This window comes from Achromobacter sp. Marseille-Q0513 (genome assembly GCF_018195695.1).
In the GTDB taxonomy this organism is placed as follows: Bacteria; Pseudomonadota; Gammaproteobacteria; order Burkholderiales; family Burkholderiaceae_B; genus Achromobacter.
Genome location: NZ_JAGTJY010000031.1, coordinates 1 through 44,605, shown reverse-complemented (window position 1 = coordinate 44,605; position 44,605 = coordinate 1). Strand labels below are relative to the sequence as shown.

Here is a 44,605-nt window from a genome sequence, read left to right as displayed (position 1 = left end):
AGTAGCGTCAAGACGTCTGGGTTCCAGGGCTGGCGTTCGCGGATCTCGCGCAGCTGGTCGGCGGTCAGGGCAGGGCGGAAGGGCATGGCAAATACACTGTATGAATAAACAGTATATTTCGGGCAAGTCCTAGCGCAATTTGGCCCCGTTTTTTGATTGGCTGTCGAGGTCGTCACGCAGCGACATCAGATCAAGCGCCTTGCACGCCAGCTCAAGCAGCCGCGGCAGCTCTTCGCCCCTCGCAAGGTATCCCGCATATGTCCGCCGACTGACGCCCAGGGCGACGGCAGCGGTGTCGTATGTATAGCCATGGCGCGCTTGCCACTCTCGTAGATCATTTGCTGTCATTGCGTTTTGCTCGCTGCATCCATTCGTTCGCCCGCTCCCCCCAGCCAGCCGGCTTGGGCGCTTTCGCAGCGGCGAACAGCGCGGCCGCAGTTGTGGGGTGCATAGGCTTGCCGCGCTTTTTCTCAGCAATCTTCGCGCGGCTTTCGGCAGATGCCGCGCGTTCCCGGCCTCGCGCAGCAGCTTCGGGCGGGACGCCGGTGCGCTCTTGCTTGAGCTTGCGCGTTCCCGGCGTGGTCTGGCCGACGCCCAAGGCTCGCCGCCACATCCATACTTTTGTCGCTCCGACGCCCCAATGATGCCGAATGGCCGCGACGCTTTCCGTTCGCACCGCGCGCGCCAGCTCCCCGGTCAAGATCAGGGCCGCGCGGCCGGTTTTTTTTCGGCGAGGCCAGGGAATCGGCGCGTCGGTCCAGCCGCCGACCTCAAGCCGCCCGTCAATTTCGTCGTCGATCCAGTCGCCGGGGCGGCACCGGGGCGCGACGTAGGGACCGCCGATCAGTTCAGGCGCTTGCATGCTTGGCAGCCTCAAGCGCCGCCTGGACCTTGCGCTGATCAAGCACGGACGCTGCGCCAGCGCGCATCATGACGAGTACGCCCGTCTGCCTGTTGCGCGCCAGAGCGCCTATTTCGTCCCCTCGCTGCACTGTCCCAAGCATGTCCCAGCCGGGGAGTGCTGCGTGCTGATAGAGACGCCAGGCGCCGCCCGGCGTCACCAAAAGGCGTGCCCTATTGCTCATTGCTAGCCTTGTACAGCCTCATCGCGTAGTCGGCTGCTGAGTTCTCGTCGAAATTCGCGCCAACCGAAGCGATGAATTCCAATTGCCCAATGATATTGTCGCGGTCGCCTGCGTGTTCCTCAGCGGCGAAGTATGCATATTGTCCGGCCAGCATTTCGGGGGTGAATTCATGCCCCCCCGGAACATCCACGCCTTCGCACGTTCCTGCATTGATGAGTTCCACGACTCGTTCAACTGTGTGAGCATCTTGCAGGGCGCGGCTGATGGTGATGTTTTCCATGATCGACTCCAAAAAGGGATGCTGCCTGTTCGGCAGAAAGGCCCGCCGGAGCGGGCTGTCCTCGGTTAAGCGAGACGGTCGGAAAGGTCGTGGTCAGTCAGATGGCCGAACAGGAACCAGCCTTCGATGTTGGTGTTCGGCATGGTGCCGTAGACATGGATATCTCCGTTGGAGACGATGCGGTACTTGCGGGCACCGAACTTGGCGATTAGAGCGCTGCGGATTTGCGTGGTCGTCATTTTCTGTCCTTGCCCCTCATCGCGGGAGGCGCCGCTGGCTGCGTGTGCTGCCATGACTCAAATATAGTGCAGAATTTGCACTGTCGCAAGGACTATTTTGTAACGCTGTGGCAATGAGCTGATCGGCAGAGGCGGGGCGATATTCCCCCCACCATCAGAAAAGCAAAAGGCCCCTTTCGGGGCCTCTGCAAAGCACGTAAGTGCTTGAAATACTGGCGGAGAGGGTGGGATTCGAACCCACGGTACGGGGATACCGTACGCCTGATTTCGAGTCAGGTACATTCGACCACTCTGCCACCTCTCCGTGGCTGGGTTCCGTAACGGCGGTTGTCCTGGTTTTTGCTTTTCCCTTTTCCTACCCAAGCTTCGGGTTTGATAAGGGGGTTTGAAACCCCAGGCTTTCCGCGATTAGATCCCTGGTCGGAAGGATCTACGTTGTCGGAGCAGCGAAGCCCGCAATTATACATAGATTTTTTGGTTTGTGTAGCCCCTTGCGATTCCTTGGGGGCAAGTGGGGGCAAACGGCCCTCACGGCGCCAGTGCCATGACTTGCCGCCAAGGCCGCCTGCCCGGTCACGCGGGCTGGCGGCTCAGCTGAGCCTGAAGTACAGAGCGGTGACGCCGCAAATGATCAGGTAGATGTTCAGGGCCTTATAGGCCTTCATGTTGTGCACGTACGGGACGCCAGGGTGCGTCTTCTTGTGCCGCCATATCCGGTACAGGTCGTAGCCTGCATAGGCCAATGCCACCAACAATCCAAGCAGCAGGGCATTGAGAATGATATCTCTCATGGCTCGGGGGCATCCTTGATCGGGTCCAGCTTCAGGCATGGCCGCACCTGCCCGTCGTTGAAAGGGGCAAGCCGCCGAGGCGGCGGCGGATGCGGTCTCGGTTCCTACCTACGCAAACGGAATGACAGGCTGCGTGGAAAAGTTAACGAGTGATGGATATCCTGTCAACGCAAGCGGCATCCGCGGCGGCCGGATCGCGGGGGCGGCCTGGCGCTACACTTGACGCCTCGCTTCACCGTCCGCCTCTCGCGCCAGATCACAGGAGAATTCCCATGCTCAAAGGAAAAGTCGCAGTCGTCACCGGTTCCACCAGCGGCATCGGCCTCGGCATCGCCAGCGCGCTCGCCCAGCAGGGCGCCGATATCGTCCTGAACGGTTTCGGCGACGCCGCCGAGATCGAGAAGATCCGCGCCGGGCTGGCCAGCCAGCATGGCGTGCGCGTCGTGTACGACGGCGCCGACCTGTCCAAGGGCGAGGCCGTGCGCGGCCTGGTCGACAACGCCGTGCGCCAGCTCGGCCGCATCGACATCCTGGTCAACAACGCCGGCATCCAGCACACCGCGCCGATCGAGGACTTCCCGGTCGAGAAGTGGGACGCCATCATCGCGCTGAACCTGTCGGCCGTGTTCCACGGCACCGCCGCCGCGCTGCCGCACATGAAGAAGCAGGGCTTCGGCCGCATCATCAACATCGCCTCGGCCCACGGGCTGGTGGCCTCGGCCTACAAGTCCGCCTATGTCGCCGCCAAGCACGGCGTGGTCGGCTTCACCAAGGTCACCGCGCTGGAAACCGCCGGCCAGGGCATCACGGCCAACGCCATCTGCCCGGGCTGGGTACGCACCCCGCTGGTCGAGAAGCAGATCACCGCGCTGGCCGAGAAGAACGGTGTGGACCAGGAAGCCGCCGCCCGCGAGCTGCTCAGCGAAAAGCAGCCCTCGCTGCAATTCGTCACGCCGGAACAGCTGGGAGGCACCGCTGTCTTCCTGGCTTCCGACGCCGCCGCGCAGATCACCGGCACCACCATTTCCGTCGACGGCGGCTGGACCGCGCGCTGACATCAGGTAGGAACCCCTCTCATGCTGTTTTTGCTTTCCCCCGCCAAGAAACTGGACTACGACTCGCCGCTGCACGTCGAGACGCATACCCAGCCCCTGTTCGTCGACCAGGCCGCCGGCCTGATCAAGGTGCTCAAGACCAAGTCGGCCGACGACATCTCCGCGCTGATGAGCCTGAGCGCGGCATTGTCCGAGCTCAACGTGCAGCGCTACGCCAGCTGGAAGCGCAGCTTCACCCAGGCCAACTCGCGCCAGGCGGTGCTGGCCTTCAATGGCGATGTGTACGAAGGGCTGGACGCGTCCTCGCTGTCGGCCAAGCAGCTGGACTGGGCGCAGGAACACGTGGCCATCCTCAGTGGCCTGTACGGCGTGCTGCGTCCGCTGGATCTGATGCAGCCCTACCGCCTGGAAATGGGCACGCGCCTGGAAACGCCCAAGGGCAAGACGCTGTACGACTACTGGGGCAGTTCGATCGCGCAGTACCTGAACGAACGCCAGGAAGGCCAGAAGTCGCCCGTCATCGTCAACCTGGCGTCCGAGGAGTACTTCAAGTCCGTGGACCTGAAGGCGCTCAAGGCGCGGGTGGTGCAGTGCGTGTTCCAGGACTGGAAGAATGGCGCCTGGAAGATCATCAGCTTCCACGCCAAGCGGGCGCGCGGCCTGATGGCGCGCTATGCCATCCAGCACAAGGTCGCCAAGCCCGACGGGCTGCAGGGCTTCGATCTTGAAGGCTATGCCTACGACGCGTCGGCCTCGTCTGGCGACAAGCTGGTGTTCCGGCGCAAGCTCTGAGCTTCTGGCTTGCTGCAATGAAAATGGCCGCCCTCAGGGCGGCCATTTTCTTGTGGCGTCGCGATATCGGCGCGTGCGCCGGCTCGTCCAGCGCCAGCAGTTCCTGGCGGATCATGTGGGTGGCCTTGATCATCTGCTTGAGCGGGTAGACGAGCGCCGCCTGCTCGCCGTCGGTGTCGAACTGGGTCGGCAGGACCGGCGCGGGCCCCTGCATCCGGCTTTCGTCCAGCAACCGGGTCATGCCGTCCAGCGCCTCGCGCACCGGCGCGGGCGTCTGCGGCAGCGCCGCCAGGATCGGAATGGTGGCGGTGATCTGCGAGGCCAGCACATGGTTCTGGATCAGCAGGTTGTTCAGCTCGGGCACGTTGACCTGATGCGACTTGGGTTCGCTCATCATGCGGTAGAACGCCTCGGCGAAATTGCTGAAGGCGATGTGCACGTTCTTGCGCGCCAGCCGCCAGGCGAGGTCGGCGTCGGCGATGGCCGGGGCCTGGCCGTCCCTGGCCGCGTCTGGCGCGGGATCGGCCGGCGCCTGCATCGCGTCGGCGTATCGCATGCCCGCCAGCAGGTACTCGCGGTTGGCGCGCGTGGCCGCCGCCGCCAGCGGCTTGAGGTAGCGGGCCTCCCACCAGGGCAGGATGTAGCTGCACACCAGCGCCAGCGCGCAGCCGATCAGCGTGTCGATGGCGCGTTCGCCGATCACCGACATGGACACCGTGCCGGGCGAGACGAAGTGGAACACCAGCACCACGAACAGCGTGTTGAAGATGGCGCTGGCCATGTAGTTCAGCTGTACCAGGCTGTTGCCCATGATGCAGGCGGCCAGCAGCACGGCGAACAGGATCTCGGGGCTGTCGGTCAGGTCGAACAGCAGCAGGGCGCAGACGCAGCCGATGACGGTGCCGGTCAGGCGCCAGCCATTGCGCTGTCGGGTCAGCGCGAAGCCGGGCTTCATGATGATCACGATGGTCAGCATGATCCAGTAGTTGTGCGCCGAGAAGGCCGGCGACAGCCAGCGGCTGGCCAGCGTCATCGCCAGCGCCGCCGCCGCCGTCACGCGCAGCGCGTAGCGGAAGTGCGGCGAATCCAGGCGCAGGTTGCTGGTCAGAAGGCCGAAGCGGAATTCCTGGCGCGAGATGAAGCGCGTGAGCGACTTGCTGATGCGCAGCACGTCGGTGGGCTTGGCATCGGGCGAGGCGGCGGTGTGGTCGGCCAGCCGGTCGACGATGCGGGTGGAATTGCGCAGGCGGCGCAGCACCTGGATGATCAGCGCCAGCATTTCGGGCTCGCGTTCGCCGAAGCCCTGTTGCTTGAGTTGCTCGATTTCGTACTCGATGGCGCGCAGCTCGGCCTTGGCGCTGCTGCGGTACTGCACCTTGCGCCCGCGCGACACGTCCAGCGCGATGCGGTTCAGTTCCAGCGACATCTTCACCAGCGCGTCGCGCATGAAGATCAGGCTGTCGTTGCCGGCCAGCGCGCGCCGCAGCGCGGCGTAGTCGGTGTGCGTGGCCACCAGCGTGTCCAGCAGCTGCAGCATGTCCACGAACATGTTCCAGATCATCACGCGCTGGCGGTCGCCCAGGCCCTTGCCGCGCGGCAGGGCGCGCAGCACCATGTCGCGCGCCGCCTGGTGCTTTTCCGTCATGACGGACTGGCTCTGGATCAGCGCGCGGTAGGCGTCGTCCAGGTCGGCGGTCGCGTCATAGAAGGCCGCGCGCGCGGCCACGTAGTCGGCGGTGGCGAACAGCGCCACCGACATGGCCTGCTGCTCCTCGCGCAGCCAGAACAGGCGCGAGAAGCCCAGGCTGAACGCCACGTAGAACAGCGCGCCGCCCAGCGTCGCGGCGGCATGGGCCAGGACCTGGTCGGGCTCCAGCGGCGAATGCATGGTCAGCGTCATGAGCAGCAGGGCGGCGAAGCCGATCAGGCCGCCGCGCTTGCCGAAGACCGTGAACATGGAAAAGACGAAGCACTGGGCGATGACCGCCAGCCAGATCAGGACCGGATGCGTGGATGCCAGGCCGGTGATGATCACGGTCAGCGTGCCCAGTAGCGCGCCGCCCAGCATTTCGTTGGTGCGGTGGCGCTGCGGGCCGCCGGGCTGGTCGATGATGGCCAGGCACTGCGCGCCGAAGGTGGCGACCAGGCCCGTGGCGTAGTGGCCGAACAGTCCGCCCACCACCAGCACGGGCAGCAGCATGCCTATCGCCTGGCGCACCCCTCCGAAAAAGTAGTGGCTGTAGAGGAAGCGGCGAATGCTGGCAATGCGCAAATCCATGGGCGAGCGGCGTGCGGGCTGATTGATGCGACAAGTATAGAGAGCGGCGGGCTTTTCGGGGCCGGATTACTGCGCCAGATTGTTGCCACGGGGGCGCTTTGGCGGCGCTCGGGCGGCGCTTTGGCGTCGGTTCGGACGCGGGTCCTGGTCCGGGTTCGGGGGGCGAGGCAGGACAGGTCCGAGCCGGATTCCGAAATGATGCGGGACCACAATATGGACCTCAAAGGACCAGCATGTGGACCTGCGGCAGCGGCCCGCCCGCGCCGCAAAATCCGGGGCCGGATCTTCCGCGATACCTGGGCGCAACACCGCGCCACGCATGATTTGCTACGGATGACGCAATGCGGTAGAGTCGTTGCCTTGCGCTGGCCTGCCTATCCGAAGCCGGCGCGTTGAGGCGAATTTTCTGGACCACCTTCCAGGATCTTCCGCAGCAGTTACACCTGCCGTTGGCCGCGCCACAAGCGTGTGTTGCCAAGGCTTCCATTTCGACCTCCAGCGTCCCCAAGGGGCGTTCGCACTGCGTTCTGTCGAACGTATGCCGGGTCGGCAAGGTGTCCGGGTGGCGTGGCTCCGTGAGCCGCAAAGCGCCGGATCATGTTGTCGCAGCCGGTATGGGTTCAGTTGCCGCCGTATCCGGGCGGGCAGCAGTCAGGGTTAGCAGGGCCGGTTTTGAAAGGAATGACAACATGGAACTGAATGGCGCCGATATCGTCGTGCGCTGCCTGGCCGAAGAAGGCGTGGAACACGTTTTCGGCTACCCCGGCGGCGCGGTGCTTTACATCTACGACGCGATTTTCAAGCAAGACAAATTCCAGCATATCCTGGTCCGCCATGAGCAGGCCGCCGTGCATGCCGCCGACGCGTATTCGCGCTCGTCGCAGAAGGTCGGCGTCTGCATCGTGACCAGCGGCCCCGGCGTGACCAACGCGGTCACCGGCATCGCCACTGCCTACATGGACTCGATCCCGATGGTCATCATCAGCGGTCAGGTTCCCACGGCGGCGATCGGCGAGGACGCCTTCCAGGAATGCGACACCGTCGGCATCACGCGTCCCTGCGTCAAGCACAACTTCCTGGTGCGCGACGTCAAGGACCTGGCCGAGACCATGCGCCGCGCGTTCTACATCGCGCGCACCGGCCGTCCCGGCCCGGTGCTGGTCGACATCCCCAAGGACGTCACCGTCGCGCAGTGCAAGTACGCGCCGCCCAAGGGCGAGATCACGATGCGCTCCTACGCGCCCGTCAACAAGGGGCACCAGGGGCAGATCAAGAAGGCCGTGCAGATGCTGCTGGCCGCCGAACGCCCGATGATCTACACCGGCGGCGGCGTGATCCTGTCCAATGCCGCGCCCGAGCTGACAAAGCTCGTGACGCAGCTGGGCGCGCCCTGCACCAGCACGCTGATGGGCCTGGGCGGCTATCCCGCCAGCAGCGGCCAGTTCGTGGGCATGCCCGGCATGCACGGCACGTATGAAGCCAACATGGCGATGCAGCACTGCGACGTGCTGCTGGCCATCGGCGCGCGCTTCGACGACCGCGTGATCGGCAATCCCAAGCACTTCGCCCAGAACGCCCGCAAGATCATCCATATCGACATCGATCCCTCGTCGATCTCCAAGCGCGTGCGCGTGGACGTGCCCATCGTCGGCAACGTCAAGGACGTGCTGGCCGACCTGAGCGCCCAGTACGAGGCGGCCGCCGCCGAGCACAAGCCGGCCTCCATCACGAAGTGGTGGGAGCAGGTCGAGACCTGGCGCGGCAAGGAATGCCTGAAGTACGCGGGCTCGGACGAAGTCATCAAGCCGCAGTACGTGGTGGAAAAGCTCTGGGAAGTGACCGGCGGCGACGCCTTCGTCACCTCCGACGTGGGCCAGCACCAGATGTGGGCCGCGCAGTACTACAAGTTCGACAAGCCGCGCCGCTGGATCAACTCCGGCGGCCTGGGCACCATGGGCGTCGGCCTGCCGTACGCCATGGGCGTGCAGATGGCCAATCCGGGCCAGGAGATCGCCGTCATCACCGGCGAAGCCTCGATCCAGATGAACATCCAGGAACTGTCGACCTGCGCGCAGTACCGCCTGACGCCCAAGATCGTCTGCCTGAACAACCGCTTCCTGGGCATGGTCCGGCAGTGGCAGCAGATCGACTACGGCTCGCGCTACTCCGAGTCGTACATGGATTCGCTGCCCGACTTCGTCAAGGTGGCCGAGGCCTACGGCCACGTGGGCCTGCGCATCGAGCGCCCGGCCGACGTCGAGCCGGCGCTGCGCGAAGCGTTCAAGAAGCACAAGGACCGCCTGGTCTTCCTGGACTTCATCACCGACCGCACCGAGAACGTGTGGCCCATGGTGAAGGCCGGCCGCGGGTTGACCGAAATGCTGCTCGGCTCTGAAGACCTGTAAGGAGGCCACCATGAAGCATGTGATTTCCGTCCTCCTCGAGAACGAACCCGGCGCGCTGTCGCGCGTGGTGGGGCTGTTCTCCGCGCGGGGCTACAACATCGAGACGCTGACCGTCGCGCCGACCGAGGACGCCACGCTGTCGCGCATGACCATCGTCACCACCGGCTCGGATGAAATCATCGAGCAGATCACCAAGCACCTGAACCGCCTGGTGGACGTGGTGAAGGTGGTCGACCTGACCGAAGGCTCGCACATCGAGCGTGAGCTGATGCTGGTCAAGGTGCGCGCGGTGGGCAAGGAACGCGAGGAAATGAAGCGCATGGCCGACATCTTCCGCGGCCGCATCATCGACGTGACCGACAAGTCCTACACCATCGAACTCACCGGGGTGCAGGAAAAGGTGCAGGCCTTCCTCGAGGCCCTGGACCGCAGCGCCATCCTGGAAACCGTGCGCACCGGCGTGTCCGGCATCGGCCGCGGCGAACGGATCTTGAAGATCTGAGGCCGGGATTTCCCGGCCGCACCCTGCAACTGAATCAATCGAATATCCACATACTGGAATCTGGAGCACAACATGAAAGTTTTCTACGACAAAGACTGCGATCTCTCCCTCGTCAAGGGCAAGACCGTCGCCATCATCGGCTATGGCTCGCAAGGCCACGCGCACGCGCAGAACCTGCATGACTCGGGCGTGAAGGTCGTCGTCGGCCTGCGCAAGGGCGGCGCCTCGTGGAACAAGGCCGCCAGCGCCGGCCTGGACGTCAAGGAAGTCGCCGACGCCGTCAAGTCCGCCGACATCGTCATGATGCTGCTGCCCGACGAGAACATCGCCTCGGTCTACAACAAGGAAGTGCACGCCAACATCAAGGCCGGCGCCGCGCTGGCCTTCGCCCACGGCTTCAACGTGCACTACGGCCAGGTCGTGCCGCGTGAAGACATCGACGTCATCATGATCGCGCCGAAGGCCCCGGGCCACACCGTGCGCAACACCTACAAGCAGGGCGGCGGCGTGCCGCACCTGGTGGCTGTGTACCAGGACAAGTCCGGCGCCGCGCGCGACGTGGCCCTGTCCTACGCCAGCGCCAACGGCGGCGGCCGTGCCGGCATCATCGAGACCAACTTCCGCGAAGAAACCGAAACCGACCTGTTCGGCGAACAGGCCGTGCTGTGCGGCGGTACCGTCGAACTGATCAAGGCCGGCTTCGACACGCTGGTGGACGCCGGCTACGCGCCCGAAATGGCCTACTTCGAGTGCCTGCACGAGCTGAAGCTGATCGTCGACCTGATCTATGAAGGCGGCATCGCCAACATGAACTACTCGATCTCGAACAACGCCGAATTCGGCGAATACGAGACCGGTCCGAAGATCGTCACGGACGACACCCGCGCCGCCATGCGCCAGTGCCTGACGGACATCCAGAACGGCGAGTACGCCAAGCGCTTCATCCTGGAAAACGCCGCCGGCGCCCCGACGCTGACCTCGCGCCGCCGCATCAACGCGGAATCGCAGATCGAGCAGGTGGGTGGCAAGCTGCGCGCCATGATGCCCTGGATCGCCGCCAACAAGCTGGTGGACAAGTCCAAGAACTGATGCCCGCCAGGGCGCCGGGCCTGCCCGGCGCCCCACGCAGCGTCACGGCGGCATGCCTGCGAGGGCATGCCGCTTTTCTTTTTCCTTTCGGGCGAAACGCGCCCCACGCCGCGCCGGCGCGTAAGGCCGTCCGGCCCGCAAGCGGGGCCAGATGGGTTAACCTTTCGATCTGTCCGCCGCAAGTTTTCCAGACCATGCCCAATTTCTCCATGCGCGATTCCGAGAACCGCCATCGCAGCATCTACCTGCTGCCCAACGCGTTCACCACCGCGGCCCTGTTCGCGGGGTTCTACGCCGTGGTGCAGGCCATGAACAACCGCTTCGAGGTCGCCGCCATCGCCATTTTCGTGGCCATGGTGCTGGACGGGATGGACGGTCGCGTGGCGCGCCTGACCAATACCCAGTCCGCCTTCGGCGAGCAATACGACTCGCTGTCCGACATGACCTCGTTCGGCGTGGCGCCGGCGCTGGTCATGTACGAATGGATCCTGAACGACCTGGGCCGCTGGGGCTGGCTGGCCGCGTTCGTCTACGTGGCGGGGGCCGCGCTGCGGCTGGCGCGCTTCAACACCAATATCGCCGTGGTCGACAAGCGCTACTTCCAGGGCCTGCCCAGCCCCGCCGCCGCCGCGCTGGTGGCCGGCTTCGTCTGGCTGGCCGTGGACAACAAGCTGCCCATCCATGACAGCGTGATGGCCTGGGTCGCGTTCACGGTGACCATGTACGCCGGCATCTCGATGGTGTCGAACGCGCCGTTCTTCAGCGGCAAGAGCTTCGCCCTGGGCCGCAGCGTGCCGTTCTGGGGCATCCTGCTGGTGGTGGCCGTGTTCGTATTCGTCTCCAGCGATCCTCCGGTGGTGCTGTTCGGCCTGTTCGTGCTGTACGGCCTGTCGGGCTGGATCATCTGGGCGCTGCGCTGGAACCGCGCGCGTCGCTTGCAGCAGGAACGGCGCGGGCAGGGGAACTGAGGTTGCCGCAGGCGGCGTTCCTTTCCTGCGACGCCGCCGCCTATCTTGGCAGCACGACGAAGCGCTGAGGGCGTCCGCGGCGTATCCTGGCCTCCAACGCCCGGTTTTCGGTATTGGAACGAGCGGCCAGGGTCGCCAGCTGTCCCAGCGTACGAATCCGGTGCACGCGGGTGCGGTGTTGAAAGCGTCTGATTTCTTCCGTTGAGCAGGCGCGCCTGGCGCTTTGCAGCAGCCCGTTCACTTGCAGCAAGCGCAGGTTCTCGGGATGTATCAAGGCCAGCAGGCGTTCCGCCGTGGTGATCTTCTCCTGCAAGTGGCGTACGGCATCCGCTTCTGTCAGGACGCCATACCGCTTCCAGGCCGGCTCGTGGTGGAACAGCCGGTTGCGGAAGTCGCGCAGCGTCTTGGCCAGGTCACGAGCTTGTCCGAGAACGGCAGCCGCCTGCGGGACCGGCCAGGTGCCACGCAATACCGTGGACAGGTGCCTGGGCCAGATCAGCCCGCGGCCCATGAACTCGGCATCCAGCAGGAATACCCAGGTCGAGAACTCTGTCTTGCCGATCACGCCGGCGTGGCTGGGCTTGAGATGGCCGCGCAGGCGATGCCGGCTGCGCATTTCGCTTATGTGCTTGCGCGTCGCCTTGATGAAGCTGTCGTGCGCTGCCTGGACCTCATAAGGGGTGATTGCGCCGGTTGCGTAAGACCGGTGCCGCAAGCGATTCCCGGCCCACCAGAATGTCCCCATGCTGGCGCTCAGGGTCTGATCAATCGCGTTGCGCAGGGTGATTTCCACGGCGCCCATCAACGGATACAGCGCCCCGCAGGCGTGCGCGTTCCATAGATAGGCGCCCATCAGTTCCATGTCGTTGGCGGGACTGAAAACCGTCTGATAACTTGCGATGCGCGCGTTGCTGATCAGGGTGTCGATCAGGACCGGGCGGTATTGCAGGGTATACGGCATGACGGCGTGGCTCCGGAGTGTTTTTTTGGGGGGGCGGCTGCGGTTTCTACGGTTGACTGCGTCGCGCCTGATTCCTAGAATCGCGGCAAGGTTGGTGATGGCTTCCAATGGGCGCAAAGCCTACGACCCATCATGTAAGACCTGATCTCACCCCGGCCTTGAGCCGGGGATTTCTTTTTCGGATGCCTGCTCAGGGCATGCGCCAGGCCGGGCGTGTTGTTTGCTTGGTCGCTGGAACCATAGCGCAAGCGCGTTGCCCGCGTGGGCGGCGCGGTGACGATCTTGTCCATGTCAGTCGTGGTTCATGCGAAAAAAAACCGCCGAGAGGCGGTTTTTTCATTGCCGGGTCGCTCCAAGATGAAAAGCGCCCCCTCGGCGGGCAGCAAGCGCGCATAGTGCGCGCGGCGTGGGGGTATCTTTCATGGCCGAGGCATTCAGCGCCACATGAACCTGTCCTCGTCGTACATCGGATCCGGCCCGGGATGGAAATGCGTCACGCCCGAACCGTCGCGGCCCATGTACACGTACATCAGCGAATTCCAGACGCTGTTTTCCTTGTAGCGATAGGACCAGACCACTTCGCGCTTCTCGCCCAGCCCCGCTTCGTCGATCCGGGCCGGCGGGCCGAATTCGCAGCGCACCCGGTCGGGGCTCCAGGTTCCGGTCTCCAGCACCTTGAAGTGCGGGTCGGTCAGCAGCGGCAGCACCCGATCCACCTTGCCGTCGGCGCCGACGTTGGCGCCCCAGGCGTATTGGCCCATGGGCTGCTGGGTCCAGATGACGCGCCGGCCGCCGTTGGCCTGCGGGCATTCGAAGTTGGGCCGGCCGAACCGGGCCTGCACGTCGGCCAGCGGCGTGCCGGGCGCGACCTGGGCCAGGTTGGCGCAGGCCGACAGGGCCAGCAAGGCGCCTGCCGCCAGGGCGATGCGGGCGGCTTTGTAATGAAATGTCATATTTTGCTCCCCTCGAAGGCGGAAGGACGCCCCTGGGGCGCCAGTAGGGCAATTCTATCGAATCAGCTATAATCGTCGGGCTTTATCCAGGCATCCGTTTCGCATGATGCCGAATCGCGCCGGCGGCAGCGGCGGCGGGCCAGGCCAAGAGCCAGGTTCCACCAGCCCCTGCAGGCAGCAGTGAGAAAGCGATTACGCCAATCCGGTCCGCGATTTTTTTTCCCAACCACGTCAGGGCGCCTCGGCCCTGTCGCATGTCCGAAGAGGTCATAAATGTCTGTTGCTGACATCAAGAAAGCCGATATCGTTGCGCAATTCCAACGCGCTCAAGGCGACACCGGTTCCCCCGAAGTTCAGGTGGCTCTGCTCACCGCCCGTATCAACGAACTGACTGGTCACTTCAAGGAACACATGAAGGACCATCACTCGCGCCGCGGTCTGCTGCGTATGGTCAGCCGCCGCCGCAAGCTGCTCGACTACCTCAAGGGCCGCAATCCCGATTCGTACCGCGCTCTGATCGAAAAACTCGGTCTGCGCAAGTGATCGACGGGGCTGGCTCCCCATGACGCAACCGTGGCCGGTGCGACTCTTGTCGCGGCGGCCACGGTTTTTCATTTGTAAGGAATAACCGTCATGTTCAACAAAGTGACTAAATCGTTCCAGTACGGCCAGCACACGGTCGTCCTGGAAACCGGCGAGATCGCTCGCCAGGCCTCCGGCGCCGTCGTGGTGTCGATCGAGGACACCGTGGTCCTGGCGACCGTCGTGGCCTCCAAGAAGGCCAAGCCGGGTCAGACCTTCTTCCCGCTGACCGTCGACTACATCGAGAAAACCTACGCTGCCGGCCGCATCCCCGGCGGCTTCTTCAAGCGCGAAGGCAAGCCGTCCGAAAAGGAAACGCTGACCTCCCGCCTGATCGACCGTCCCCTGCGTCCGCTGTTCCCCGAAGACTTCTACAACGAAGTCCAGGTGGTCATCCACACGCTGTCGGTCAACCCTGAAATCGACCCCGACATCGCCGCCATGATCGGCGCCTCGGCCGCGCTGGCCATCTCGGGCATCCCGTTCAACGGCCCGATCGGCGCCGCGCGCGTGGGCTACATCGATGGCCAGTACGCCATCAACCCGACCGCCTCGCAGCTGAAGTCCTCCAAGCTGGACCTGGTGGTCGCCGGCACCGAGAACGCCGTGCTGATGGTGGAATCGGAAGCCGACCAGCTGTCCGAAGAAATCATGCTCGGCGGCGTGGTCTACGGCCACCAGCAGATGCAGGCCGTCATCAACGCCATCCATGACCTGGTCAAGGACGCTGGCAAGCCCGAGTGGGACTGGCAGGCTCCGGCCAAGGACGAGGCCCTGATCGCCGCCGTCACCGCCGCCGCCCAGACCGGCCTGAACGCCGCTTACCAGGTCCGCGAAAAGCAGGCCCGCACGACGCAGCTGCGCGAAGTCTACGCCAACGTGTCGGCCACGCTGAACGCCGCCGCCGCCGAGAAGGGCGAGCCGGCGCCTGACGCCGTCACCGTCGACAACATCTTGTTCTCGCTGGAATCCGCCATCGTGCGCGGCCAGATCCTGAACGGCGAGCCGCGCATCGACGGCCGCGACACCCGCACCGTGCGCCCGATCAGCGTGCGCCTGGGCGTGCTGCCGCGCGCTCACGGCAGCGCCCTGTTCACCCGCGGTGAAACCCAGGCGCTGGTCGTGGCCACGCTGGGCACCAAGCAGGACGAGCAGATCATCGACGCGCTCATGGGCGAGTACCGCGACCGCTTCATGATGCACTACAACATGCCTCCGTTCGCCACCGGCGAAACGGGTCGCATCGGTGTGCCCAAGCGCCGCGAAATCGGTCACGGCCGCCTGGCCAAGCGCTCGCTGATCCCGCTGCTGCCGGCCCCGGAAGACTTCCAGTACACCATCCGCATCGTCTCGGAAATCACCGAGTCCAACGGCTCCTCGTCGATGGCTTCGGTCTGCGGCGGCTCGCTGGCCATGATGGACGCCGGCGTGCCGGTCAAGGACCACGTCGCCGGCGTGGCGATGGGCCTGATCCTGGACGGCGGCAAGTTCGCCGTGCTGACCGACATCCTGGGCGATGAAGATCACCTGGGCGACATGGACTTCAAGGTCGCGGGCACCGAGAACGGCGTCACGGCCCTGCAGATGGACATCAAGATCCAGGGCATCACCAAGGAAATCATGCAGGTGGCGCTGGCCCAGGCCCGCGAAGGCCGTCTGCACATCCTGGGCAAGATGAAGGAAGCGCTGGACGGTTCGCGCGGCGAGCTGTCGGCTTTCGCCCCGCGCATGCTGACCATCAAGATCAACCCCGAGAAGATCCGCGACGTGATCGGCAAGGGCGGCGCCACCATCCGCGCGCTGACCGAAGAGACCGGCACGCAGATCGACATCTCCGACGACGGCACGATCGTGATCGCCAGCGTCGACGAAGCGCAGGCCAAGGAAGCCCAGCGCCGCATCGTCGAGCTGACCGCCGACGTGGAAGTGGGCCAGGTCTACGAAGGCGCCGTGCTGCGCCTGCTGGACTTCGGCGCCATCGTCCAGGTGCTGCCGGGCCGCGACGGCCTGCTGCACATCTCGGAGATCGCCAACTACCGCATCGCCAACATCAACGATGTGCTGAAGGTCGGCCAGCAAGTCCGCGTCAAGGTCATCGAGGCCGACGACAAGGGCCGCCTGCGCCTGTCCATCAAGGCCATCGGTGGCATCGAGCAGCAGCAGGCCGCTGCCGAAGCCGCTCCGCAAGCCGAGGCGCAGCCCGAATAAGGCTTGCGTTTCGACGGGAAAACGGCGCCGCAAGGCGCCGTTTTTTTTCGCCCGCCACCCGCTCGCGCGTGCGTACAGGCGCGGACGGGCCTGCCGCGTGGCCGGCTGCTGATTCATCTTCTTGCTTCTTCGGGGTCTCTACGGCTCCCATCCTCGCATTCCTTACGGTAAAGTTCAGCGCACAGGACAGGGTGCCGCGCATTGCGCCAGGCGCCCGGCAGCGGAGTCGGGGGGAAACGGATGGTCAGGGCATGACGGGACGGCTGATACCCGCGGGCATCGCGGTGATGTGGTCGGTGGTGTTTTCCGCGCTATTGGCCGGCTGCGCCGGCACTCCGCCGCCGGACGGCAAGGGCCCCCGCAGCGAGAGCATGTCGGCGGACCAGTTCGGACAGACTGATTTCAACCGCACCGTCACGCTCGAGGTCCGCGACAACCTCGCCAGCCTCTACGTCCTGCTCGACAAGCTCTACCGCCGCAATCCCCGCGAATGGCGCAAGACCGACGCCGCCGACCAGCCGGCCGCCGTGGCGCGGGTCAAGCGCGCCATCGAAGAGCGCCGCCCGCCGCCCGGCCTGTCCGGCCTGCGCGACATCCAGATCCTGGCCGTCTCGCTGGACCCCAACTACTCGGGCGACCGCGTCGCCGCCTTCATCTACGGCCTGGCCGACACCATCATCGCCGCCCACAACGGCAAGACCCGGCTGTATGTGTCCGACGCGCTGGACGGCCAGCGGGTCTACAATGCCGCTCGGAACGTCGAGGCCGCCGCCTGGCTGCTGGCGTCGCGCCATAACAGCCAGGGCGAGCCGCTGCTGCTGGCCAACGAGATGTCGCAGAATGCCACGAACCTCAGCTTCGAGCGCGAGTTCGGCGCCATCATCGGCCGGCTGGACCTGATCGCCAACCTGCTGGGTGAAAACTCCAGGCGCATCGGGATCAACTACGCGCAGGGCTTGCTGCTGTTCAATTTCCTGCCGGTGCGGTAGGGCGCGGCGCGCAGTCCACCCGATGCCGCCAGCCGTTCGCGTTCCACAGGACAACCGCCGCGCAGGCACCCACAGGACCGTTCACCGTGATTGACATCGCCTCCATCCAGACCGCCCGCGAGAACCTGCGCGGCCAGGTGCTCAAGACCCCGTTCACCCTGTCGCGCACGCTGTCCGACATCTTCGGGGCCGAGATCTGGCTGAAATTCGAGAACCTGCAGTTCACCGCCAGCTTCAAGGAGCGCGGCGCGCTCAACCGCATGCTGACGCTGTCCGAGGCCGACCGCGCCAAGGGTGTCATCGCCGTGTCCGCCGGCAACCACGCGCAGGGCGTGGCCTACCATGCGCAGCGCATGGGCGTGCCGGCCGTGATCGTGATGCCGCGCTTCACGCCCACCGTCAAGGTCGCCAACACCCGCCGCTTCGGCGCCGAGGTGGTGCTGGCCGGCGACACCTTCGACGACGCCAAGGCGCGCGGCTACGAGCTGGCGCAGGAGCGCGGGCTGATCATGATCCACCCCTACGACGACGAGGCCGTCATCGCCGGCCAGGGCACGGTGGGCCTGGAAATGCTGGAAGACCAGCCGCAGTTGGACACGCTGGTCGTGGCTATCGGCGGCGGCGGCCTGATCTCGGGCATCGCCACCGCGGCCAAGGCGCTCAAGCCCGGCATCGAGATCGTGGGCGTGCAGACCGAACGCTTCCCGTCCATGTACGCCGCGCTCAAGGGCGTGACCATGCCGCAGGGACCGTACACCATCGCCGAGGGCATCGCCGTGAAATCGCCCGGCGATATCACGCGCGAGGTCGCCGGCCGGCTGGTCGACCGCATCGAGCTGGTCAGCGAGAGCGATATCGAGCACGCCATCGTGGTGCTGCTGGAGATCGAGAAGTCCGTGGTCGAAGGCGCCGGCGCGGCCGGCCTGGCCGCGCTGCTGCGCGCCCAGGAAGAGGGCAGCGACTGCTACAAGGGCAAGCGCATCGGCCTGGTGCTCACCGGCGGCAACATCGATCCGTTGATGCTGGGCGAGCTGATCGAGCGCGGCATGGTGCGCGCCGGCCGGCTGGCGCGCATCCGCGTCGACCTGCGCGACCTGCCGGGCGCGCTGGCGCACGCCACCAAGCTCATCGCCGACGCCCAGGCCAACATCACCGAAGTCCATCACCAGCGCGCCTTCACCTCGCTGCCGGTGCGCAACGTGGAAGTGGACTTCGTGTTGCAGACCCGCGGCCATGATCACATCCAGGAAGTGATCGAGGTGCTCAATGCGGCGGGCTTCGCCGCCAGCAACCACGATCACTGAGCGGCGGTCCGTCTACTTGTAGCTGAGCGTGAGCGTGGCCATGCCGTTGGCCTGGCCGGTCGTGACGGCGGGCTTGGTCTGGTAGTAACGGGCGGTGAAGGATGCCACGTAGTCGCCGTTCTTGGTCGGCCCCAGGTCCATGGGCTGGCCGAACTGCACGGGCTGGCCGGTGCCGTTCAGCACCTGGATGCCGATGCCGGTGGCGTCCGTGGAGCCGCTGGCGGCAAGCTTCAGCACGCCTGGCGCGTTGGACGGGTCGGCCGTGGCGTCCATGGTCAGCGACACGGTATTGAACTGGTTGTTGGTCGAGACGCGACAATTGACGGTGACGTCGAACGGCTTGCTGCCCTGCGTATTGCCCACGCCGGTGAACCAGCTGCGGCGCACCTGGCCCAGGTCGACCTGCAGATTGCTCGATTGGGGAGCGATGTTGCAGGTGGGAGAGAGGACCTGGATGTTGCCGACCAGGATCCGCAGGTAGGGCTGCATGGGATTGCCGCCCGCGTAGCCCATGCCATAGAGCCCGGGCGCGAGCGCGCCGTTGCCGGTCACCGGGGCTGTCTTGACGAGCGTGAGTTGAATGCTGAAGAAGCCGACGGTCAGGGAGTCCTGATAAGCGCCATTTTGCATGACCGCGGTATTCGTCACGGTGCGGGGAAAATAGCCTAGGCCCTGCATGTTGATCCGGTATCCGATGCCGTCGATATTGGTGGAGTAAGTTGCCACCGGGCTGGAAATGGACGCTGGTGCCCCTCGGCTCAGTTCGAATGTCGAGACCAGCGAGCCGCCGCTGCTGTTGCAGCGCATGAGCAGGAACCGGGTATTTGATATGGGCAGCGTCACGGTGCCTATCGTGCTGCCGACCGCCGCATTCTGGGGGACGACGATGGGCGCGGTCGCATTCAGCGTGAAGGCGCCCCGGTCCATTTCGGGCGTCCAGTAGCACAGCGCGTGCGCCTGCGTCGCCAGGAGGCTGGCGGCCAGCAGCAGGAGCGCGGCCAGGATACGGGTCGAGGGCATCGGGATGGACGGGAATCGCATCAAGGGCTCGACTTCAATTGGCCGGAATGGATGGCGGATTCGCCACTTTTTCGGGCGTTCGCGCCTCACTTGTACGTCAGGGTCACGGTGGCCAGGCCATTGGCCTGGCCGGCCGACACCGTGCCGCCGGTCTGGATGTAGCGCGCGGTGAACGGCACGGTGTAGCCCGCTGGCTGCGATGGGCCCACATCAACGGCCTGCCCGAACACGACCGGGTTGCCGAGCGCATTGCGCACCTGTATGCCCACGCCGCCCGCGATCGGACCCGGCCCGGCGGTGGCCAGGCGCAATGTCCCTGGCTGGCCCGATGGATCGGCGGTCGCGTCCATGGTCATCATGACCGTGTTTCCCTGTCCCGCCGGCAGTGCATTGCAGTTGAGCCGGATTGAGAAATTCCTGGCCGCCGTGACGGACCCCACTCCGTGGAACGCGTTGCGGTACACGGACCCCAGCGGCACGGTAAGGTTCTGCGAACTGGCGTCGACGCTGCAGGTTGGGGTCAGGATGCTGCCACCGGCCAGCAGGATGCGGAAGTACAGTTGGCTCGGGTTGCCAGCGGCCTGGATTCGGGCGTATTCGCCGACCGTCAGCGGGCCGTTGCCAACGATGGAGGAAGTTTTCACCAATTCAAATTGAACATACGACCAACTGAGATAAACGGCGACATCGGCGTTGTAGGCGATTATCACTGTCGACGGCAGGGTAATCTGGTTGCCGCCCATGATGCGGACTCGATACCCGATGCCTTGGATATTGGTGCTGTAGACGTTGCTCAGTCCTGCAACCGCCGATCCCTGGCTGGTCTGCCCGCTGATGCTCAAGTTCCCCACGGAGCCATCGGCCCGGCAACTTCCGACCCATACCAGACCGGCGGTGTTGGCAATGCCGGCGTAGAAGGGCGCCACCGTGGCGCCGACCGCGGCGTTCTGGGCGACCTGAACCTGCCCGGGACTGAGCACGCTATCGCTAATTTGCATGCGCGGCGAGTAAGTACAGGAGGCCCAGGCATGCACCGTGCAGAACAGGCTCGCCAGCAACAGCAGGCCGCGCATCAATAGGATTCGAAGCCGTTTCATTCGCAAACTCCGTTTTTGGCTTCGATAGCACGGTGGATGCCAAGCCGTGTTGCCAGTTCTTTATGGCGGGAAACCTCCAGCATGCGTGGATGCAAGCGCGGCATCATGAGCAGCGTCCCTCGAGCTGGCGGATCGGCGAGGGCTTGTCCTCGCGGGGGAGCACATACTTGACCGCGCATTGCGCGGCCGCGCCCTGGCCCCAGATCACCTTCAGCGTGCCGGCTTCAGGCGCGCCGGTCACATAGGCCTGGCCCTCGGGGCCGACGATGCCGACTTCCTGGCCCGCCTCGTTCTCTATGCGCGAGCCGAAGGGCAGCGCCCGGCCATCCCGGTCCTTGAGCGTCAGCATCAGGCGATAACCCACCGAGGTCTCGAACGGCGCCAGCACCACCGCGCCACGCGTGGGCACCACGTCGCGCGCCGCGTATTTCACGTCCACCGAATCGCCCAGGTCCTGGGTGATCAGCGCCAGCCGGTTGCTGCGGTATGGGGTGACGTTCGGAATCACCGCGTTGCCCGCCGTGTCCGTGCTGACGCCGGCCTGGGACTCGATGCCGACGCCCGAGGCCTTGGGCGCGCGCACCAGCGCGATGGTCTCTCCCAGCGGCTGGGACAGGGTCACGCCGTCGCCGTGGGCGACGACGCCGCCGGACAATCCCAGGTTGGTCTGACCGTAGCCCGAGCCCTGGCTGCGGCCCAGCGTCACCGTGCCATAGCGGCCCTTGTAATTGAGGTTGGCGCTGCCGCTGCTGCTGTCCTGGTTCGACTGGTTCGCGGTGATGCCGTAGGTCAGGCGGTAGTCGTTCATCGCGCTGCCGAACAGACTGGCCTGCTGGGCCACGCGGCCGTTGTTGTCGTGCGAGGCCGAGTACATGGCCGTCGCGCCCGTCTTGCCCAGCGGGATCGACAGCGTCAGCATGACCTGCCGGTTGGACGGGCCGTACAGGTTCGAATACTGGTTGTAGAACAGGTTGTAGTTGACTTGGCCGTAGCTGCCGGAATAGCCGAGCTGGACGAGCTTGTCCTTGTGCGGGCTGTTCCAATAGCTCTGCTGGCGCGCCGACACATACACGGATCCCCAGTTGCCCAGCGGCTGCGAGACGTCGAAGCGGATCTCGTTGCGGCGATTGGCGAAGGGCAGGCCGTAGTCCTGCGCATAGCGCATCTGCACGGATTCGGTGAAGGTGCGATATCCGCTGGTCGAGTAACGGTAGCCGGCCATGCGGAAGTTGGTGCCGGTCTGTTCCAGCGATTTGGCGTACAGGAAGCGCAGCGACTGGCCGGACAGCATGCCGCCCTGGTCCTGCTGCGTGCGAGCCTGGGTCAGGTCCAGCGACACCGCGCCCAGGCTGCGCATGTTCTTGCCCGCGCCCGCCATCAGCGACTGGTAGTTCTGCGCCAGCGTCGTGCCGCCATACAGCGTGAAATCCATCGGCATGCCGCGCGCCGCCGTGGCCTGCAGGAAATAGGGTCGGCGGATGTCGCCCTGGTTGTAGACGTAGCCGTTGCGATATTGCCCGGCCGTGGCGCTATAGCGCCAGGCGCCGTCGCGCAGCAGCGTGGGCACGGCGGCGTAGGCCTGCACGAAATGCGTTTCGCGGCCGTCTGCCTCGGTGACGGTCACATCCAGATCGCCGCCGCCCGAGGTGGGATACAGGTCGTCCAGCGCGAAAGGGCCGGGCGGCACATAGGTGCTGTAGATGATGTAGCCGTTCTGCCGCACGGTGACGCGCGCGTTGGTCTGGGCCACGCCGCGTATGGTCGGCGCATAGCCGATCAGGCTGTCCGGCAGCATGGAATCGTCCGACGCGATCTGCACGCCCCGGAACTGCACGCTGTCGAACAGGTCGCCCGGCGTGCTGCCGTCGCCCAGCAGCAGCTGGCCACGGATCGAGCGCAGATCGCGCTGGGCGTAGGTCTGTACCGCTTGCCAGCGGCCCTGGCCATACTGGTCGCGGTTGTAGGTCGAGTAGTTGCGGAAGCGCCAGTCGCCAAGATTGAAGCCGCCGCGCAGGCCGGCGAACACCGCGTTGTTCCTGGCCGTCCTGTCCGGTTGCGGGCCGTAGGGGCCGTTGACGGTCGGACTGGGACCGGCGCCCGGCCTGGCGCCGTCGTACTGCGTCAGGTTGAATTGGTAATCCAGCATGGCGGCATTGATGCCCCTGTCCCATTTGGACGGGTCGATCGCGCCGCGCGCCGTGCGCTTGAGCGCCGCCTGCGGAATGCTCAGCGACAGCTGCTGGCGGCCCGCGTCATAGGTGTACGAGGCGTCGGGCAGGCTGGCCGCCAGATCCACGCAGCTTTCCGGCGGCAGCGTCGTCAGGCTGCCGATGGCGGCCGCGTTCACGCCCCAGGATTCAAGCATGTTCCGGGTCAGGCAGGGCTGCGCGTCGCGCTTGCCCGGGGCTTCCTCGAAGCGCAGCTGGACCTGGCCCAGCGCATTGCCGTCGCGCACCACGTCCACCATGTAAGTGCCCGGCAGCACCTGGTTGCCGAACTTGAACACGGACAGGTCCGCGTTGGGCTGGTCTCCTCCGATGCCCAGGAATCCTTCATTGAAGATGCTGGCCGCCGGTTGCGCGGCCGTGCCGGCCTGCGGCGCCAGCGCCAGGGCGAGCGCCAGCAAGGCATGGTTGCGGATCGGCGCGGAGCATGGAGCGGAAGTCACGGCGTACCCTCGATGTATCAGGGCTTTCCTGCGCCGGCGGGCACGGGTTCGGGCTTGAGCGGCACGGGCTCGCTGGCCGCGGGCACGCTCACCATTTCCACGGCGGTCTCTCCGCCGTAGTCGTTGATCGTGGTGTAGGTCACAGTGACCGCCTGCGGCGTCTTGATCGCCTTCAGCGGATAGCTTTGCTCCGCCATGGGCGCCAGCATTTCCGTGTGGATGTCCTGCTGATCCTTGTTGATCCGGAAGCCCGTGAACGTCACGTGATAGGGCGTGGGGTTGATCACTTTCAACACGGCGCCCTGGCCGTTGGCGCCGGCCGCCACCGCCCACTTCAGGCTGTTGCGCGCCAGCGAGGCGTCGCCGCCGCGCAGCGCCGCCGGACGGTAGAACAGCTTGATGCGCGTGCGCACGGCGATCTGCAACACGTTCTCGCCCTCGGCCTTTTCGGGGATTTCCTTGACGTTGAGCCAGAAGACCGATTCGCGGTCGGCAGGCAGGTCATTGGAGGACACGCGCATGATGCGCAGAATGTTCTCCATGCCCGGATCCAGCCGCGACAGGGGCGGCGTGATCAGGAAGGGGGTCTTGTTCCTTCCTTCGCCGGCGTCCAGCCAGGCTTGCACCACATAGGGCGCCTTGCCCTCGTTCTTCATCGAGATCGACGCTTCGCGGTCCTTCTCGTTGACGATCACGCGAGTGCCGCCCAGCAGGATGGCGGCATGGGCGGGCGCGGCCATGCCGGCGCACAGGCTGGCACCCGCCAGGGCGCGGGCGACGGCTCGCGTGGTGGTGGTGAAGGACATTGCTGTTCTCTGAAGCACGATGGATCCCGGCCGCCCGCGAAGCGCCGGCGGATACACATGGAAGGGCGGCGCGCGGGGTCGTCGCCGGCGGCCTCGTCCGCCAAAGGGGCGGGCCGCCGGGACGAGCCAGGCTCAAGCGCGGCTTACTGGTACGCGACGGTGAATTGCGCCACCGCATTACCCGTGCCGGTCGTGACCGAGCTCAGGACCGAGATGTACGAGGCCTGGAATTGCAGCGAGTTGTTGCCCTGCGCCAGCGGATAGCTGGCCGATGGCGAACCCAGGTTGATAGGCGTGCCGGACGAGTCGGCGATTTCGATGGCAGCGCCGGTGGCGAAGGTGCCGGCCACTTCACCCACGCCGATGCGCAGCTTGTTGGCGTTGGTGGCGTCGGGAGTGCCCGAGAACGATACCGTGGCGCCGGTGACGGTGGCGCCGCAATTGAGCAGGTCGATCGTGAACTTGGCGGGTGTCGAACGGTTGCCCACGGCGCCGTTCAACACCGACCTGGACACCGTGCCCAGCGGCACGGTCAGGTTCGTGCTGCTGGGCGAGATCGAGCACGGCGTGTCGACGATCTTGCCGACGAAGTTCACGTTGCCGTCGGCGGCGAGGGCGGCCTGGGCGGACGCGGCCAGCGCGACGACTACGGCGGCCTTGGTGAGGGAGAGGGGTTTCATCTGCGTTTCCTGAGAGTTCGTGGACTGAAGGATTTGCCAAACGGCAGGCCAGTCTAGGCAGCGGAAACGCGTTGAAAATCATCGCTTGACGATTGTTCGGAATTCAACCGGCGGTGCCGGGTAGCGATGCACTATTTTTTGAAATGATTCAACGGAAACCCGCGGATCGTTTCCGTTTGATGCGCTTTCGTGGAGATTGGGCGTTGCGCGGACGCACAGGCCGGTTTCCCTTTGTCCTAGTCGAAGGACATGCGTCGGTGGCGCCTCTTGCGGCGTACGGCGCATCGGCGCCGTTCAGCCTTGCGCGGCCTCGGCGCTGGCGGCGTCGCGCGCGACCAGGGATTTCAGGCGGTACAGGCGCTCGCGGTGCAGGGTCGTGGCCAGTGCCTCGGGTTCGCGGCCCAGGGCCACGTAGTCCGCGGGTATCTGCGCCACGGCGTCGCGCATGCGCCCTGCGCCTTCCTGCCACCATTGCGCCAGCATGCGGTCGGGGTTGTAGACGTCCAGTCCCTGGCGGCGCAGTTCCGAGCGGTTGAAGTCCTTCAGGTTCCAGGTCATTACCTGCACCACGGGCACTTGCTGCAGGCCGCAGCGCGCGCGCCTGGCCAGTCCGGCCGCGATCACGTGGAAGTCCTTGGGATCGCTGTAGCGCAGCGAGGCTTCGTAGGCCTGGGCGTCGCGCTCCAGGGCCTGTGGAAAGCGCGCGTTCATGTCCGCCCATTGCTCCGCCATGACCTCTGGCGGGATCTCCCAGATGCGCGAGGCGTTGCGTCGCCATTCTTCGCCGATGCGCTCGGTCCAGACAGGCTGGTAGACGCCGGCCTCGGCCAGCCGGAGGACCAGGCGACGGACGATGCCGGACATGAGGACGCAGGCGTCCAGGACGATGAAGGGGGCGGGTAGCGGGTTGGCGGTCAAGATGGGCTGGGCCCGGCGGACGCGGGGCTGGAAGGCGATAAGAAGATGGGCAGGCGCAAGAATAGTGCTTTTTCGTCGGGTCCGCGCGGTGCGGGCGGGGCAAGGCGTGGCGCCATGCCGGCGTGCCGACGCGGACCGCGTCATATCGGGCAAGCGGTCCTTCGTAATGCAGTGAAATCGAAGCGTGCGCGCGGCATGCGCCTTTCTGTTGGACCGCGCGAATGCGCTGGAGATAATCCATAGGCCCGGATGCGAGGGATATCTGCAAGGCCTGTCCCGCGTGTTTCGGGAGGCTGAATAACAACCAGGAAATCTCACATGAAGTGGCTTATCGGCGTGACGGCGGCGAGCGTGTTGAGCGGGTGTGTTTGGTTGATGCCGGTGGATTCGGCGTTGAAGTACTCACATGGCAGGCATATCGGCAGGATCGCCGATCGGCTGGGACTGCCGCAAGAGCGAGGACTCGTGACCCGGCAGAATGGAGAGTTGACAGAGGTCTGGTCCTGGAGGGCCAGCCGCGATCTGTACCAGGAGAAAGCGACGTACTTGACGGGAGAGGTCAAGACGGACAAGGGAAAAATGCCGTTCTCGGGAAAGAGCTACACCTATGAACCGGCGGGCACGGCTTCGTGCACGATCAGCTTTTCCTTTGACCACCAGGGAATCATCTATGCGACCGATTACAGCGCGTCGCTGTCGACCTCGGCATGCGACAGCATGCTCATGCGCTTGCCGCCCTTCTAGCGGAAGGACTGCCATGGCGGCGGCAGCTTGAGCCGTCATCACGGCAGGCGCGCCGCGCTGGCGGGAGGTGGTGCCCGAGACCGGAATCGAACCGGTACGGCCTTGCGGCCGAGGGATTTTCGTACCACTTCGGCTTTCGCCGCCGGCGCGTCACGCGCCGTTCGTGGTCTGGAGCACGCCTTCGCCATAGCCTTGCGGCCTTAGGCGCCCGCCGTCTGCTCTCTACACCTTCCCGGCCCTTGCGGGCCGGGCTTGGCTCGGTGTCAGCGCGGAACGGGTCCAGGGCCTTCGCCGAGTTTGACGGGCTACACCTTCGGGGTTTCCCCCGGAGGGCTCAAATTGTCTTAAGTCCCTTGTGTCTACCAATTTCACCACTCGGGCGCGGCCGGCCTGACTGCGCCGGCGGCGGGACGCGCCCGCGAGGAGGCGTCCAGAGGGCGTGACTATACCATCACTACCGTGAGGGTCATGCCGCCCGCGCGAGGCGACTCAGGAGAGGAAGCGGACCGCTGGCCTGGCCCGTTCGTCCACCGTCAGGCTGAAAATGTCGGGCCGGGCATAGTGCCCGGACACATCGAAGTCGTAGCGCGCGCGGACCAGCTCGGCGGTGTCGATGCGGGCGGTCAGCAGGCCCGTCTGGCCATGCAGCGGGCCGGCCAGCACGTCGCCCAGCGGGCCGATGATGACCGAGCCGCCGTTGATCAGCGGACGCTGGCTGTCCCAGCCCGGCACGTCCTGGCCCAGCTCGGCGGGCGAGGGCTGCACCTGGCAGGCGCTGATCACGAAGCAGCGGCCTTCGTGGGCGATGTGGCGCATCGAGCATTGCCAGATATCGCGCTCGTCCACGGTGGGCGCGCACCAGATCTGCACGCCTTTCGCATACATGGCGGCGCGCAGCAGCGGCATGTGGTTTTCCCAGCAGATGGCGCCGCCGGCGCGGCCGGCCGGCGTGTCGACCACCGGCAGGGTGGAACCATCGCCCTGGCCCCAGATCAGGCGCTCGGTGCCCGTGGGCATCAGCTTGCGGTGCTTGGCAACCAGGCCGGCTGACGGGTCGAAGTACAGCGCCGTGCAATACAGCGTGCTGCCGCCGCGTTCGATCACGCCCACCACCAGGCTGGCGCCGGTGCGCTGCGACAGGCCCGCCAGCGCCTCGGTTTCCGGTCCCGGCACGTCGATGGCGTTGTCGTGGTAGCGCGCATAGGCCTCGCGGCCTTCGGGCAGGCGGTAGCCCAGCCGGGTGCCGAAGATCTCGCCCTTGGGATAGCCGCCCAGCAGCGCCTCGGGCATGACGACCAGCGCGGCGCCGGCGGCAATGATCTCGGCTTCGAAGGCGAGCACGCGTTCCAGCGTGCGGGTCTTGCCTTCTGGGGAGGAGCCGATCTGCAGGGCGGCGACGGTGCTGATGGTCATGGCGATTCCTGGAAAAGGGAAGAAGTGCCCGTCAGTCTCCCGCTCTGCCTAAAATCAATCAATCCTGTCTGCAGATAAATGATATGAAGAAAATTGATATCGCATCCACGGCCCCGCGCGTGACGGCGGGGGATCCGACGGACTGGAATCTGCCCGACCTGAATCTGCTCAAGGTGTTCGAGGCCATCTACGACGAAGGCGGCGCGGGGCGCGCCGCCTTGCGGCTGGGCGTGACGCAGTCCGCGGTCAGCGCGGCGCTGGGACGGCTGCGCGTGCTCTACGGCGATCCGCTGTTCACCCGCACCGGACGCGGGCTGGCCCCGAGCCTGCGGGGGCGCGAACTGCGGCCCGTGATCGGCGAGGCGCTGGACAAGTGCCGCCAGAGCCTGGCGCTGGCGCGGCCGGGCCGCGCGGGCGTGGCGGGCCGTTCGGTCACGCTGGGGCTGTCTGATGATTTCGAGATCGCGTTGGGGCGGGACATCATGGACCGCCTGGCCGTCGAGGCGCCGGGCTTGCGCGTGATCTTCAGGCAGGCGCACAGCCGGATGGCGGCGGACATGCTGATGGCGCGCGAGGCCGACCTGGTGATCGCGTCCGGAGGGCTGAGCGCGGCCGCCCTGCAGAAGGCGTTGGTGGGCCATGGCGGCTACGCCTGTCTGCTGGATCCCGCCAGCCTGCGGCGTGGCCAGAAAACGCTGTCGGTCGAGGAATTCGTGCGCCGTGAACACGTGCTGGTGTCGTCGGGCGGCTTCATCGGCGTGGTGGACGAAGTGCTGCACGGCATGGGCCTGAAGCGTCGCGTGCAGGCATCGACCACGCATTTCTCCGCGCTGGCCTTCCTGTTGCGCGGCGGCGCGGCGCTGGCCACGCTGCCCGAGCATGCCGCGCGCGGCCTGGGGCGGGCGGCGGGCCTGGCGCTGCTGCCGTGTCCGGTGGCCATGCCGGGTTATGCCATTGAACTGGGCGGGCGCGCCGACGCCTTGCGCGATCCCGCCGCGTCCGCGTTGCGGCGCTGCCTGCTGCCGCTGCTGGAGCAATACTCCTGGCGCGCGTTGTCCGTCTGAGTGCGGACGCGCGCCGGTCGCTCCGTTCGCATGGCCGGCGCGTCTTGTTGAACATGCGGATCGAAGATTGAACAATTGTCAAAGTTCAATCTTTGACCATACTCGCGCTCCTACACTGCGCCCCACGTCGGACAAGTTCCATGAATTGTCTTGTCCATGTAAGGTCTTGAGGGTCGCGCCAGCACAAGTGCTCCGCGGCCGTATCAAGTGGGCGCCTCGACGGCGTTTTATTCGTAGTGTCGGATCATGAGTCCACAAAGCGTAAGAGTCCTGGTCGCGGATGATCATCCCGCGGTCTGTGCCGGCGTGCGGCATGCGTTGGTCCAGTGTCCCAACATCAATGTCACCTGCGCGCCGCGCAGCGCGGGCGGCATGCAGCAGGCGCTCGACGCCGCGGCCTATGACGTGCTCGTATGCGAGTACGCGATGCTGGGCGGATTGAGCGGCAACGCGGCTCCCTGTCTGGAGGTGATCGGGCAGCGCTATCCGGGCCTGCGCATCGTCATCCTCACGCGGCTGGAAAACGCCGGCGTCGTGCACATGCTGTTGAGCCAGGGCGTGCAATGCATCGTCAGCAAGGTGGACGAACTGAGCCATCTGCTGCCGGCCATCCTGCGCGCGCGCGGCGACGGGCGCTATCTGTCGCCGCGCATCGAGGCGCTGGCGCAGGCCGCGGGCTACGGCCGGACGGGCCTGCTCGCGCTGACCTTGCGCGAGATGGAAGTGGTCCGCCTGTTCCTGGCCGGGCTGACGGTCAACGAGATCGCGCAGCGCCTGGACCGCAGCAAGAAGACCATCAGCACGCAGAAGGGCACCGCCATGCACAAGCTGGGCGTGCAGAGCGATATCGAGTTGTTGCGCTACGGCATAGAGACGGGCCTGGCCGACGCGTAGTCGCCGTCCCGCGAGGCGGGCGTGCTCTGCCAGGTACGCTGCGTGGTGGCATAGATTTCAAACGCTTCCAGCGTCATGGCCTTGCCATGCAGATAGCCCTGCGTGATCTGTCCGCCCAGGCTGGTCACGAGCTTCAGGTCGTCTTCGGATTCGATGCCTTCGACCACGACCGCGATGCCCAGCCCGCGCGCCATGCCTATCGTGCTGGACAGGATGCGTCGGGCGTGCGGATGATGGCGCGCCTGGCTGATCATATGGCGGTCGATCTTCAGCTCGTTGAACGGCACCCACAGCAGGCGGTCCAGCGATGAGCTGCCCGTGCCGAAGTCATCGATTGCGCAATTGAAGCCGCGCAGGCGCAACTGGGTCACAGCGCCGGTCAGCGCGGGAATGGCCGAGGCGTCGCCGTCCTCGATGATCTCGATCACCAGGCGGCTCGGCGTGGCGCCGGCCAGCCTGGCCTGCTGAGTCAGCTGTTGCGCCCATTCGACGGAGCTGGCAATGCCGGTGGGAATGTTGATGCTGATGCTCAGGTCCCGTATCCAGGCCAGCCGGATCTGGGCGACGAGCGCCTGCTCAATCATATGGTCGGTCAGTGGCCGCATCAGGCCAGCGCCTTCGAATGCCGGCAGGAAGACGGCCGGTTCCAACAGCGTGCCGTCGTCGTTGCGCCAGCGCGCCAGTATCTCTGCGCCGCGCAGGCGGCCGCTTTCCACGTGGTGCTGCGGCTGCAGGTGGCCTTCGATGCGGCAGGTGGCCAGCGCCAGCAGCAGGTCGTCTCGCGACAGCCTTGAAATGGCTGCTTGCGGTTTGCTGGCGAGCGCGGCGTCACGCTGCATGCGCAGCTCGCCTTGTAGCGTCGCGGCCACGGCGCGCACGCGGCTGGACTTCAGCGGTTTTTCCAGCGTGGCCAGGACGCGGATGCCGCGCGATTGGGCATAGGCTGCTGCGGCCTGAACCAGGCGGGCGGGATGCGCGCTGGTCAGGATGATGCCGCCGGTGCCGCCGTGCCGCGTCAATGCGTCGATCAATTGCAGGCCCGTCATGTCGGGCAGGTCGAGGTCGAGCACCACGATGTCCCAGCGCTGCTGGCGGATCTCGTCCAGCGCGATCCTGCCGTTGCGCGCGGCGATGACGTCCGCGCCGGTGGCCTTGCGCAGCACGCTTGCCAGGCCCACGCGATGCGTGTCGTATTCGTCGACGACGAGGATGGTATCAATCATGGTCTGCCTGCGCGGTAGGCGCTCTGGGAGTCGGAAGCATTCTTCCATCGTGCAACGCGCGCTTGAATCAGCCTGGTCCTACTCGCTTGCAAGAGAGATCCGCGCGCGCCGCGCATGCCTATGGCGACGCACAAAGGAAAGCTCTCCGCTTTGACTATTGTTCGAATTTCAACCGCTTGCGATCAGTAGTATTTCGACAGGTATGCGGCGCCAGCAACGGCTACAGGCTTGTGTTTTCGGGCCGGTTGGAGCCACTGCAAGGCTGGACAGCGAAGGCCGTGGCGCAATCTTCCGCCGGCAAGCGGCGTGATGGGCGCGGCGCGCGTTCTATGAAAGAAGGACCTATGTGGTCCTGGATTTGCAGGAAGGTATATGCATTGGAATCGCCATGCTGTTTTGGATCCTCTCGATGCGCGCGTGCGCGCCGGACAACGGGCTTCCTACCTGCCCGACACTCATGAAGAAGACGCTCCTTCCCCAAAACCTGACGACGCCGACGGAGCGCGGACGGCCGGGTCATCCCTGTATGTGGCGCTCGTGGGGCATGAGCATCAGCAGGCGGACCAACTGGCGCGCCTGTTGGCGCAGCAAGGCTTCCGGGTCGGCGTGTTCGATGCCTGGCCGGAGCGCGCCAGCGCCGGGGGCGTAGACCTCATCGTGCTGGACCTGGGCCAAGCCACGACAGGAGAGGGCGTGGACTTGGTCGCGCGCATACGGTCGCAGGTCAGGAACATGCCGCCCATCCTGGCCGTGACGGGGGAGCTGTCGGAATCCGAGTTGGCGGGCCTGTACGACGCCGGGGCCGACGACGTCATGTTCAAGCCCCTGCGTATCGCCGTGTTCGCGGCGCGCGTGCAGGCGCTGGCGCGGCGGGTCTATCCAAGCCAGGAGCTGCAGACGGACGTGCTGAAGGTCGGCGCCTATGTCATCGACGTGGCCGCGCGCCGGCTCCATCTCGATGCTCAGCCCATCAAGCTGTCGAGCCGCGAGTTCGATCTGGCCTTGTACCTGTTCCGCAACGTCGGCCGCCTGGTCAGCCGCGCGACGCTGGAGAAGGCGATCTGGGGCCGGGAGCTGGGCGTCGATTCCAAGACGGTGGACACACACATCTACCGCCTGCGGGTCAAGCTCAGGTTGCAACCGGAAAACGGCCTGCAGCTGGCCAGCGTGTATGCGCAGGGTTTTCGCCTGATCCAGGTGGTGACGCTGTCTTGAGCAAGCCGCGGCCCGTCCTGGATCGGGCCGTGCGAGATCGGATGAATCCAACCATGATGCGTGCCACTGCCGAAATATTCGTCATCTTCGAGGAGCCGGATGCCAGGACGCGCCAGGCTTTCCTGCTCAACAGCCTGGGCCTGCCATTCCAGGACGTGGATGTCGGCCCCGCGCCGCTGGCCGGCGAGTGGCGCCTGGGGCGCGGGGTCACGCACCTGATCCTGCCCGTGGGACTGAATTTCCTGCTTCTGCTGCGCCAGGTGCGCAGCAGCTTTCCGGATGCGACCGTGCTGGCGGTCGGCGAGTTCTCCGCCATCGATCGGCGCATCCACGCCTATATGGCGGGCGCGGACAATTGCCTGTCCGCGCAGGCTGGTCCGGAAGAACTGGCCGCGGTCCTGCAGGCGATCCGGCGCAAGGGCGGTGCAGACGCCAGGCGTGTCGACATGGCCCAGGCAGGCGCCGGAGCGCGGGCCGACGAGGACGTCGGCAGGCAGGGCGTCTGGGTGCTGTCCGATGGCGGCTGGATGCTGGCGGCCGCCGATGGCACGCGCATAGACCTGCGCAAGTCGGAGCGCACGCTGCTGCAATGGTTCGCGCACCACGAGGGGATGGAGGTGCGGCGCAATGAGACGATATCGGCCGCCGACGGCTCCAGCATCACCGGGCGGTCGATCGACGTGGTGATCAGCCGCCTGAAGCGCAGGGCTGAAATGCAGGGCGTCACGCTGCCGATCAGGAGCGTGCGGGGCAGGGGCTATGTGTTCGTCGGCACCCTGAGCGTGGGCAGGATCGAGCGTAGCCTGGCGGAAGGGCTGACGTTGAGACCTTGAGCGGTGCCGGGCCGGGATTTCAGAAGTCGTTCAGATCCTGCTGGGCGCGGCGCTGCAGCCATTGCGCGAACGCGTCCAGGATCGGGTCACCGCCGCGCGAGCGCAGCATGCAGAAGTAGTAGCCGCCGTGGGAGGGCACCGGATGCGGGAAGGGCAGGGCCACGCGCTGCGCCTTCAGGTCCGCGTCCAGCAGGCAGCGCGGCACGATGCCAACGCCGAAGTTGTCGGCAACGGCGTCGATGATGCCGGCGACCGTGCTGAAACCGGAATCCACCGAGAAGGATTGCACGCCGCCCTGCGTATCCAGCCAGATCCGCCAGTCGTCCGGTTGCTCCAGGTGATAGAGCAGCGGATGGCGCAACAGGTCTTCAGGCTTGTGGATCTGGGCCGCGATATCGGGATGGCAGATCGGCACGATGTGTTGTCCCGCCAGGTACGTGGCCACGACATGGCGGGGCCACGGATTGCCCTTGGCCGGCCGAGGCACGATCCAGCAATCCGTCTGGGTATCGAGGAAATCGTCGGCGGGCGCATGGGGCTGCAACACGATCCGCACATTTGGAACCTGCTTGTTGAACTCTGGCAGATTGGGGATCAGCCAGCGCGTGGCCAACGTCGATACGGAGCGCACCGTGAGCCGGCTGCGCGGCGAGGCCTGTGTATCGATCTCCATCATCGCGTCGCTGAGGACGCGCAGCGATGGCTCGACCCGCTCGAACAGCTGGCGTCCGGCTTCCGTCAGTGTGACGCCGCGGCCGCCGCGCAGGAACAGGATGATGCCCAGTCGTGACTCCAGGCGCCTGATGCTGCGGCTGACGCCGCCCTGCGTCATCTCCAGGCCGTCCGCGGCCGCGGTAATGCATCCGGAGCGCGCGACGGACACGAAGGCGTGCAATTCTGGCATGGGGGGAAGCTGCAGGCGCATGGCGTATTGCGTATGTCGGACGACGTCAGGCATGCGCCCTGTGCGTGCAGGCAATGCGCCTGCAGGAACCTGGACGGACGCCTGCGCGCCGGGCACGCGGCGGTTAAGGGCCTGGCCAGTGTAGGCGGGCTATTCGCGTTGAAATTCAAATTCTTCCGGCCATGAGAATGGCCGGGCCTGCCCGCACGTCCGAACCCTTGCTTCAGTCCTGTTCGAAGTCGGTGGCCGCGCATTCCAGCAGCCAGCTGCGGAATGCGTCGATGAGTGGATCGCCGTCGCGTGTCTTCGGCGTGCACAGGAAGTAGCCGCGTCGGCTCGAGATCGACATGCCGGCGGGGACCGCGACGCGGCCCGCTTGCTCATCCATCTGCACCAGGCAGCGCGGCGACAACACGACGCCGAAGTTGTTGGCCACCGCATCGATGGCGGCGGCCATGATGTTGAACTCGGAATCCAGCATCTTGGGGGCGGGCTGCCCGTAGGCCTCGCACCATTGTTGCCACAGCTCAGGCGCTTCCACGTGATATAGCAGCGGGTGGCGCAGCAGGTCCGCTGGCGATTGGATGCCGGGCAGGACCGAAGGATGGCAGACAGGCACGATCTCGCGGCCGATGATGTAGGTGCTGCGCAGATGCCGGGGCCATTGTCCGGTGGCCGATTTGCGCCAGTAGAGCCAGCAGTCCACGTCCTTTTCGAGGAAATCGTCGTCCAGCACGTTGGGCTGGATGATTACGCGCACGCCCGGCATGCGCGCATGGAATTGGGGCAGGCGTGGCACCAGCCAGCGCATGGACAGCGTGGAGACGGTGCGCAGGCGCAGCACGCCGCGTGGTGATGCATGGGCCTGGACGCTGGCGACCGCGTCCGCCAGCGTGCGCATGGCGGGCTCGATCTGTTCGTACAAGCGCTGGCCTGTCGGTGTCAGCGAAACGCCACGGCCGTTGCGCAGGAACAGGGGCATGCCCAGGCGGCTTTCAAGACGCTGCACACAGCGGCTGACGCCACCCTGCGTGACGAACAGGGTCTGCGCCGCGGCGGAAAAGCTGCCTGCCTGCGCGACGGCGAGGAAGGCATGGAGTTCGGGCATGGAGGGAAGCGGCAATCTCATGAAAGAAGCCCGAAAGGTATTCCGTCAGGTCATAGGTTGGGGCTGCATTGTCGATTGTTACGCGCGGAGACTCTGCTTAGATTAGTAACCGTTGTGTAGTTCAGATATTGAAAACGCGCGTATCTGCTTCGAATGCCTCGTACCGTCACTTTATGTCGTTTTGTTTCGAAGTGGGTGGGCGAGGGTCCGAGGTGGTGCCTGCAGGGGAGCCGGGCTTGTTCCGGGTCCCGGATATCGGGGGGGTTGAAGCAGCGGTTGAATATTTTTCAATTTATATCAAGTAACGCGGCTTTAGGCAGTACAGGGTTTATCCCGAATTGTGGATTAGGCGCACGGGCCGGTTGGCCATGCGGCGTATTGAGGTGAATCATGAAGATCGCAGTGTTGGGTGGCAAGCGCGAACAGGCCGAAGTGACGGCCATCTTGTTGAACGCGATGGGGCACGAGTGCTCCGTCCACGGACAGGGCGGCGTGTTCCTGCAGTCCGGGCAGGCAGAGGACTACGACTTTTTCGTCGTGGATGCGGGCCTGTCGACGGGGGGCATGGATCCGCTGCTGGTAGGCAAGGTCCGCGCGGCGGCGGGACGCGCCCAGCCCATCCTGCTGCTGGCGGAGGCGGCGGATCTGGAAAGCTGCGTGGCCTCCTCGTTGGACGACGGCGCGGATGATTGCATGAGCAAGCCGGTGCGCGCCGGCGAGCTGGCGGCCCGGGTAGGCGCGCTGCTGCGCCGGGCGTATCCCGATCAGGCGTTGCCGGCCGATCTGATCCGGGTCGGCGATTATGAAATCGATCCCGTGGGCCGGACCGCCATGTTGCGCGGCCAGCCGGTGAAGCTGTCGCGCCGCGAATTCGATCTGGGCCTGTACCTGTTCCGGCATATCGGCCGCCTGGTGCCGCGCATCGTGCTGGAAAAAGCCATCTGGGGCCGCTCGCTGGAATTCGACTCCAAGACGCTGGACACGCATGTCTACCGCCTGCGGGTGAAGCTGCAGTTGCAGCCTGAAAACGGGCTCCAGCTGAGCAGCGTCTACGCGCAGGGGTTCCGCCTGACGCCCGTGATGGCGCTCGCCGCCAGTCAGCAGGCCTATGCCTAGCGCATTGCCGACGTTCCCGAGGGCCGCGCCGTGGTGAGCATGAGCGAATTGACTGTGCTCGATCTGCTGATCCGGATCTGCGCCGAGGCCGAGGCGCAATCCGGCGGCGCGAGCGCGGCAGGTTCCGGCGCCGGGGGGAGCGCCGGGACCGGAGGGGGAGCGCCATCCTCAGCCTCGACCGAGGCGCGGGCCGCCTCCATGTGCGAGTCCTGCCTGAGCCTGCCGCTGGGCGTGGCGGTCAGCATGGAATCGCATCCGCGGCTGGGCCTCGTGGATTGCGTCGAGGTCGACGGCGATCCGGTCAACCGCTATGAGCACTATTGCTGCGTGTCATGCCAGACGCGCTGGATCCGCTATGTCGACCGCTGGGGCACGGACATGGGCTTTCGGCTGGGCGAGCAGTCCTACGACGTGTAGGGATAGACATTGCGCAGATAGCCCGCGCTGTCTGCGTCCGCGCAGGTAAGCTGCGCCGAGACCTCCTGGCCGTCCTGGGTCCAGTTCGCGGCCCAGCTGCGCACCCCCGGAAGGTTGGTGGCGGCCTCTCTTTTCTGGCCGCCGAAGTGCCGCTCCGCGTACGCGGACAGCGCGGCGACCGCCGCGTCGAACGGCAGCGCCGTGTCCAGCATCCACATCTCGTAGACCTTGCCCGATTCTTCGTCATGCTCGACGGCAAGCGCCCCGCGCGGCTCGAAGCCGTCGGGGAGCGGAAGGGAGGCTAGGGATAGGGCCATGCGCGGCATCGTGTTGGCGGAAGCGGTGGGATTCGAACCCACGAAGGGCGTAAACCCTTGCCGGTTTTCAAGACCGGTGCCTTCAACCGCTCGGCCACGCTTCCTGGTGTCGGGACGGCGCCGATCGCCAGGCAAACGTTTTGCCGGCGATGGCTTGCATGCCATCCGAAGGGCGCAATAATAATCCATTTGCTACCCAGGAGGCATGATGAAGGCTGTTGAAATCTCCCGCCCCGGCGGTCCGGACGTGCTGGTGCCGGTGGAACGACCCATGCCGGAGCCCGGTCCGGGCGAGGTGCTGATCAAGGTCAGCGCGGCCGGCATCAACCGTCCCGATGTGTTCCAGCGCAAGGGCGCCTATCCGCCGCCGCGCGGCGCGTCGGACCTGCCCGGCCTGGAAGTGGCCGGCGAAATCGTGTCCGGCGACGCGGCCGCCGGCGGCCTGGCGATCGGCGACAAGGTCTGCGCGCTGGTCGCGGGCGGCGGCTATGCCGAGTACTGCGTCGCGCCCGCCGCGCAGTGCCTGCCGATTCCGCGCGGCCTGTCCGATGTCGAAGCCGCCGGCCTGCCCGAAACCTATTTCACCGTCTGGAGCAACGTGTTCGACCGCGGCCGCCTGGCCGAGGGCGAGGCGCTGCTGGTCCATGGCGGCGCCAGCGGCATCGGCACCACGGCCATCCAGCTGGCCCGCGCGATGGGCAACCCGGTCTACGCCACCGTCGGCAGCGACGAGCGCGCCCGCGCCGTGGAAGCGCTGGGCGCCGCGCGCGGCATCAACTACAAGACCCAGGACTTCGTGAAGGAAGTGCTGGACGCCACTGGCGGACGCGGCGTGGACGTGGTCCTGGACATGGTGGCGGGCGACTACATCGGCCGCGACATCCAGTGCCTGGCCGACGATGGCCGCATCGTCATCATCGCCCAGTTGGGCGGCGCGCATGCCAATGTGGATACGGCGCAGGTCATGCGCCGCCGGCTCACCATCACCGGCTCCACGTTGCGCCCGCGCCCCGTGGCCTTCAAGGGCGCCATCGCCCGTTCGCTGCGCGAGCGTGCATGGCCGTTGCTGGAGCAGGGCGCGATCAAGCCGATCGTCCACGCCACCTTCCCGCTGGCCCAGGCCGCCCAGGCCCACGCCATGATGGAAAGCGGCGAGAACATCGGCAAGATCATCCTGACCGTATAGGGAAACGCGGGTGCGCCGGCACGCCGGCGCACAACAGGATACAATCGCAGGTTTCGCCTGGAATTTTTTCCAGGCAGACCCGTGGGCGAATGTTTCATGGGCCGCAGCCTTCTGTCGTCGGCGCACTTCTGGTGCCGCCCACGCGACAGGGCCGCGCGGTCCGGAGGCACCCGTCCGGCGGCGGCCAGGCCTCGCGGCTGGCCGGCGACCGGCCTCCCGGGCTCACCCTTTCTGACCTTTGCGCCATGACTTCAGTCGAAAACCGCGCCCGCCTCGTGCTGGGCAACTGGAAGATGAACGGCAACCTGGCCGAGAACGCCGCGCTGCTGACCGAGCTGCGCGCCGTGGATGCCGCCAGCCATTGCCAGATCGGCGTCTGCGTGCCGTTCCCGTACCTGGCCCAGGCCGCTTCCGCCCTGACCGGCAGCAGCGTCAGCTGGGGGGCGCAGGATGTCAGCGCTCAGGAAAAGGGCGCCTACACGGGCGAAGTCTCCGGCGCCATGCTGAAGGAATTCGGCTGCCGCTGGGCCCTGGCCGGCCACTCCGAGCGTCGCGTGCTGCACGGCGAGACCGACCAGATCGTGGCGGACAAGGCGCGCGCCGCGCTGGCCGCCGGCCTGACCCCCGTGGTCTGCGTGGGCGAGTCGCTGGCCGATCGCGACGCCGGTAACACGCTGGCCGTCATCGAGCGCCAGCTCAAGCCCGTGCTGGCCCTGGGCGCCGAGGCCGTGTCGCGCATGGTCCTGGCCTATGAGCCGGTCTGGGCCATCGGCACCGGCCGCAGCGCCAGCCCCGAGCAGGCCCAGGAAGTCCACGGCGCCATCCGCGCCGCCCTGCGCGCGCTGGGCGCGGCCCAGGTGCAAGTGCTGTACGGCGGCAGCGTCAAGGCGGCCAATGCCGCCAGCCTGTTCGCCATGGCCGACATCGACGGCGCCCTGGTCGGCGGCGCGTCGCTCGTGGCCGATGAATTCCTGCGCATCGCCGCCATCTAAAAGTTTCCGTTCCGGAGTCTGTAATGCCCCTGATTCTCAAAGTTCTGCTGGCCGTCCAAGTGATCTCGGCGCTGGCCATCATCATCCTGGTCCTGTTGCAGCAAGGCAAAGGCGCCGACATGGGTTCGGCGTTCGGCAGCGGCTCGGCCGGCAGCCTGTTCGGCGCCACCGGCGCGGCCAACTTCCTGTCGCGCATGACCAAATGGTCCGCCGTCGTGTTCTTCGCCACCACCGCTGGCCTGGCTTATGTCAGCCACAAGGGCTCCTCCTCGGTCCTGGACACCAGCGTGATGCAAAACTTCCCGGCCGACCGTTCCGTGCCCCAGGTGCCGGGCGGCGCATCGGTTCCCGGCGGCTCGTCCGTCCCGGGCGCGTCCTCGGTTCCGGGCGCTTCGTCGGTGCCCGGCGCGGCTTCCGCCCCGGCCAAGCCCGACGCCTCGGTGCCCTCGGTTCCGGCGGCTCCCGCCTCGGGCGACAAGCCGGCGGAAACGCCCGCCAAGTAAGGCATCCGCTTGCGGCCGGCCCCTGCGCGCAGGGGCCGGCTGTGGCAACGCAGCGAGAAGCCGGCGTCAGCCGGCTTTTTGCTGGGAGGGCGCCAGGCACGCTGGGCCTTGATCAGCATGAGCTGATTACGTGATTTCATGCTAGAATGCTCGACTTTCTGGCCTTGCCTTCATGACAGGCGCCAGGATGGCATGCGAATAGCAAGCGCCAGCCTTCGGGCTTGGGGCAACGAGCAAGACGCATGACCCTGCCGACGTGGTGAAATTGGTAGACACGCTATCTTGAGGGGGTAGTGGCGAAAGCTGTGCGAGTTCGAGTCTCGCCGTCGGCACCAATTCAATGCTTCAGGTTCACCTGGACATGCAAGACAAGACCCGCGATTCTTCTTGAAGAACGCGGGTTTTTTGTCGTTTGTTCGCTAGGAATATGTGTCGAGCGTCTACGTAGACATGGAATTCTGATGCACGGGCCGTCTGCTTGGGGGCGTACGACAGTACTTCAATTCTGGATCATATGCTGCCGGTATTGTGCCGGGTCTGGTGACGTGAATGGTTACGCCAGCTCTCAATGTCAATCCGTCCTGGGTGGCCTTGATGGTGTCTGGAAAGAGTCCTGGGTGCTGGTGAGATGGCTCGGTACAGGTGCAAATCTCAAAATGCATGACCTATGGATCAGACTGATCTGCGAGCACATGTGTGGCCCTATATTTTGAGAACGGCGAACGATAGGATGTGTTTCTAGACACATGGTCCGATAAACACATGGTTGGGCTTTGGGGTCGTACGGAATGACGACGAACATTCCGGAGGGCGATCCTCGTTGGCTTGACCTTATGTCGTGTGTCGTCAACCCGCATTCTTGTGCATGTGTAGTTGGAACCACGCTCAATGCATTCGTCCACATATGCCGCTTTCGAGTGTTTCCTCAAGCAGTGCGGTACAGCGTTGCGCCGGATCGCGTCACATACTCGGGGTGAGTACACCGTTGAAGATGTCCAGGGTGCGGCATGGGTGCTGGCCGAGGAATTGAAGGCCTCGAAAAGCGTCGCGATTGCCTTTGAAGATCCGACCTATCAGCAGATGCTGATTCGCTTTCTCTACCAACAACTTGTTCGCTATACGGAAACGCAGGTGCGTCATGCGGTTCGATTGGATCATTGGCATCATGGCGACGATCCTGGGCATGACCAGCATCCATTGATGCGCAAGTTATCGGCCGATTCGGGCAGCGATCCTTTGGTCGCTATCTTGGCGCGAGAGAATGAGGATCTAGCGCTGCAGATAGATCCGTTGCCGCATGAGTCTAGAGCGGCGGCATATTTGCATCTGATGCGGCGTTTCGATAACAGGATGAGAGAGGTAGCGAAGCACCTGCTCATTTCGTTGTCTTACTGCTACTACCGATATAACGAAGCCAAATCCTTTGCCCGTTGTCAGACGCCGTTGTCGAGCGAGGGAATGTGGGTTCCTGACGAATTTCTTCCGCGCGGCTGGCGTTCATTTCGGGCTACGCGGCCGTGGAAGCAAATGGAATTGGATCTTGGAGATGTTGCGAATTTATGGGTAGAGAGCGCGTCGGGAGAGCATTGACGAGTCTGCTTTAGCCAAAGCGAGCTATCAACATGGGATAGCCCCAAAGAGCAGTAGGCGATCTTGAATTGCAATGCTCAGAGCGCGCCGGAGGAGCCTTTCTGTATCCTGCAGCGCGCTGGCCGCAGGCAATACACGGCGGGGCCTGAGCGCTGATTTTCTGGTGACGCGCATGTCCTGGCCCTACCTTCATAAGCTTCAGTTGCCCCGATGTCGCGTGGCTGGGCCGTGACGATTCGCGTGTCGCGCGGCATGTTCGGCAAGGTGTGCGCATACAGTGCGCATGTGTGCGCCGCTGCATGGGCGCGGGCACGCTACTCTGCGGTGCTTCTTCTTTCCTGACCGTCGCCATTGTCACGGCCGAGTCATCTCGCCGGGCTAGCCTGCTGGCCGGCGTTGCCTTGTCCGGCCGCGCCCTGGTCATTTCTCCCATCCCATGCCCGATTTCGCTCGATGAGTTGCATCCCGGCACCGCTCAGTGTGTTGGCACTGGCAGGCGCGTGTCTGATGTGCCCGGATACGCCCGCCCTGGCGAAGGACGCCGGCGAGCAGACATCCGCCGCCGCGCAGGCGGACCGCCTGGCCGGCGAGCGCCATGCCTATGCGCTGCCTGCGCAGCCGCTGGGCGACAGTCTGGAGGCGATCGGCCACGTGGCCGGCGTGGCGGTGCTGGTCGAGGAGCGCCATGCGCGCCGGCCGGCGCCCGCGCTGTCGGGCCGCTACACCGTGCTGGAAGCGCTGCGCCTGTTGCTGGACGGCTCCGGCCTGCGCATCCGCAAGACGGACGGCGAGGCGATCGTGGTCTACGAGCCCGCCGCGTCCGCGACGCCAGCGGCGCCCGTGGCGGCGGTGCTGGCCGCCGGCGACATTCCGGGGGCGCGCAGCGGCGCGGCGGATTTCAGCGCTTATATCGGGCGCGTGCAAAAGGCCTTGCTGCGCAGCTTGTGCGGTAATGCGGCCGCGCGGCCGGGCGCTTACCGGCTGGCGTTGCAGCTGCGCGTGGACGATAGCGGCCAGGTCAGCCGGCTGCGGCTGCTGGACACGACCGGCAGCGCGCGGGTCGACGCGGCCGTGACGCGCGTCGTGCAGGGCATGGACGTGGGCGCGCCGCCGCCCATGGGCATGCCGCAGCCTGTGTCGGTGCTGCTGCTGCCCGGCGGCGCCAACTGTCCGGCCGCGCGCCGGCCAGCGGGTTGAACGGCATGTCCATGTTCTCCGCCGCGCTGCTGCGCCTGCGCCTGATCGCGCGCTATCCGGAGTTGCGCCGCAGCCTGGAGCGCATCGTCGGTTCGCGCGACCAGGCGCAAGCCGCGCTGCACGAAACGTGGATCAAGCTGGACGCCGCAAGGCCCGCCAGCCCGGTGCTGAATCCAGATGCCTATCTGCTGCGCATGGCGGCGCGCATCGCCACCGACGACTGGCGCCGCAGCCGCGAGCTGCTGGACGACGACGAACGCGAGGCGCTGCTGCAGGTGGTGGATGAAACCGCCGATCCGCAGCGCGTGGTCGCCGCGAGGCTGGACGTGCAGGCGCTGGAAGAAGCGATGAATGAGCTGCCGCCGCGCCAGCGCGCGATCCTGGCCGCGGCGCGCGTGGATGGTTTGCTTAACGCCGAGATCGCAGAGCGTTTCCAGATCTCGGTGGCGATGGTGAAGAAAGAGCTGGCCGCCGCGATGCGCCACTGCCGGCTGCGGCTGGCGGACACGCAGGCGGTGGCCGATGGCGATATTGTGGGCCGGCGGAAATTCTGACACGATGCTTGGCGCCATGAACCCTTCCGACGATTCCGACCGCCTGCGGCGCGAAGCCGAGCAATGGTGGTTGCGCCTGCGCGACCGCGGGGCAACGCGCGGCGACGCCGAGGCCTTCAAGCTGTGGCGCGCCAGCAGCCCGTCGCACGCGCGCGCCTGGAACGAGGTGGCGCGTTTGTGGCAGGAGATGGATCCGGTGCTGAAGCAGGCCGCCAGCCGCGATCCCGGCCTGGCGCATCCGTCGGCGCGGCGCCCGGTCAATCCCGGCCGCCGCGCCTTCTTTGGCACCGCCGTGGCCGCGGGCGGCGCGGCGCTGGCCGTGTGGCCGCCCCTGTCGCTGTGGCCGTCGCTGCTGGACTACACCGCCGACTTTCGCACCGGCACCGCCGAACAGCGCAGCGTGGCGCTGTCGGAGGCGCTGACGGTGCAGATGAACACGCAGACGCGCATCAACCGCCGCGCGGCGATGGATGCGGGCAAGGCCATCGAACTGGTCGCTGGCGAGGCGCAGGTCGATGCCGCCGGCGGCGGCGAGGCCGTGACCGTCTACGCGGGCGCCGGCGCCACGCATGCGCGGCAGGCGCGCTTCAATCTGCGCTATACCGGCCCGCAGGTTTGCGTCACCTGCCTGCAAGGCAGCGTGGCGGTGGAGCAGGCCGGCCGCCGGCAGACGCTGGAGCCGGGCCAACAGCTGTATTACGACGAGTCCGGGCTGCGCGCGGCGGTCCCCGCCGACATGGCGATGGTCGAGGCCTGGCGCAGCGGCACGCTCAGTTTTTCCGGGCAGACGCTGGCCGAGGTGGTGGACGAGATCAACCGCTATCGTCCCGGCCGCGTGCTGCTGCGCAACGCGGAGCTGGCCGCGCGCCGCGTGCGCATGCGTTTCGCCATCACGCAGACCGACCTGGCCCTGCGCATGCTGCGCGATCTGTACGGCGCGCAGCTGACGCAGTTGCCGGGCGGCATCGTGCTGCTGAGCTGAACCAGCCGGACAGCGCCGTGCCGCTGTTACAAAATAGTCGATCCTTTCCGGTAGCCATTCCCGCGCCGAATCGCGTCATTGGAGTATGGGCCGCCGTAATGCGCGCAATTGCGCCTGCGGTTGGCCGATACCCATTTGGCTACTCGGATCAGGATTGCCCGCCATGACATCGCGTCCCAGCAAGTTCCCCGTGACCCGCTCGGTGGAGGCTGCCTCGAAGGCGGTCCGCCTCAAGCCCGTGCCGGCGGCGCTTGCCTTGCTGCTGGCCGCGGGCGGCATGGCGTCTGCGGCGCAAGCCGCGCCCGCCGCCTTCAGCCCCGGCTGGTTCGCGGCCAAGGGCGCGACGCAGGCGCAGACCCAGGCCAGCGGCCGGCTGCCCGATGGCAGCGTGGCGGGCATTCCGACGGCGGCGCGTCAGCAGACGCAATCGCGCCAGCAATTGCAGCAGTCGCTCACCAACCTGAATCGCACGGCGGCCGCGATCGCCGCGCAGCAGGCGGCGCAGGCGGCCGCGCGCCAGGCCGCGGGCAGTGCCGCCGCGACCGTGCCGGACGGCCTGGGCGCGGGCGGCCTGCAAGTGGACACGCAGGCGCTCACGCGCGGCTGGAGCAACGCCGAGGCGCCCAGATCCAGCACCGAGAACGGCCGCACGACGGTCACCATCAACCAGACCGCCGACCGCG

The 44,605-nt window shown here is 65.9% G+C and carries 43 protein-coding genes, 3 tRNA genes and 1 pseudogene; 26 read left to right on the top strand and 21 right to left on the bottom strand.

Features of this window, described 5'->3' with window-relative positions; genetic code table 11:
- Positions 1-129 precede the first annotated feature (129 nt).
- From KDH83_RS09495 to KDH83_RS09470, 6 genes are all read right to left on the bottom strand, one after another.
- A complete protein-coding gene (locus tag KDH83_RS09495) occupies positions 130-348 on the bottom strand; it encodes a hypothetical protein (protein ID WP_212314775.1) in 219 nt (72 codons plus the stop codon).
- A complete protein-coding gene (locus tag KDH83_RS09490; protein WP_212314773.1) occupies positions 335-862 on the bottom strand; it encodes a hypothetical protein in 528 nt (175 codons plus the stop codon). The genes KDH83_RS09495 and KDH83_RS09490 overlap by 14 nt, the downstream gene beginning before the upstream one ends.
- A 212-nt stretch (positions 863-1,074) precedes the next feature.
- Complete coding sequence (locus KDH83_RS09485; protein WP_212314771.1) at positions 1,075-1,365, bottom strand: hypothetical protein; 291 nt, start codon at positions 1,363-1,365, stop codon at positions 1,075-1,077.
- A gap of 65 nt (positions 1,366-1,430) precedes the next feature.
- A complete protein-coding gene (locus tag KDH83_RS09480) occupies positions 1,431-1,604 on the bottom strand; it encodes a hypothetical protein (RefSeq protein WP_212314769.1) in 174 nt (57 codons plus the stop codon).
- Between the two features lie 213 nt (positions 1,605-1,817).
- Positions 1,818-1,908, bottom strand: a tRNA-Ser gene (locus KDH83_RS09475).
- Positions 1,909-2,194: 286 nt separating this feature from the next.
- Positions 2,195-2,395: a hypothetical protein gene (locus tag KDH83_RS09470; protein WP_212314767.1), complete on the bottom strand. Its 201-nt coding sequence runs from the start codon at positions 2,393-2,395 to the stop codon at positions 2,195-2,197.
- 272 nt (positions 2,396-2,667) lie between these two features.
- Between KDH83_RS09470 and KDH83_RS09465 the strand changes: the two genes are divergently transcribed.
- Positions 2,668-3,450 carry a 3-hydroxybutyrate dehydrogenase gene (locus KDH83_RS09465; RefSeq protein WP_103272919.1) on the top strand — a complete coding sequence of 261 codons (783 nt, stop codon included), beginning with the start codon at positions 2,668-2,670 and terminating at the stop codon, positions 3,448-3,450.
- 21 nt (positions 3,451-3,471) lie between these two features.
- A complete protein-coding gene (gene yaaA / locus KDH83_RS09460; RefSeq protein ID WP_212314765.1) occupies positions 3,472-4,242 on the top strand; it encodes a peroxide stress protein YaaA in 771 nt (256 codons plus the stop codon).
- A gap of 97 nt (positions 4,243-4,339) precedes the next feature.
- On the opposite strand, the pseudogene KDH83_RS09455 reads toward yaaA, so the two are convergent.
- Positions 4,340-6,520: pseudogene (locus KDH83_RS09455) on the bottom strand (FUSC family membrane protein); the annotation flags it as partial.
- A gap of 614 nt (positions 6,521-7,134) precedes the next feature.
- On the opposite strand from KDH83_RS09455, the gene KDH83_RS09450 reads away from it, so the two are divergent.
- The 4 genes from KDH83_RS09450 (at position 7,135) to pssA (ending at position 11,484) form a co-directional block, all read left to right on the top strand.
- The gene (locus KDH83_RS09450) at positions 7,135-8,925 is read left to right on the top strand and encodes an acetolactate synthase 3 catalytic subunit (RefSeq protein WP_283093812.1); all 1,791 of its coding nucleotides are present in this window, start codon (positions 7,135-7,137) and stop codon (positions 8,923-8,925) included.
- A 10-nt stretch (positions 8,926-8,935) separates the two neighbouring features.
- Positions 8,936-9,427: an acetolactate synthase small subunit gene (gene ilvN / locus KDH83_RS09445; RefSeq protein WP_103272923.1), complete on the top strand. Its 492-nt coding sequence runs from the start codon at positions 8,936-8,938 to the stop codon at positions 9,425-9,427.
- A 72-nt stretch (positions 9,428-9,499) separates the two neighbouring features.
- The gene (gene ilvC, locus KDH83_RS09440) at positions 9,500-10,516 is read left to right on the top strand and encodes a ketol-acid reductoisomerase (protein ID WP_212314761.1); all 1,017 of its coding nucleotides are present in this window, start codon (positions 9,500-9,502) and stop codon (positions 10,514-10,516) included.
- A 194-nt stretch (positions 10,517-10,710) separates the two neighbouring features.
- Positions 10,711-11,484, top strand: a complete 774-nt coding sequence (pssA, locus tag KDH83_RS09435) for a CDP-diacylglycerol--serine O-phosphatidyltransferase (protein WP_212314759.1) — start codon at positions 10,711-10,713, stop codon at positions 11,482-11,484.
- 40 nt (positions 11,485-11,524) lie between these two features.
- Here pssA and KDH83_RS09430 read toward each other — a convergent pair whose 3' ends face one another.
- Both KDH83_RS09430 and KDH83_RS09425 read right to left on the bottom strand, forming a co-directional pair.
- Positions 11,525-12,445, bottom strand: a complete 921-nt coding sequence (locus tag KDH83_RS09430; RefSeq protein WP_212314757.1) for a CAAX protease — start codon at positions 12,443-12,445, stop codon at positions 11,525-11,527.
- Positions 12,446-12,879: 434 nt separating this feature from the next.
- Entirely contained in the window at positions 12,880-13,398 is a 519-nt protein-coding gene (locus KDH83_RS09425; RefSeq protein WP_212314755.1) for a hypothetical protein, read from the bottom strand.
- A gap of 273 nt (positions 13,399-13,671) precedes the next feature.
- On the opposite strand from KDH83_RS09425, the gene rpsO reads away from it, so the two are divergent.
- The 4 genes from rpsO (at position 13,672) to KDH83_RS09405 (ending at position 18,481) form a co-directional block, all read left to right on the top strand.
- Positions 13,672-13,941 (top strand): 30S ribosomal protein S15, encoded by a 270-nt coding sequence (gene rpsO, locus KDH83_RS09420; protein WP_012248532.1) that lies wholly within the window; start codon positions 13,672-13,674, stop codon positions 13,939-13,941.
- 90 nt (positions 13,942-14,031) lie between these two features.
- The gene (gene pnp / locus KDH83_RS09415) at positions 14,032-16,188 is read left to right on the top strand and encodes a polyribonucleotide nucleotidyltransferase (protein ID WP_212314754.1); all 2,157 of its coding nucleotides are present in this window, start codon (positions 14,032-14,034) and stop codon (positions 16,186-16,188) included.
- 251 nt (positions 16,189-16,439) lie between these two features.
- Positions 16,440-17,177, top strand: coding sequence for a hypothetical protein (locus KDH83_RS09410; protein WP_212314752.1), 738 nt, complete (start codon positions 16,440-16,442; stop codon positions 17,175-17,177).
- Positions 17,178-17,263: 86 nt separating this feature from the next.
- Positions 17,264-18,481, top strand: a complete 1,218-nt coding sequence (locus KDH83_RS09405; RefSeq protein WP_212314750.1) for a threonine ammonia-lyase — start codon at positions 17,264-17,266, stop codon at positions 18,479-18,481.
- 12 nt (positions 18,482-18,493) lie between these two features.
- Here the strand turns inward: KDH83_RS09405 and KDH83_RS09400 are convergent, their stop codons facing one another.
- From KDH83_RS09400 to KDH83_RS09375, 6 genes are all read right to left on the bottom strand, one after another.
- Positions 18,494-19,522 carry a fimbrial protein gene (locus KDH83_RS09400; protein ID WP_212314748.1) on the bottom strand — a complete coding sequence of 343 codons (1,029 nt, stop codon included), beginning with the start codon at positions 19,520-19,522 and terminating at the stop codon, positions 18,494-18,496.
- Positions 19,523-19,587: 65 nt separating this feature from the next.
- Positions 19,588-20,574 carry a fimbrial protein gene (locus KDH83_RS09395; protein ID WP_212314746.1) on the bottom strand — a complete coding sequence of 329 codons (987 nt, stop codon included), beginning with the start codon at positions 20,572-20,574 and terminating at the stop codon, positions 19,588-19,590.
- 127 nt (positions 20,575-20,701) lie between these two features.
- Complete coding sequence (locus KDH83_RS09390) at positions 20,702-23,266, bottom strand: fimbria/pilus outer membrane usher protein (protein ID WP_212314739.1); 2,565 nt, start codon at positions 23,264-23,266, stop codon at positions 20,702-20,704.
- Positions 23,267-23,283: 17 nt separating this feature from the next.
- Positions 23,284-24,072, bottom strand: coding sequence for a molecular chaperone (locus KDH83_RS09385; RefSeq protein WP_212314737.1), 789 nt, complete (start codon positions 24,070-24,072; stop codon positions 23,284-23,286).
- Between the two features lie 143 nt (positions 24,073-24,215).
- The gene (locus KDH83_RS09380; RefSeq protein WP_212314735.1) at positions 24,216-24,752 is read right to left on the bottom strand and encodes a fimbrial protein; all 537 of its coding nucleotides are present in this window, start codon (positions 24,750-24,752) and stop codon (positions 24,216-24,218) included.
- A gap of 294 nt (positions 24,753-25,046) precedes the next feature.
- Positions 25,047-25,670 carry a PIN domain-containing protein gene (locus tag KDH83_RS09375; protein WP_283093811.1) on the bottom strand — a complete coding sequence of 208 codons (624 nt, stop codon included), beginning with the start codon at positions 25,668-25,670 and terminating at the stop codon, positions 25,047-25,049.
- Between the two features lie 318 nt (positions 25,671-25,988).
- Between KDH83_RS09375 and KDH83_RS09370 the strand changes: the two genes are divergently transcribed.
- Positions 25,989-26,414 carry a hypothetical protein gene (locus KDH83_RS09370; protein WP_103272943.1) on the top strand — a complete coding sequence of 142 codons (426 nt, stop codon included), beginning with the start codon at positions 25,989-25,991 and terminating at the stop codon, positions 26,412-26,414.
- Positions 26,415-26,903: 489 nt separating this feature from the next.
- On the opposite strand, the gene KDH83_RS09365 is transcribed toward KDH83_RS09370, so the two are convergent.
- Positions 26,904-27,827 (bottom strand): carbon-nitrogen hydrolase family protein, encoded by a 924-nt coding sequence (locus tag KDH83_RS09365; protein WP_212314731.1) that lies wholly within the window; start codon positions 27,825-27,827, stop codon positions 26,904-26,906.
- A gap of 83 nt (positions 27,828-27,910) precedes the next feature.
- Between KDH83_RS09365 and KDH83_RS09360 the strand changes: the two genes are divergently transcribed.
- Together KDH83_RS09360 and KDH83_RS09355 are read left to right on the top strand one after the other, a co-directional pair.
- Positions 27,911-28,891 carry a LysR substrate-binding domain-containing protein gene (locus KDH83_RS09360; RefSeq protein WP_212314729.1) on the top strand — a complete coding sequence of 327 codons (981 nt, stop codon included), beginning with the start codon at positions 27,911-27,913 and terminating at the stop codon, positions 28,889-28,891.
- 246 nt (positions 28,892-29,137) lie between these two features.
- The gene (locus KDH83_RS09355) at positions 29,138-29,785 is read left to right on the top strand and encodes a response regulator transcription factor (RefSeq protein ID WP_212314727.1); all 648 of its coding nucleotides are present in this window, start codon (positions 29,138-29,140) and stop codon (positions 29,783-29,785) included.
- Here the strand turns inward: KDH83_RS09355 and KDH83_RS09350 are convergent.
- Entirely contained in the window at positions 29,752-31,008 is a 1,257-nt protein-coding gene (locus KDH83_RS09350) for an EAL domain-containing response regulator (RefSeq protein WP_212314719.1), read from the bottom strand. The two genes, KDH83_RS09355 and KDH83_RS09350, sit on opposite strands and share 34 nt — an antisense overlap.
- Before the next feature lie 537 nt (positions 31,009-31,545).
- On the opposite strand from KDH83_RS09350, the gene KDH83_RS09345 reads away from it, so the two are divergent.
- Both KDH83_RS09345 and KDH83_RS09340 read left to right on the top strand, forming a co-directional pair.
- Complete coding sequence (locus KDH83_RS09345; RefSeq protein ID WP_212314717.1) at positions 31,546-32,223, top strand: response regulator transcription factor; 678 nt, start codon at positions 31,546-31,548, stop codon at positions 32,221-32,223.
- Positions 32,224-32,276: 53 nt separating this feature from the next.
- Positions 32,277-33,056, top strand: coding sequence for a winged helix-turn-helix domain-containing protein (locus tag KDH83_RS09340; RefSeq protein ID WP_212314709.1), 780 nt, complete (start codon positions 32,277-32,279; stop codon positions 33,054-33,056).
- Between the two features lie 19 nt (positions 33,057-33,075).
- On the opposite strand, the gene KDH83_RS09335 is transcribed toward KDH83_RS09340, so the two are convergent.
- Positions 33,076-34,077: a LysR substrate-binding domain-containing protein gene (locus KDH83_RS09335; protein ID WP_212314707.1), complete on the bottom strand. Its 1,002-nt coding sequence runs from the start codon at positions 34,075-34,077 to the stop codon at positions 33,076-33,078.
- Positions 34,078-34,183: 106 nt separating this feature from the next.
- Positions 34,184-35,089, bottom strand: a complete 906-nt coding sequence (locus tag KDH83_RS09330; protein WP_212314705.1) for a LysR substrate-binding domain-containing protein — start codon at positions 35,087-35,089, stop codon at positions 34,184-34,186.
- A 369-nt stretch (positions 35,090-35,458) separates the two neighbouring features.
- Between KDH83_RS09330 and KDH83_RS09325 the strand changes: the two genes are divergently transcribed.
- Together KDH83_RS09325 and KDH83_RS09320 are read left to right on the top strand one after the other, a co-directional pair.
- Complete coding sequence (locus KDH83_RS09325; protein ID WP_212314703.1) at positions 35,459-36,184, top strand: response regulator transcription factor; 726 nt, start codon at positions 35,459-35,461, stop codon at positions 36,182-36,184.
- Between the two features lie 39 nt (positions 36,185-36,223).
- Positions 36,224-36,601 carry a hypothetical protein gene (locus tag KDH83_RS09320; RefSeq protein ID WP_212314701.1) on the top strand — a complete coding sequence of 126 codons (378 nt, stop codon included), beginning with the start codon at positions 36,224-36,226 and terminating at the stop codon, positions 36,599-36,601.
- Here the strand turns inward: KDH83_RS09320 and KDH83_RS09315 are convergent.
- Both KDH83_RS09315 and KDH83_RS09310 read right to left on the bottom strand, forming a co-directional pair.
- A complete protein-coding gene (locus KDH83_RS09315; protein ID WP_212314699.1) occupies positions 36,589-36,918 on the bottom strand; it encodes a hypothetical protein in 330 nt (109 codons plus the stop codon). The genes KDH83_RS09320 and KDH83_RS09315 overlap by 13 nt on opposite strands.
- Positions 36,919-36,932: 14 nt before the next feature.
- A tRNA-Ser gene (locus KDH83_RS09310) sits at positions 36,933-37,022 on the bottom strand.
- Between the two features lie 104 nt (positions 37,023-37,126).
- Here KDH83_RS09310 and KDH83_RS09305 point away from each other — a divergent pair.
- From KDH83_RS09305 to KDH83_RS09265, 9 genes are all read left to right on the top strand, one after another.
- On the top strand, positions 37,127-38,104 hold the full coding sequence (locus KDH83_RS09305; protein WP_212314697.1) for an NAD(P)H-quinone oxidoreductase: 978 nt from the start codon (positions 37,127-37,129) through the stop codon (positions 38,102-38,104).
- 245 nt (positions 38,105-38,349) lie between these two features.
- Positions 38,350-39,096, top strand: coding sequence for a triose-phosphate isomerase (gene tpiA, locus KDH83_RS09300; RefSeq protein WP_212314695.1), 747 nt, complete (start codon positions 38,350-38,352; stop codon positions 39,094-39,096).
- A 23-nt stretch (positions 39,097-39,119) separates the two neighbouring features.
- The gene (gene secG, locus KDH83_RS09295) at positions 39,120-39,599 is read left to right on the top strand and encodes a preprotein translocase subunit SecG (protein ID WP_212314693.1); all 480 of its coding nucleotides are present in this window, start codon (positions 39,120-39,122) and stop codon (positions 39,597-39,599) included.
- A 250-nt stretch (positions 39,600-39,849) separates the two neighbouring features.
- Positions 39,850-39,934, top strand: a tRNA-Leu gene (locus KDH83_RS09290).
- A 553-nt stretch (positions 39,935-40,487) separates the two neighbouring features.
- On the top strand, positions 40,488-41,189 hold the full coding sequence (locus KDH83_RS09285; protein ID WP_212314691.1) for a hypothetical protein: 702 nt from the start codon (positions 40,488-40,490) through the stop codon (positions 41,187-41,189).
- Positions 41,190-41,696: 507 nt separating this feature from the next.
- Positions 41,697-42,386: a TonB C-terminal domain-containing protein gene (locus KDH83_RS09280; protein WP_212314688.1), complete on the top strand. Its 690-nt coding sequence runs from the start codon at positions 41,697-41,699 to the stop codon at positions 42,384-42,386.
- Positions 42,387-42,391: 5 nt separating this feature from the next.
- Positions 42,392-42,940 carry an RNA polymerase sigma factor gene (locus tag KDH83_RS09275; RefSeq protein ID WP_212314687.1) on the top strand — a complete coding sequence of 183 codons (549 nt, stop codon included), beginning with the start codon at positions 42,392-42,394 and terminating at the stop codon, positions 42,938-42,940.
- A gap of 16 nt (positions 42,941-42,956) precedes the next feature.
- Positions 42,957-43,922 (top strand): FecR domain-containing protein, encoded by a 966-nt coding sequence (locus KDH83_RS09270; protein WP_212314686.1) that lies wholly within the window; start codon positions 42,957-42,959, stop codon positions 43,920-43,922.
- 163 nt (positions 43,923-44,085) lie between these two features.
- Positions 44,086-44,605, top strand: a 520-nt coding sequence (locus tag KDH83_RS09265) for a hypothetical protein (RefSeq protein ID WP_212314685.1), incomplete at its 3' end; no start/stop codon positions are given.

Excerpts from the sequence above, each read along its gene's own strand:
- KDH83_RS09495 (WP_212314775.1), bottom strand. The coding sequence starts at position 348 with ATGACAGCAAATGATCTACGAGAGTGGCAAGCGCGCCATGGCTATACA.
- KDH83_RS09490 (WP_212314773.1), bottom strand. The coding sequence starts at position 862 with ATGCAAGCGCCTGAACTGATCGGCGGTCCCTACGTCGCGCCCCGGTGC.
- KDH83_RS09485 (WP_212314771.1), bottom strand. The coding sequence starts at position 1,365 with ATGGAAAACATCACCATCAGCCGCGCCCTGCAAGATGCTCACACAGTT.
- KDH83_RS09480 (WP_212314769.1), bottom strand. The coding sequence starts at position 1,604 with ATGACGACCACGCAAATCCGCAGCGCTCTAATCGCCAAGTTCGGTGCC.
- KDH83_RS09470 (WP_212314767.1), bottom strand. The coding sequence starts at position 2,395 with ATGAGAGATATCATTCTCAATGCCCTGCTGCTTGGATTGTTGGTGGCA.
- KDH83_RS09465 (WP_103272919.1), top strand. The coding sequence starts at position 2,668 with ATGCTCAAAGGAAAAGTCGCAGTCGTCACCGGTTCCACCAGCGGCATC.
- yaaA (WP_212314765.1), top strand. The coding sequence starts at position 3,472 with ATGCTGTTTTTGCTTTCCCCCGCCAAGAAACTGGACTACGACTCGCCG.
- KDH83_RS09450 (WP_283093812.1), top strand. The coding sequence starts at position 7,135 with ATGGGTTCAGTTGCCGCCGTATCCGGGCGGGCAGCAGTCAGGGTTAGC.
- ilvN (WP_103272923.1), top strand. The coding sequence starts at position 8,936 with ATGAAGCATGTGATTTCCGTCCTCCTCGAGAACGAACCCGGCGCGCTG.
- ilvC (WP_212314761.1), top strand. The coding sequence starts at position 9,500 with ATGAAAGTTTTCTACGACAAAGACTGCGATCTCTCCCTCGTCAAGGGC.
- pssA (WP_212314759.1), top strand. The coding sequence starts at position 10,711 with ATGCCCAATTTCTCCATGCGCGATTCCGAGAACCGCCATCGCAGCATC.
- KDH83_RS09430 (WP_212314757.1), bottom strand. The coding sequence starts at position 12,445 with ATGCCGTATACCCTGCAATACCGCCCGGTCCTGATCGACACCCTGATC.
- KDH83_RS09425 (WP_212314755.1), bottom strand. The coding sequence starts at position 13,398 with ATGACATTTCATTACAAAGCCGCCCGCATCGCCCTGGCGGCAGGCGCC.
- rpsO (WP_012248532.1), top strand. The coding sequence starts at position 13,672 with ATGTCTGTTGCTGACATCAAGAAAGCCGATATCGTTGCGCAATTCCAA.
- pnp (WP_212314754.1), top strand. The coding sequence starts at position 14,032 with ATGTTCAACAAAGTGACTAAATCGTTCCAGTACGGCCAGCACACGGTC.
- KDH83_RS09410 (WP_212314752.1), top strand. The coding sequence starts at position 16,440 with ATGACGGGACGGCTGATACCCGCGGGCATCGCGGTGATGTGGTCGGTG.
- KDH83_RS09400 (WP_212314748.1), bottom strand. The coding sequence starts at position 19,522 with ATGCGATTCCCGTCCATCCCGATGCCCTCGACCCGTATCCTGGCCGCG.
- KDH83_RS09395 (WP_212314746.1), bottom strand. The coding sequence starts at position 20,574 with ATGCGCGGCCTGCTGTTGCTGGCGAGCCTGTTCTGCACGGTGCATGCC.
- KDH83_RS09385 (WP_212314737.1), bottom strand. The coding sequence starts at position 24,072 with ATGTCCTTCACCACCACCACGCGAGCCGTCGCCCGCGCCCTGGCGGGT.
- KDH83_RS09380 (WP_212314735.1), bottom strand. The coding sequence starts at position 24,752 with ATGAAACCCCTCTCCCTCACCAAGGCCGCCGTAGTCGTCGCGCTGGCC.
- KDH83_RS09370 (WP_103272943.1), top strand. The coding sequence starts at position 25,989 with ATGAAGTGGCTTATCGGCGTGACGGCGGCGAGCGTGTTGAGCGGGTGT.
- KDH83_RS09365 (WP_212314731.1), bottom strand. The coding sequence starts at position 27,827 with ATGACCATCAGCACCGTCGCCGCCCTGCAGATCGGCTCCTCCCCAGAA.
- KDH83_RS09360 (WP_212314729.1), top strand. The coding sequence starts at position 27,911 with ATGAAGAAAATTGATATCGCATCCACGGCCCCGCGCGTGACGGCGGGG.
- KDH83_RS09355 (WP_212314727.1), top strand. The coding sequence starts at position 29,138 with ATGAGTCCACAAAGCGTAAGAGTCCTGGTCGCGGATGATCATCCCGCG.
- KDH83_RS09350 (WP_212314719.1), bottom strand. The coding sequence starts at position 31,008 with ATGATTGATACCATCCTCGTCGTCGACGAATACGACACGCATCGCGTG.
- KDH83_RS09340 (WP_212314709.1), top strand. The coding sequence starts at position 32,277 with ATGATGCGTGCCACTGCCGAAATATTCGTCATCTTCGAGGAGCCGGAT.
- KDH83_RS09330 (WP_212314705.1), bottom strand. The coding sequence starts at position 35,089 with ATGAGATTGCCGCTTCCCTCCATGCCCGAACTCCATGCCTTCCTCGCC.
- KDH83_RS09325 (WP_212314703.1), top strand. The coding sequence starts at position 35,459 with ATGAAGATCGCAGTGTTGGGTGGCAAGCGCGAACAGGCCGAAGTGACG.
- KDH83_RS09320 (WP_212314701.1), top strand. The coding sequence starts at position 36,224 with ATGAGCGAATTGACTGTGCTCGATCTGCTGATCCGGATCTGCGCCGAG.
- KDH83_RS09315 (WP_212314699.1), bottom strand. The coding sequence starts at position 36,918 with ATGGCCCTATCCCTAGCCTCCCTTCCGCTCCCCGACGGCTTCGAGCCG.
- KDH83_RS09305 (WP_212314697.1), top strand. The coding sequence starts at position 37,127 with ATGAAGGCTGTTGAAATCTCCCGCCCCGGCGGTCCGGACGTGCTGGTG.
- tpiA (WP_212314695.1), top strand. The coding sequence starts at position 38,350 with ATGACTTCAGTCGAAAACCGCGCCCGCCTCGTGCTGGGCAACTGGAAG.
- secG (WP_212314693.1), top strand. The coding sequence starts at position 39,120 with ATGCCCCTGATTCTCAAAGTTCTGCTGGCCGTCCAAGTGATCTCGGCG.
- KDH83_RS09285 (WP_212314691.1), top strand. The coding sequence starts at position 40,488 with ATGCATTCGTCCACATATGCCGCTTTCGAGTGTTTCCTCAAGCAGTGC.
- KDH83_RS09280 (WP_212314688.1), top strand. The coding sequence starts at position 41,697 with ATGTGCCCGGATACGCCCGCCCTGGCGAAGGACGCCGGCGAGCAGACA.
- KDH83_RS09275 (WP_212314687.1), top strand. The coding sequence starts at position 42,392 with ATGTCCATGTTCTCCGCCGCGCTGCTGCGCCTGCGCCTGATCGCGCGC.
- KDH83_RS09270 (WP_212314686.1), top strand. The coding sequence starts at position 42,957 with ATGAACCCTTCCGACGATTCCGACCGCCTGCGGCGCGAAGCCGAGCAA.